This window comes from Nitrospirota bacterium, assembly GCA_035516965.1.
Taxonomy (GTDB): domain Bacteria; phylum Nitrospirota; class UBA9217; order UBA9217; family UBA9217; genus MHEA01.
The window spans coordinates 57672-115342 of sequence record DATIZR010000093.1; the positions used below are offsets into that span (position 1 = coordinate 57672).

Sequence of the window (57671 nt, forward strand, 5' to 3'; positions counted from 1 at the left end):
TTTTACCGTGATATCACGGAGAAGAAAAGGCTGCAGGAGCACCTCTTCCAGTCCCAGAAGATGGATTCCATCGGGGTCCTTGCCGGCGGCATCGCCCATGACTTCAACAACATCCTGACAGCCATCATCGGCCATCTGGAGATCATCCGGCGCACCGCACTCGATGAAAAGGCGCTCCGGAGCCTGAATGTCATCGAGGATGCGGCGCGCAGGGCGGGGAGGATGATCTCCAAGCTGCTCGGGTTCGCCCGGAAGAGCAATTTTGAGATCGTGCCGCTGAACATGAATGACGTCATCTTCGACACGGTAAAACTGCTCGAACGGGTGATCGACAAGAAGATCAATGTGACCGTGGAGCTGGATAACCAGCTGCCGCTCGTCCAGGGCGACGTCAACCAGATCGAGCAGATCATCATGAACCTCGTCGTCAACGCCAGGGACGCCATGCCCGGCGGCGGACGCATTGTCATCAAGACGACGAGCCGTGAAATCGTCAGGGGCATGCCGGACGTGCCGGCCTACATTCTGCCCGGGCACTATGTCATCATGACCGTAACTGATACGGGCACGGGCATTCCGAAAGACATCGTGAGCAAGATCTTCGAGCCCTTTTTCACGACCAAGGAGCGCGGAAAGGGCACCGGACTCGGCCTCTCGATGGTCTACGGCGTCATCAAGGAGCACCGGGGGTACATCATGGTGCAGAGCGAGGAGAACAGAGGAACGGTCTTCACGATCTATCTTCCGGCCTCCCAGGCGGCCGTCGTAAAGAAAGAGATAAAGCAGCTGGCTTCGGTCAGCGGGAGCGAGACCGTACTGGTCGTCGATGATGAGCCGGACATCCTGCACGCGATCCAGGATACGCTGTCCAGTCATGGGTACAAAGTGTTTGCGGTAAGCGATCCGGTCTCGGCCATCAACATCTTCAAGAAGCTGTCCTCGGAGATCGACCTCGTCATTACGGACATCGTAATGCCGCGGTTGAACGGCAAGGAGCTGGTCGGCCAGATCAAGGCAATGAATGCGGATGTCAAAGTGCTCGCCATCTCGGGGTACACGAAATATGTGGCGCCCAAGGACGAGATCGGAGAGATCAACGGATTTCTGCAGAAGCCCTTCGAGTCGTACTACCTCCTGACGGTCGTGCGGCGCATACTCGATGCCCATCCTCACGAGCTCATACCCAACTAATCCCCCCGGCGTCACACCTTGCCGCTCACTTTATACAGAAACGCCAGAATTTCCGCGACGGCCTTATACAGCTCTACCGGGATCTCTTCATAGAGGTCGAGGGTAGAGAGGATCTCTATCAGATGACGGTCGTCGTGCACCGGGACGCCGTGCTTTCGGGCGAGCGCAATGATCTTTTCCGCCACCATCCCCTTTCCCGTGGCAACGACCGCCGGAGCATGGTCCTTCCCTTGCCGGTACTTGAGCGCCACCGCTTTTTGCTGGCTATCCTTCACTACGCCCCTCTTCGTTTAATCATCTAGCCGGCTGCGAACATGAGCTCGGCCTTCCCGGCAGTTTAATCGATAATCCAGCGCCCGGATCATGTTCCATCCGGGAAACCCCTATCCGCCGATGATGCGGACCGAAACTGCTTTCACCTGTGATGGCAAAGCCCCTGTGCGCCCTTTTCCAGCATTCCTGGTTCCTGCCGGGACTGAACTCATGCCCGGATACTCAGCCCGGCCGGACCATGGGCGGCAAAATCGATCCGAGCCTCGTGCTGTATGGTCAAACCGCCCAGTCTCAAACCGGCCGATTCGAGCTGCTTCTCGAGCAAAGAGGAGCTTTCCTGCAGCAGCCCCGAGAAGGTCCTGTTCTCGGCTGCGCAGGAGACATGGACGCTCCCGGCCTGAAGCAGAAGGCGGACCTGTACCTTTCCCGCACGCTCCAGGTCCAGGTTGATGCAGCAGGAGAAGGTCCGCTCGCCCGGACTCCCACGGTCGGACTGACGGAGGATCAGCTCCCCGTCCCGGAGCTCTTTCCACACAAGCGGCAGGAAGAGCTGCAGGGAGTCGGTCAGCTTCGACTGCAGCTGGTAGTACTCTATGTTCCGGAGGATGCCGTTGACCGCTTCGAGAAGACCCTTCCGGTCGAGAGCATTGCTGGAGGGAAATTCATCGAACCCTGGCTGGAGAAGCGTTTCCTTGAAGCGAAGCAGGGCGGCCTTCAGGTCGCCGGTGATGACGTGCTTGGCCTCGATGTTTGCAGCATCAGCGTCTGCCTCCATTCCCATCGCAAGGATACGGAGCTTCGTTTCAAAGAAAACCCCGCCATCCTGGACCGCTTCTTTCAAGGCTGACGCGGTCAGTTTGTTCAGGGGAATGAGAAAACGGTCGATCATGTCGACCTCGGGCATGTTCATCCTGAGGTCTTCGGGAATCCGGGAAAGAAGCCCGGAAAGACGCAGCATCCATTCAGCGGCGGGCTGGAGATCTTGAAGGTTTTCCAGGGCGGGCAGAATCGCATTCTTGACGTTGTCAGCGGTTTCGACCGTGTTTCCCGCCAGCCTCAGGTAAATGACGCTTTCCTGCCGCTCCACCCGAAGGGACAAGAGATCCCCCATCTGGAGCTGCACTTCGGACTGCGCGGTAAGGACACTGTCATTCACCTTGATCGAAACGCTATTGTCCGGCCCGATGCCCACCACCTCGGCCTTCACCTCTGTCCCGGGCTTGAGCGCGAAGGCATCGTTGCCGCTTACAGAAAGCGCCAGGTTTTTCCCAACTGGCGGTACAGGACTGCTCTGCATGCCGTCTCCCTGTCAAGAGCATTTAACATATGCATTTCATTATAGCAGATATAGCAAAATGACCCTCCCGGCAGAAGCCCGGAGGCTCACAAATCAATTTGTTAATCGCTGTTGCTCTTGATCTTTTTAATTGGTCCTCTTCATAGACAAAAGTCCCCATTTCATTTAAGTCTGTACACGGTACACCGTAGTCTCGGGAACGGGTGCCCTCTTTGCTTGAGTACGTCCTACGCCTAATGGAAATTTCTCCCCTTTGGCCAGCGTCAGGATTCTAATCTTTTATGTCGAGAACGTATCCCAGACCGTCAATACTTTTTTACTGCTACTGTTCAATGTGGTGAACAAATTTATATTCCCTTCAAACGTCGTATTTTTGACGATTCTCAACATCCCTGCGTTGTATTTTCATCTATTAACTTATATTGTAATTCAATCAGTTATACCATGCGTTGAAGTCTTTTCCCTCCCTTCCCTCATGGTATTAACATTGCATAATAACGCATTACGAAGCATCTTTTTCTATTCATAGTGTTTGATTGTTGCTTTATAAGGAAGTCGCTCCTTGCACTTATGAATAGTAACGGGATCAAGGGATGCCGTCTTACTATCATAATGAATGGCCCTGTTATCGGGCAGAATTCTACCCCATGGAAGCGGAAGAGGTCTCTGATGAAAAGAGAGAATGTAGTCTGGTATGAGGCTACCGTTGTTCGAGAGCGCAGGGAAAAACTGAACGGTCATAAGAGCACTGTCGTCTGGTTCACTGGCCTGCCAAGTTCTGGAAAATCCACGATCGCTCATTGCGTCGAGGAAAAATTGTTCCAGATGGGCTGCCGGACCCTTGTTCTCGACGGAGACAATGTGCGGCACGGACTCTGCTCTGACCTCGGATTTTCCGCGGAAGACAGGGCCGAGAACATCCGCCGTATCGGCGAGGTGGCTAAGCTTTTTGTCGAGGCAGGAATAATCGTGCTGACGGCGTTCATCTCTCCCTTTCAGGCGAACCGCGACCAAGTACGGCAGCTGGTCGGAGACGTCAACTTCATCGAGATCTTCTGCGACTGCCCGATCGAGGTCTGTGAGGAGCGCGATCCCAAGGGGCATTACCAAAAGGCGCGTGATGGCGTCATTCAACACTTCACCGGGATATCCGCGCCCTATGAAGCACCGGTCAACTGTCACCTCGCGCTGAAGACCGAACAGTATTCACCGGAAAAATGCTCAGCGCAGGTGATCGAGCTGCTCATGGAACGGGGTATTCTAAGTTAAGGACTGTCGATTATCGCCCAGCAAGGCACCGCTTATGACGACGCTTCATTGCAGATTGATCCGCAATACTTCAGCTGCGTTCATAAAAAAACCTAAAGTTTTCAGCCCGAATGCCGATACGCTAAATAGGAGCAGAAGTGAGAAACTAATACGCATGACAAAACCCGGGCGTTAAAATGTCCATATCATCAGTAAGTTCAACAAATACGATCGCCGATGCACTCTTCTCGGCCATGAGCGACCAGCAAACGCAGCTGACAGCGTTGGCGCAGACCGCCCTGTCCACAGGTGCTGATCGCGCCATGAACGGCGATTACGAAGGCGCGACGCGAGAGTTCAGACGTTCCATCGGCCTGGATTCTTCTCCCCAGAATGCCGTGACGGCATATCATCTTCTTGCGACGTCCTATATTCAGATGGGGCGGACTGAGGACGCGATCAAGGCATATCAGTCATCGATCCGCATGGCGCCGACTGATGACACCGCTCACCTCAATTTAGGCAATATCTATTTCAGCCAGGGGCGCTACAACGAAGCTGAAGCAGAATATCGGTCTGCAGTGAGAAACAATCCGACTTCCTCTACAAATCTGTTTTCACTCGGTCAGGTGTATCTTGCCACTGACCGTAACCAGCTGGCGGAAACAACCTTTAAACGGGTGATCCAGATGGATGGTAGTCAATATGGCGGATATTATGCGCTGGGGCAGACTTACGCCAAGGCAGGAAGGCAGGAGGATGCAATCTCCGAGTTTCAAAAGGTCATCAGCCTGAAGAAGGATTTTTATCAGGTGCATGTGGATCTTGGATACGCATATGCTGACCTTGGCCAGACGTCAAAAGCAAAAGATGAACTGAGCATTCTGAATGATAAAGCGCCGAACCTGGCCTCTGTTCTGAGCGGATACCTCGATCAGATCGCTAAACCAAAGATCCTTGCTGCATACAACGTCAGCGGATTTGCAAACACCCTTGGTCCCGGCACGAAAGTGTCCACAATGGACAAATCCTTAACAATGCCGGGTGCATCACACGAATTCAACATGGTATTCATGTTCACGAAAGACATGGATCTCTCGTCAATTACGAATCCTTTTAACTGGTCCATTGCCAAGGCAGCCTATGGTGCTGCCGGAGGCCCCTACAACTGGGGATTGCCGACACCTGCGACCGATGTCAACATATCGCCGGTACCGATACGTGTCACCTATGCGCCAGATGCCCGGTCCGCCACTGTTTCCTTCCTGATCAAGCAGAATGCCAGCGCCAATGGTACGATCGATCCATCGCACATTAGGTTCAAATTCAATGGCAAAGATGTTTATGGAAACACTATGGACACATCTGCAGACGAATATAGCGGCATTTCAAAGATCGTCTGATGGGCGCTGCGTCTGCTATGTGTAGCATAAAAACCTACTCCTCACATCGTGATCTGCGAATCTTAGTGTCATTGTCCTTGCAGCTTAAGCCTTTCTGACTCAAAACATCACAGTACGTCACAACACAAGTTCTCGCGCAAAGCCGCCAAGGTCACAAAAAAACGGTTTTTTGATCCAATCGTTGTTCCGGCTTGCTCAGGTCAGTTCTAGTCGTTTATCGAGTCGACATGATACTGTTTACCGTAAGCTTATTTTAGCAAATTGAGAGTGCCAATATATTGTCAGCTCTTTCCGTTTTCTAGTAACCCTACCACATTTACCTAAGGCATATACAACATATTATTCCATATTTACAATTAGTTATAATCTAGGTTCCATATAACAAGTCTATTGTTATGTGGTATTAATGTTGCATCTAAGCATGATGACAGTATTATTTTGTTCCGGTTTTTGACAGATTCACTCATCTGAAATGCCTATCAAGTAGAAGCAAGAACGATCCTGAATCCAGAGATTTTCTTGAGATACAGAATGCGGGCGACGTTGACGTTCAATAATATCAGTCAGAATATGGAAAAGTTGATGTAAAAAATGAAAGAAAAAGTGGACAAATACCCAGTACGTCGCCATGACAAGCTGGTTAATTTTATCATTTGTGGTACGCAGAAGGGCGGTACTACTGCGTTGGATGAATATCTACGAGAGCACCCCGAGATATGCATGGCCGAAAAGAAAGAGGTACACTTTTTCGATCGTGAAAATTTTTTTCGTGATATGACGCCTGACTATGCCTGGTATCACTCCTCGTTCACCCCTCGAACGACGCATAAGGTGCTCGGAGAGGCAACGCCGATATATATGTATTGGAACGGCGCACCACGGCGGATCTGGGAATATAACCCTGCAATGAAGCTGATCGTCGTATTGCGAAATCCCATCGACAGGGCCTATTCTCACTGGAACATGGAGCGTTCCAGAAATGCCGATACGTTATCATTCTGGGATGCTATCCAAAAAGAATCGGAGAGATGTCGAGAAGCATTGCCATATCAACACAGGATCTATAGCTATGTTGATAGAGGCTTCTATTTGGGGCAGCTGCGAAGACTTTGGCTGTACTTTAAAAAAGATCATGTCTTGATCCTGAAAAACGAGTATCTGAGGAATCGGCCGTATGAGGCACTTCGGGAGGTCTGCGATTTTCTTGAGGTCGCCTGTTTTGACCGGATCGCTATCAAGAACGTTCATTCGCGGCCTTATGAATCGACCATGAGCACAAGAGAACGACATTTCCTGCAGAATATCTATGAGCATGAGATCCTCAGTATTGAGCGGGTTCTTGGATGGGATTGCAGCGACTGGCTCACCGCGGAATGCGGTACGGGAGAGAGCACATGACATCAGGTCCGGCAGCTGAACTCGTCGAAAAAATACGGGACAAACAGTGCGTCTTCACCATTACCGCCGGACGTACCGGAACAAACTATCTTCAAAAACTATTCGCTCTCTTCCCTGATACGCTCAGTGTGCATGAAGGAGCGCCGGATTTCGTTCATGTATTAAGAAGAGCGCAGCAGAACCCTGAAGTTGCCTACAGCTTCTGCCTGCAGCATAAGCTGCCGTTCATCGCCGCTATCGATCAAAAAAGATACGTCGAAACCAGCCACCTGTTCTGTAAAGGCTTCGTCGAGTCGTTCCTGAAGTGCGGCGTTGTACCGCATATTATAATACTCAGAAGACCTCCTCGGGAGATTGCAGTGAGCAATCTTGGGCTGAGCACGGTCCCGTCACGCACCGTCCATGGATTAATGTATCTGCTGTCACCGGACGATCCGAATGTATTGCCGCTGCCTCAATGGCAATACCTGAACGATTATCAACTATGCTTTTGGTACAGCCTGGAGATCGAAAGGAGGCAAAGAAATTATGCTGATATGTTCAGGCAGCTCGGCGCACGTGTCGTCGAGACGTCACTTTCCGAACTGCTTGATTTCAGCGCCTTCGTACTCGTTGCATCACAGCTGGGTTTCGAGGCTGACATTCATGATAGAAGCTTGAATGACAATTTTCTGGAACTCTCTGCCGTGAAACACAACGAAAAACAAAAAAATCCCATAACAGCGACGCCCGAGGAGTTTACGGCTGCCGAAGAAGAGGTCTGGGAAAAGATCTATTATTACGATCCCTTGCTAAGGGATAGAATTACACAGCAATATGAAAAACCGGTGGTAGGCAAAATGGCGGTTTACTAGCGCAGTTGCACCGTCTTTTCTGGTTTATAGCCGAAATTTAAGGTCAAACAACGTGCTCGTATGATCCTTTCTCACAAATATAAGTTCATCTTTATTAAGACAAAGAAGACTGCGGGGACAAGCATTGAGATCGCCCTCTCAAAGTTTTGTGGTCCCACTGACATCATTACTCCCATTACACCAGCTGATGAAACCATCAGAGCACGTCTCGGTTACAGGGGACCTCAGAATTACTCGTCATCTCTGGGACCGTTCTATAACCATATCTCGGCCAGGGAAATTGCAGAAAAAATAGATCCCGCCGTTTGGGAAACCTATTATAAATTTTGTGTTGAGCGTAACCCATGGGACAAGGTCGTTTCGTGGTACTACTGGGAAAATAGGACAGAGCCGCGCCCCCCTCTATCCCAATTTATTCGTTCCGGACGGGCGGCTCTGGTTGGCGGACCTGGAGGCTTTAACCTGTATACAATCAATGACCGTATCGTTGTCGACAAGGTATTACTGTATGAAAATCTTCAACAGGAAATGGAAGCTCTTGCACTACGATTAAACTTGCCTGAAGTGCCTCAGTTACCGAATGCAAAAGCAGAGTTCAGGGTCGACAAGAAACCTGTTACCGCATTCTATGGCGAGCAGGATCGGAACACAATTGCAACAATATTTTCCCGTGAAATTTCGCTTTTTGGATACGCATTCCCCCGGAAGAACGGCGAGGAGACTGCAGCTCAGCCGGTTGATTCGCGAAAAGGAATATTTTCTTTGGGAAAGAAAGGTCTTGATGAAAACGCTCTAGGGCACAATAGAGGATATCGCGGCGCCCCGGGTCAGCTCGATATGATCATTCACGAAGCTGACACGCTAAGCCAGGCGGGCGAAATAGACAAGGCGATCAAACTGCTCGCCGATTGGTTGTCGAAGGAGCCGCACACCACGGAGATCATTTATGTCATGACAGAGATTTTGCTGCGGGCCAAACATTGTAAAGAATCCCTTGAGGCGCTGAGCGCCCTTCCTGATACCGAACGAAACACTACCAGGTTCCTCCTGCTGTCGGGCTATAGTAGGGAGGGATTGGGTGAATATTCAGAAGCAGAACGGCTGTTGAATATTGTACTGGCCAAGGAACCGCGTAATTCGGTCGCATTGAATCTGGCAGGTATCTTGGCCTATAGGGAAAATAAAAAGGATCTGGCAAACGGTTTCTTTCGTAAAGCAATGGAAAGCGATCCGGACTATGGCGAACCATATACGAATCTTGGTGTTCTCGCGTGGGCATCAGGTGACAGGCCGGCAGGAATGGAACTACTGGAACGCGGCATGGCTCTTTGCCCCACCTCGCCGGACGCCGCGTCCTCCTATCATTCTGCGGCAGTAGCGTTATCCTCCTTCGCCCGCGCGGAGCAGGTATTTCGCAAGGCACTGACCTTGTTTCCCCTCAACAAGGCAATTGCGTTCTTTCTCATTGACCTCCTCATTCAACAGAGCAAATGGGAGCAGGCAATGCCGATCATCGAACAGGCTATGGTCGATCATGGTATCGATGATGGCATCCTTGCTGCTGCCATCGAGGTCCGCAGAAGGACCGGACCGCAGGACTCGGTGCGCACGCACGATAAGAACAGTTCTCTGTCGCTCTGCATGATCGTAAAGAACGAGGAAAAGAATCTTGCCCGGTGCCTCATGAGCGTCAAACCTGTCGTCGACGAGATGATCGTGGTTGATACCGGTTCGAGTGACAAAACCCGCGACATCGCAACCGCGTTTGGCGCGAAACTGTACGATGTCCCCTGGACCGGCGATTTTTCCGAAGTGAGAAACGCCTCCATCGCCAGGGCCTCGGGAGACTGGATCCTGATTCTGGATGGTGATGAGGTTATATCCCCCCGTGACCACCCGGAACTGATGCGATTGACCGACACGACAGGTCGACCAGTATCCTATTCGTTTGTGACCAGGAACTATATTCCGCAGATCCACAAAACAGGCTGGACAGCCAATGACGGAACCTGCGGGGAGGAAGCGGGCGCTGGATGGCTTGGGAGTTCCAAAGTCCGGTTATTCCCTCGAGATGGCCGCATACAGTTCGTCAATCCTGTACATGAACTGGTGGAACCGTCACTCGGCAGGGCCGGTATTGGCATACAAAAATGCAGCATCCCGATCCATCATTATGGAAAGCTGGATCAGGAAAAGGTCAACGCCAAATGGGAGGAATACTATATTCTTGGTAAAAGGAAGCTTGAGGCCGCCGGGGAAAATGCGGATGCCCTCAGGGAGTTGGCCATCCAGGCCGGAGAGCTAAAACGTTTTGGGGAGGCGGTAGATCTCTGGAAACGGGCCATCAAATTGCAGCCTCGAATGGAAAGCGCATACCTCAACCTGGCATCCGTCTATCTGCAGCAGGATAAGTTCAATACCGCCCTCGCGGTCGCTGAAAAAGCGCTGGAAATAAATCCTGACTCAAAGGAAGTGCTCTGCAACTACGCGCTTTGCGAACTGTATTCAGGCAGCATAGAGCGTGCGAAAACGGTCCTCGGGGGAGTTCTGAGCAAGACTCCGGGATACCCGGCTGCTGACATCATGTTGGCAATAGCTCACCTCGTCTCAGGCAACAAGAATGAAGGGATCGCCGTATTCAACGGTCTCGGCATCTCAGGTCCTGCGCTTGTCGAATGCGTTTTGCCTTTTGCAGAAAAATTGCTGCGTGCCGGACGAAAAGGACCTGCGCATATATTGACCGAGATTGCACGCGAAGTTGAAAGCGCTATTGATGTGGATCTTGAAAGAATACACCTCGGAACATTCTCAAATACATGAGGCATGAGCTATGACCATACATGACAGAAAAGACGATCGAATCAACGTGCCTGTCTGCATCGCGGGAATGCACCGTTCCGGGACTTCCATGGTGGCAAAACTGCTTCATCAATCCGGGCTGTATCTGGGAAAGGATGATGAACTTCTTGGACCGGCGTCGGATAACCCCGATGGCTTCTGGGAAAATATTCAGTTCGTCAGGATAAATGACGAGCTCCTTTTGAAAGCGGGAGGAGCGTGGGATCTTCCGCCGGACATGCGAAATGGATGGGGAAATATTCCAGGCCTTGGATCTCTGAGGGAAAAGGCGCAAAAAACAGTTCATCAATTTGAAATGCATGGGCCCTGGGGATGGAAGGATCCGCGTAACAGTCTCACGGCGGAATTTTGGCAGGACATAATCGGAAAAGAGCATTTACGCTTTGTCATTTGCGTAAGAAACCCGCTTGAGGTTGCGCGTTCGATCCACAAGCGCAGCTACAATTCGTTCATCTTCGGTCTTAATCTGTGGCATCAGTATAACCGCGCGGTAATGGACCTGACCAGCCCTTCGCAAAGGATGATCACCCATTACGACTCCTTTTTTTCGGATCCGGAAGAAGAATTGAACAGGCTGCTGGTATTTGCCGGGATCCCTGCAATGCAGTCGGCTGTTCGCAGCGCGTGTTCCCACATCTCCACCTCTCTTCGCCATCATTCCTCCAGCGGGCACGATCTCATCAAGGCAGGCGCATCGGCAAAACTTGTTGATCTCTACGAGGAGCTTTGCGCGCAGTCAGGTCCCGTGTATCAGAGGACCTGCAGCTCCGCGGTTTCAAAAACTGCGCCCCCCCCGGAAAGAACTATTTCTAACTTTCCCGGCAAGAAGGGTTTCATTTCAATCGTTATCCTCACCTTCAATCAGCTTACCTATACAAGAGAGTGTGTTGAGAGCATCAGAAAGCACACGTCCGAACCCCATGAGATCATTTTTGTAGATAACGGGTCAACAGACGGAACGGTGAAATGGCTGAAAGAGCTCATTAAAAAAAATGATAATTATGCACTGATTGAGAATACGACCAATCTCGGCTTTTCCAAGGGGTGTAACCAAGGCATCAAGGAATCTTCAGGCGAATACATCCTGCTCCTCAATAACGATGTCGTAGTTACCGAAGACTGGCTTTCCGGCATGCTGGAATGCCTGAACAACGCTCCCGACGTCGGCATCGTGGGCCCCATGACGAACAGCATCAGCGGACCGCAGATGGTCGCGCATGTTGACTATTCCTCTCCGGACCAACTCGCGGCGTACGCAAGGAAGTTCAGGGATGAACACCGGCATCGCCGTATCCCGCTGCGAAGGATCGTCGGTTTCTGCATGCTCTTCAGGCGCGATCTTGTGGAAAGAATCGGATCACTTGACGAAAGCTTTGGAACGGGCAATTACGAGGACGACGATTTCTGCCTGAGATCGGCATTGGCCGGCTGCCGGAATTTCATTGCCGGCGATGTGTTTATCCACCATCACGGCAGCAGAAGCTTCGTCGGCAACAATATTCATTACGGGTCGGCCATGTCGGGCAACAGGAAGATCTATAATTCCAAGTGGGGCGCGGTCAGGGCCGATACGACGCCGGGGAAAAATCTCCTTGTGATCCAGGCCCTCGGAAAGGCCGATGAACTCCATCGCAAAGACCAGTCGGACACGGCGCTGACGGTCCTCATTGACGCGTTAAAGTACGCGCCCGACGACGGAAGGATCTACTCGCACCTTACAAACATCCTGCTTGAGATAAAGCAGTACGAACAGGCACTTGACGTGATCGATCGCGCGCCTCATCATGACACCGACGCGCACTGGCTCTGCTTGGCGGGATATTGCAGGGAAGGACTCGCATCCTATGAAGAAGCTGCAGAGCTTGCTGCCCGCGCCCTCGCACTCCGGCCTGGTTATGCATCGGCATTGAACCTTCAGGGTGTGATCGCATTTAGAAACGAAGCGCGGGCTTCGGCAGAACCGTTCTTCCGCCAGGCTATGGCAGCCGATCCCGGCTACGGAGAACCTTATACGAACCTTGGTGTCCTGCTCTGGTCCCAGGGAGATCAGCAGGCCGGCCTCAACCTGCTTGAGCGAGGGTTCATCCTTGCTCCTGTTTCGCCGGATGCGTCAACGCTTTATCATTCTGCTGCAACGGCATCAGGAGCGTTTAACGACGCCGAGAGGAACTTTCGAGAAGCCTGTTCGCTCTATCCGGACCTCCGGAGGACCTGTTTCCTTCTTATCGATCTTCTCCTGAAGCAGGACAAATACCGGGAAGCGCTGGCACTGACCCATGACGCAATGATAGCATTCGGCATCGACGACGGCATCCTGTCCGCAGCTCTTGACATCATATCAAAACTCGGGTCACCGGATGCCCTGCGTGCAAAAAAAGGTTCCGATACTCTTACGGTATGCATGATCGTCAAGAATGAAGAAGCTCATCTGCTGAAATGCCTTATGAGCATTGAGTCCCTGGCGGATGAGATCATTGTCGTCGATACCGGGTCAACAGACAGAACGAAGGGCCTTGCCCGGTCCTTTGGCGCAAAGGTCTTTGACGTTCCCTGGACCGGTGATTTTTCCGAGGCGCGAAATGTGTCCCTCGACAAGGCATCAGGAGGCTGGATTTTTGTTCTCGATGCCGATGAGGTGATATCGCCCAAAGACCATGATGCGATCAGAAAACTCATCAGCTCAACGAAAAAAGCTCCAGCTGCCTATGCTGTGACGACCCGTAATTATATTTCGGCGATGAATATCACGGGCTGGACAATGAACAAAGGGGAATATCCGGCCGAGGAAACGGGCAGCGGCTGGAAACCGAGCACCAAGACCAGGCTTTTTACGAACGATCCGCGTATCCGTTTCGAGAATCGCGTTCATGAGCTCGTCGAATCGTCTCTTGCAAAGATCGGGATCACTTCGAAGCCCTGCGATATTCCCGTCCATCATTATGGAAAGCTCAAGGAAGAAACGGTGATGAAAAAAGGAGAGGATTATTTCCTTCTGGGGAGGGAAAAGCTCAAAGAAACGAGTGATCCTCAAGCCCTCTACGAACTCGCAGTTCAGGCGGGCGAGCTTGACCGGTTTGATGACGCCATTGAGCTGTGGGAACAATTTCTGGGCATGCGGGACGTTCCCCCTGAGCTTTTCCTGCGAGCACACATCAATCTGGGGTATGCTTTCGTTCAACGAGGGCGATACGATGATGCGTTTTCCATATCCAAAAAGGCGATAGCGCTTGCGCCGGATGCCCCGGGTGCTATCATGAACTATTCGCTGGCGGAGCTTTGGCGGGGAGACCCGCAAAACGCCGTTCCGCTTCTTGAGGATCTTCTCAAATCCACACCGGATCATCCTCCCGCAATAGGAATGCTTGCAATAGCCTCGCTCATAGCAGGGCAGGCCGATTCTGCACGGCGTTCCTTTGACCAATTACGAACCCAGGGCTTTCTTCATGAGCTTTATCTGCTGCATCATGTACAGAAGCTTACGGAAGCAGGGAGGACCGACCGCGCCATCGTGATGCTGGAGAACACCGCTGCTGCCGGCTTAGGAACGGCAAAACTGAATACCGTGCTGGAGGAATGCCGGAGACGTTCTATGAACTGACCTTGGAGGAAGAAGTTCTGGCAAGGTTGATTGTTCACACACTATGTCACAGACCATTAAAAAATTGCTTTCCAAGGGCCTTTCACTGCACCGCAGCGGTGATTTTGTGCAGGCTGAGCGATCCTATCGCACCGTACTGTCTCAGGACCCTGGCCAGTCGGATGCTCTCTACCTCCTCGGTATGATCGCACTGCAGCGTGCCGACAATGTCCGTGCTGTTGAGCTTATTTCGAAAGCACTTGAGCGGCATCGCACCACACCGGAATATCATGCGAACCTTGCCATAGCCCTTCACAGCCTCGGCAGGCATGAGGAGTCGGTTGTTCATTGCCGTGAAGCGCTTGCTTTTCGCCCGGACCAGTTTTCTGTCCTTAATACGCTGGGCAATGCTCTTATGGCACTAGAACAGCGTGAGGAGGCTCTTGAGTGCCTGCAGCGGGCAGTCAAGCTTAAACCCGACAGCCTAGAGATTAATTATAATCTCGCCAATGCGCTCAGAGTTATCGGACGATCTGAAGAGGCGGCAGAACGCTACGGTGTCGTGATAAATCTGAAGCCGGACCACGTTGAGGCCATATATAACCTTGCAAATCTTCAGAGAAAGCTGTCTCAGCATGCCAATGCCCGGGACAGTTATCTTTCTGTTCTGGCCCTGAAACCGGACCATGCAGATGCAATGTGCGGTCTGGCCGACATGCTCCACAAGTACGAGGAGTACGAAAAGGCGGAGACCTATTACCGATCTGCCCTATCCTTGAAGCCGGACACTGCCTTGGCATATAACGGACTCGGGAATACCTTGCGCCTGCTTGGGAAACTGGACGAAGCGCTGGACTGCTATCGCCGGGCACTGGAGGTCCAACCCCAGGCGGTGGCATACTATTGCAATATCAGCAATGTGCTTTTTGACAGGGGACAGCTCGACGAGGCCGTTGAAAGTTGCGAGAGAGCGCTCACAATACGGCCCGACTTTCCGGAGGCTCACTGGAATATGGGACCGGCCCTTGTGGCAAAAGGCGATCTTGACAGAGGGTGGCAGAAATATGAATATCGGTTGTCGATAAAGGATGCTCAGACAACCTCATTCACCTATCCTGACTGGGACGGCTCCTCCCTTCAGGGAAAAACACTTCTTGTCTATACCGAGCAGGGCGTAGGCGATGAGATAATGTTTGCCTCTTGCCTGCCGGATGTGATCAACGAAGCAGGGAGGTGTATTGTGGAATGCGATGCCCGCCTGGCACCACTTTTCAAGCGGGCATTTCCCAGAATATATACGATCCAGCGAGGGAAAGGCGCTGACCACTACCCAAAGGAATTGCCGTTACCAAACTGTAAGGTGGCCATGGGAAGTCTTCCCCGTTTTTACCGGTCTTCGTTGAAGAGTTTCCCTCACCAACACCATTATCTGACAGCTGATCCTGCGGCAGTAGCACATTGGAAAGATCGGTTCAATTCCCTGGGTTCAGGGCTAAAGATCGGCATCTCGTGGCGAGGCGGGAAAATAGCCGTCGTACGCCGCACACGCTCGACCAGCCTCGATCAGTGGAAGGATTTATTGTTGATGAGGGATGCCTGTTTTATCAATCTGCAGTATGGCGACTGTAAAAATGAGATCCAGGACATTCACACAAAGTTGGGCGTAACGATCCATGACTGGGATGATTCAGATCCGCTTACCAACCTTGATGATTTTGCGGCTAAAATATCTGCGCTCGATCTGGTCATTTCTGTGGACAACTCGACGGTGCACCTGGCCGGCGCTCTGGGTGTTCCTGTCTGGACACTCCTCACCTTTGGTTCTGATTGGAGATGGATGAGAGACGTTGAGGATACCCCCTGGTATCATTCCATGCGGCTCTTGCGACAGCCCGTTGCCGGAGACTGGGGCGCAGTTTTCAGCCGTGTTACTGCCGGTCTTACTCAAGCTCATGCGAATAGAAAGGTGGTAATGACCGTGGAACGCTCCTTCAGAAACAGGAGCGGTTACCAGAATAGAAGCTGCGGCAGGGTTGGACTTTTGAACGACACAACGTACTGGTACCATTGGGGATGTACCGGAACCAGCAGAGGGATACTCAGGGCGATCGCAGAACGGGGCTACGTGGTCAACAAAATACCGATAACGGGAATAGACCAGTGCACGCACACACCACAGAACATACGCGACTTTGATGACCCCGAATTCTTTCGTGCTTTTTCCAAGGCGAACAGCTGGATGATGCGGGAACTCCGGGATGCGGACATTGTCGTGGTCAATGGAGAAGGGTCGCTGCATGGTATTAATTCATATACGCTAAAGCTTTTGTATCTCATCTATGCCTCAAAGATGCACCTCAAAAAACAGGTTCAGATAATAAACCATTCGTGCTATCCCGACGATTCCCTTGAGGTCGTTGACCCGGCAGCCTGGAAGCTTTACAAAAAGGTATACAATGCAATTGATTTTGCGGCTATCCGAGAGCCGCTCAGCCATGAATTATTGACGCGTAACGGAGTTTCTGCGGAATTGAGCTTTGACTGCCTTCCTCTCTATATTAAGAAAACATATGACCGCTCTGGTGTTCAGTCGGACGGCTCGATCGTGATTGCCGGCTCGGTAATACTGAACGACTGCCTGCCATCCTTTGCCAAATTTCTCCGGATAATGCATGGCAAGGGGCATGTCATTAAAGTCCTGATCGGTGCAAATTTGCGTCCGGCACGGGATGATAAGCTTTTTGTTCAGGGGCTTACCGAGGCATGTCCGGATGCATGGTCCCGCGTTCGAGCTGAATCTCTTGATGCCTGGCTTGATACCATTGCACAGGCATCTGTCCTGGTCTCAGGACGCTTTCATCACACGATCGCGGCATCAATGCTGGGTACGCCCTGTATCCTGCTCGGGAGCAATACTCCGAAGAATGCGGCGCTTGCCCAGGTGGTCGGAATCGATCCGCCATTATCCTGGGCCGACCCTGCACTTGCGGAAATACTGGTTACGAGAACCGAGGACGCGCTCAAACGGCCTGATCAGTTCAGGACCACCAATGATACCCGTGATCGCATGTGTCAACTCGCTGAACGGAACTTTATAGGGCTTGAGAAATTTAAGAGGGGATACGATATTCGTGAAGCCCGGTAGAAATGATCCTTGCCCCTGCGGCAGCGGAAAAAAATACAAGAAGTGCTGCGAAGGCTACGACCGTGTCAAGGATGCTGCAGAAATTCGGCAACAACCTTCCGTGTCAAGCCTCCTTCAGAGGGCAGTTGATTCTCATAATGCAGGCAGACTCTCTGAAGCAGAGGCAATTTACCGTGGTATTCTCGAAAAGGTCCCCCGAAATGCTGATGCCCTGCATCTTCTGGGGATGATTGCCCACCAAAAAGGAAACAACGCCGAAGCTGAACAGATGATAAGAGCCGCCATATCTTTGGACAGCTCCGTTGCGGCATTCCATGTTAACCTTGGAAAGGTCCTCAAGAAGACGGACCGGAAACATGAATCTCTTGACTGCTATCGGAAAGCGCTGTTGCTTCAACCAAACATGACTGAAGCCATCTATAATCTGGCCAATGAACTCTGCGCACGGGGGGAATATGATGAGGCGGTACAGCATTACAGGAATGTCATCAACATTCAGCCCGATCATTCCTATGCGTGCAATAATTTAAGCCTTGCTCTCAGGAGCATGGGGCAAACAGAGGAAGCCCTGCACTATGTAACACGGGCATTGAACAGAGACCCGGGGAATGTTGAGGCGTATAACAATCTGGGAGTTCTCCTGTCAAACAAGGGACAGCTTGAGGCATCCATTGACGCTCTCAACAAGGCTATTTCGATCAAGCCCGACTACAAGGACGCGCATTGGAATCTGGCCCTGCCCTTGCTGCAACTGGGTGACCTCGACACTGGCTGGAAAAAATATGAACTGAGGGACCTCAAGAGGGATGCTTCTGCCAGGAAGTCATTCCCCTATCCACGGTGGGACGGATCTTCATTGAACGACAAAACCTTGTTCGTTTATGCCGAGCAGGGAGTTGGTGATGAGATCATGTTCGCTTCAGTGTTGATCGACGTCATACCTCGGACTAAACGGTGCATTGTTGAATGCAATGACCGTCTTGTTCCCCTTTTTTCGCGCTCTTTTCCTGAAGCACGGGTGATCCCTATGGTCAAAGGGGCACTTCCGGAGCTTCTGCATACTATCGACGTGTCGGCACCAATCGGCAGCCTGCCGATGCATCTGCGTCAGGACCTGAGAGGTTTTCCTCGACGGAGATCATATCTGGTTGCAGACCCTGATAAGATCTCTGACTGGCAGAACCGCTTTCGGGCCCTCGGGGACGGCCTGAAGGTCGGCATATCGTGGAGAGGTGGCAGTGAGGCCAGCGTGCGACACTTGCGTTCAACAAAGCTTGACCAATGGACAGAACTTTTTAGAGTACCTGGCGCTCACTTCATTAACCTTCAATATGGTGACTGCAGGCTGGAGATCGAAGAAGCAAAAGAACTCCTGGGGACAACTATTTACGATTGGAAAGATGCTGATCCCCTTAAGGATCTCGATAATTTCGCTGCCCAGATCTCGGCCCTTGATCTGGTCATTACCGTGGATAACTCGACCTTGCATATGGCGGGAGCTCTGGGCGTTCCTACCTGGGCAGTGATCCCTAAAGGAAACAACTGGCGATGGCTGCAGGACGTCGAGGATACGCCGTGGTATCCCAGTGTGCGCCTATTCAGCCAGACGAAACTTCATAACTGGACAGACGCATTTTTACGCCTAAGGGACTTGCTTCACCGTGCAGCAAGCGGCGGTACAACCATTGAACAGTTGACCAAGTCTGTGGCTGCTTCTTATCAAGATCGTCGGCCAGCTTTAGAATCAAACGTTGAGAAGACGCATATCAAAATGACCGCCTGATGATGTTGGCCTCAAGAGAGGATAGCTGATATGAGAACAGGAAGAAACGACCCTTGCCCATGCGGCAGTGGTAAAAAATTCAAAAAATGCTGCGAACCGACGGAAACGTCACCATCCGCGGCAGTCCCAGGCCCGGCTCACTCTTTGGCAGGCATGCTCCGGGAAGCCATTGACCATCACCAGACAGGTAGGCTGGGTGATGCAGAAAGGCTCTACCGGTCCATCCTTGAGAAAAGACCGAACGACGCCGACGCACTTCATCTCCTCGGCGTGATCTGCCACCAGATCGGCAACCTTGCTGAAGCTGAGACCCTGATCAAAAGAGCGATCGCTGTTGACAACAAGGCCGCGTTATTCCATGTGAACCTCGGGAATGTGCTCAAACAACGAGGCAAGCAGGATGAAGCCATGGCCTCGTTCCGCAAGGCTCTCTCGCTTCAGCCTGATCTCGCCGAAGCGCACTATAACCTGGCAAACGAGCTTTACGCAAACAATGATGTGGAAAAGGCGGTTACCCATTACACAAAGGCTTTGCGGACGAATCCTCAAATGGCAGAAGCACATTATAACCTCGGCATCGCATTGCAGACGCAGGACAGGATAGAGGAAGCGATATCAAGCTATTCGCGCGCCGTCGCGATCCGGCCCGATCATCACAATGCTCACTATAATCTCGGCATTCTCTTCCAGGAGATGGAAAGGTATAAGGATGCCGCAATGCACTATGACCGTGCCTTGAAATACGATCCGGGCAATGCGAACGCGCACTATTATCGGGGCAATGCGTATCTGGAGCTCGATCGGTATGACACAGCCGAGGCATCCTTCAGATCTGCAATAGCACTTCGGCCGGATTTTGCTGATGCCCACAACGATCTCTCGGTTGCCTTACGAAAACAGGGACGTACGGAAGACGCCCTTGCTTCCGCGCGACGCTCCCTGGAGATCACCCCCGGCTTTGCGGCCTATAATAATCTGGGCATAACATACCGGGAGGATGGAAGAATTGCAGAAGCTATCGAAAATGCTAAAAGAGCGATCGCACTAAAACCGGACTCTCCTGATGTTCAATGGAATCTCGCGCTTGCCCTCCTGCATCATGGTGAACTCGCACCGGGTTGGCAAAGGTACGAATGCCGTGCTTTGAAAACTGACTCTAGCCTGAGGGTGTTCCCCTATCCGCGCTGGGCTGGAAGCCCCCTGAAGGACAAGACATTATTTATCTTTGCCGAGCAGGGCATAGGCGATCAGATCATGTTCGCATCCCTTTTTCCCGATATCATGCGGCGTGAGCCGAAACACTGCATAGCAGATTGCGACCCGCGGCTGGTGCCGCTCTTTGCCAGATCATTTCCCGGAGTAGCGGTCATTCCCGCGGCTAGAGAGACCCTGGTGGATAGACTTCCTGCCATTGATCTGGCCATCCCCATGGGCAGCCTTCCGATGCATCTGCGCCCTGATCTTATAAGCTTTCCGCAGCAACGCTCATTTCTGGTTCCCGATGCCGAAAAGGTCGCACTCTGGAGCAGCCGTTTCAACAGGCTCGGAACGGGGTTGAAGATTGGAATATCCTGGAGGGGAGGCAAGGATGCCAGCGTCCGCAATCTGCGCTCGACAACGCTTGCGCAGTGGTCCCGTCTTTTCACGGTGCCGGGTTTACAGTTCGTGAACTTACAATACGGGGACTGCGCTCAAGAGCTTCTGACCGCTAAAAAGGACCTTGGCGTCACGATCCACGATTGGGACGACGCAGACCCGCTCAAGGACCTCGACGGCTTCGCGGCACAGATTGCGGCCCTGGACCTTGTGATCTCCGTGGATAACGCCACCGTGCACATGGCCGGAGCGCTTGGTATTCCGGCATGGGTATTATTGCCCAGGGGCTGCGACTGGAGATGGATGAAGGACTTTGAAGACAGCCCGTGGTATTCTTCGGTCAGGCTGTTCCGTCAACAGGCGCACGGAATGTGGGGAGAGGTCTTCGAGCCGGTCGCCGAATCACTGAGAACAATGACTCCCCGGGCGCTGGCCTCAGGGAACAATGACTGTTTTTTACCACCGGTCAAGAGGTCCTATCTGTCCGCAACATCATCAGTCGAAACGATGCATTCGAAAACAGCGATCAGCAATCTCAACCTGCGACTTTCTGAGATCATGCAGAACAGGATATCGGTAAAAACAGCGGTCGAAGTTAGAGAAATAGATTCACTGTCCGCGACTGAGCAGAGCCTCTTTGACAGGCCTATCTTTATCCTTGGAGTGCCGCGTTCGGGGACCTCAATGGTTGCAGGCTTATTGCATGAATGCGGTGCATGGGCAGGGAAAACCGTGCTGGGATCACCGGAAAATCCGAAGGGGTTCTACGAGCATATTGTTCTAAGAGAAACGATGAATAAAAAAATTCTTTCTTCTCTTAACTGCGACCCCTTAGGGGTCAAGGCCCTCCCGGAAATTGATCAACTGCCGGATATCCCGGATCTGGGCAATATCGTAAAGCAGGTTATTCAAGCTGAGGGCTACACTGAAGACAGGCCGTGGCTATTTAAAGATCCCAAGTTGTCCCTTATATGGCCTATATTGAGAGCGGCTTTTCCCTCCGCGCGTTGGATAATCGTGAGAAGAAAGAATGAGGATATTATCAGGTCATGCTTGAACACTCATTTTATGGTCCGTCATTCGACTGATCCGTTGTTCTGGCGCTCCTGGATCGATGAGTACCTCGATAGACTGGATAGGTTGAAAGGATCCGGCGTATGGTGGAGAGAAGTATGGCCGCATGAGCTTGCCTCAGGAGACTTCGGCGTCCTGCATCAACTGATCAACGAACTTGATCTGAACTGGAACGAACAAATCGTCGAGGAATTTATTCTGCCGGGCTCATGGCATGCTTCAACAACATGAAAGCCCCTGCAAGAGAGAGGGGCTTCTTCAAGGCAGCATGTGACAGGGTACTTCAGATAGCAGCGGGTGAGCCTCTGAGACCAGCCGCAATATTGATGTTGATGTTGATAATGGCCGCAAGCTTTTCCGGAACGGGCTGCGCCATGACCTCGAGAATGCGTTTGTCGATGAAGAGACTGAGCGACAGGATGTCCTCCCGGATCTTTCTGGGCATCGCGTTGTCCGAACCGGCAAGCTCGCTCTGGAATATGCTCCAGATTCGCTGGTTATACCGGAGCGCCTCGTCGAGACGTGCATCCCGGTCGGTTGCATCCCAGTTATTCTGCACATTCTGCAGCATGAGGGCGGCTTTCGTCAATACCGACGCCTCCAGCTCACGACCTGACTGAGTTGTCTTTTGGACCGTCCGGTATGCTTCCAGTTGATTTGCGAGCATTGTTCAAGACCTCCTGTTCATATTCTATCAGTTTCTGCGTCAGCTTCAGCGCCTGGTAGTAACGGCTGCTCAGGATGTTTGCGCTGATCTGGTCTATCATGCCCAGCGTGCTGGGCGCCGCGGTCACAACATCCCGCACGAGCTTCCAGTAGCTGTTGTGGTGCACAACAAGGTTTTTCTCGTCCACATACATGAGCTGGACGGTGAAGTAGATGCGCTTGCAGGGCGTGTCCGCGTCCTGTTCGCGGAGAATGTCCTTGTCCCTCAGTATCGGAACATTGTTCTCGACCATCAGGTCGCACCGGCTTCCGCCGTTCTGGACGACCGCTCCGCCGATGATCAGACGTTCATGGGGTTTTAAATTGATTTTCAGGGCCATAGCCTTCCGAATCCGTCAAACCGAAAATATATCAGCTTTATATTTTTACATTCACGATAGTTCCATGCTGCACGTGGTCCGCTGTCTGCGCTCGCTTCGGACTGATCGTTTCCTTATATTGCTTGAGGTCCGCGAGGGCGGCCGAAACTTCCCTGTCCGTGGACTTATCCGTCAGTTTGTTCGCCGTCAGTTTTTCTTTTAATTCAGGTGGGAGGGAAGACTTCCCTATCTCTTCCTGAACTCCCTTGATCCCCTTGATCAGATCGAGTCTCTGAGGACTTCCCAGAGGGAAGAACGGTGGAAAACTGAACATGATCGTTTTCAGCTGATCTTTAATGTAGTTGGTATTCGTCAAACTGGTCATTACCTGCGGCTCACGGATACCGGAGCTGCCTGTTGCTGATGAATTGAAGGTCTCCGATGATCTGGTCTGTGTTGAAACAGGTGAATTGCCCTTTCTCGCAGACAGTTGAGAACCATCCGCCTGGCTTGCCAGCATGTTAATGCCATTGATATCCATAATTGCGCCTCCGGAGTTTAGAAGAAGACGGGAGGCGAATCACCTCCCGTCTCGGTCCCAGATCCGTAAACTAGGCAAACAGCCTCAGTACTGATTGCGCTGCCTGCGAAGAGAGGCTCAGTGCCGTTGTGCCCAGAGACTGCCTGGTCTGCAGCATCAGCATGTTCGCACCTTCTTCGTTCATGTCAGCGAGCGTCAAGCTGTCAGAGCCCGCGGTGAGGGTATTCACCATTTGGGTCGTGAAGTCCTGGCGTGCCTGAATGATGCTGAGACCGGCCGAAAGTGCACCAGAGGTCGTTCTCAGCGTGGTCTTCGCCGTATTGAGCGCGGTTATGGTAGTATTGATGTCCGAAACACTCGAAGAGCTGGTTATGCCCACCGTACCGGTGTCGATCCCGAGGTCAGCCGATTTTGATGCAATGGATTTAACGGTGAGCGATGAGGTATTGTCCTCGTTAAAGTTCACGACGAGATCGCTCGAACCATTCAGCAGGTTTACGCCCTGATAATTGGCGTCGGTGACAACCGTATCCAGCTGGGCCATGAGGGTCGAATACTGCATCCCGATGACCGACAGTGCCGTAGTATCCGTCGTGGAAAGTGCTTGCTGGGCAAGACCTTTGGCAGCATCGATAAGCGTGCTGATCGTCGTGATACCGTTGTTTGCGACCTGGATCGCCTGGATACCCTGGCCCATGCCGTCCTTCAGAGCGGACAGGTCCGCTGCGCGGCCGTTCAGGGCCTGTGCTGCAAAGAATGAAACGGGGTTATCCAGCGCGCTGTTGACCTTCTTGCCCGAGGACAAACGTTCCTGTGTCCTGTTGAGAAGATCGACGGTGCTCTGAAGGCTGACGAGGTTGCTGCGCATTCCTGAGGTTAAGGTGATGTCATTGATAGCCATGATAGTGTTTCTCCTTTTCTGGGATTATTTCCCCGGCAATTCTTGCCAGGGTGTTTAAAGCTGCCGCGTTCGTTGCGGCTAACGTGCTAAAGGCATCTGAGGGGCCTGTGTTCTTTCGTCTCCTTTCCGCCCGTATTTTCTTTTGCCTTCGCTTTCTGCATTCGTCCCTCTTATCGGCCGCGGGAGGGAAAACTTTAACGAAAAGCGCGTGGATCGCGGCTGTCCTGCTTCCGACTCCCGGGAAAAACGCCTAAAGTTTTCCGCGAATCGTCCGATATGAGGACCAAAGGCATGGCCGGCCGCGGTGCCGGCGGAGGCGCAGATGACCGTCTTTCCGTTTCAGTTAACCGAGGTGATGCACCTCTACAACAGGGTCTCCAAGCTCAAACCGTCAACGATCCTCGACAAAGAGCCCGGCGAACCGAAGGATGTCGTGAACATATCAGCCGAAGGGAAGAAGCGGCAGATCCTCGACCAGGCCCGGAACGAGGTGCTGGACCAGATCCGGAAGACGAAATAATAACGGCGGACCATGAGACTTGGATAAAAAAGCGTTTCGCATACTCGTTGCCGATGATGACGACATCGCCCTCGACGTCGTGAGCATGCTCCTCTCCCGGGAGGGCTACTCGGTCGCTCCCGTCAAGGACGGCCTGGAGGCCATCGACCGGCTCCGGCTTGAGGAGTTCCACCTGGTCATTACCGACCTGATGATGCCCGGGGCCGGCGGCATCGAAGTCCTGAAATATGCCTCCCGGAGCAATGCCGATATCGCCGTAGTCATCCTGACGGCCTACGGCACCCTCGATACCACGCTCGAGGCAATCAAGGAAGGGGCCTATGATTACCTCACCAAGCCCTTCCGGACCCAGGAGATCTCCATCATTGCCGAGCGCGCGTACCAGCGGGCCCTGCTCATCGCAGACAACCGGGACCTGAAGCGGAGCCTGCGCGACACCTACCGTGATATGGAGATCATCAAGACGGTCGCCGCGAGCGGAAATCCCGAGGTGACCACGGCCTGGCTCGAACGGATCGAGAGGCTCAGGACCATGAACGTGCTGCTCGCCGGCGAAGCCGAGGTGCTGAAGGAAAGGCTGGTCAGGGGAAATGGAAAAGGGCAGAATATTAATAGTGGATGATGATCCCCTCGTCCGGGACGTCCTGTCAGACATCTTCGAGCAGGCGGGGTCCTATGTGACCGAAAGCGCCCCGAACGGGACGGAAGGCATACAGAAGGTCAAGGATCATGATTATGATGTAGTGTTCACCGATCTCACCATGCCGGGCATCACCGGCATTGACTTCATGCGTGAGGCCGTGAAGCTGCGCCCGGCCCTGCCCGTCGTCGTCATCACCGGCCATTCGACCATGGACAACGCGGTCAACGCCATGCGTGAGGGCGCAAAGGACTTCCTGAGCAAGCCGTTCACCATGGCGTCCGTCACGTCCGTCGCCGAGCGGCTGATCGGGGAGCGGCGCCTCCTGGCAAAGCTCGCGCCGGACGGCGGATATGAGACCTGCATCGGCAGGCTGAACGCCGAGCTTTTCAAGAAACTTCAGGAAATAACCATCCTCCAGTCCATCAGCTCCGAACTCGACGCGATCTACGACAACAGGGAGGTCTACGAAAAGATCGTCGAGATGGCGTCGCGGCTGCTGCGCGTCAAGGAGGTCGCCTTCGGCATCGTCGAGGACGGGGTGTTCAGGGTCCGGTGCGCCGCCGGCGTTCCGGAGCGGGATTTCCCGGTGGCTGGCGGCATCTTTGAGCGTGTCGTTCGGACCCGTGAGCACTGCCTGTTCGGCATGGGCGACCGGAACCCGCACACGGGGAACCTGCTCGAATCCCCGCTCTTCGCGATCCCCTTCACCATCAATGGCGAGGTCTTCGGCATCGTCAGCCTCATGAACAAGGCCGACGGCAGCGCCTTCACCGAGGACGAGGTCTCCCTCGCCCTGACCTTCGCGAAGAAAGCGGCCCAACGCATAGAGAACAATGCCCTGTACGAGGTGTTCTACAATAATCTGATCAGTACGCTCAAGGCGCTCGTCATCAGCATCGAAGCGCGGGACTCCTACACCAAGCAGCATTCGGAGCGCGTGACGAACTACTCGCTCCAGGTCGCCGAAGCGATGGAACTCGGCGCCGAGGAGAAAGACGCGCTGCGGTTCGGGGGGTACTTGCACGACATCGGCAAGATCGGTGTTCGGGACACGATCCTCCTCAAGCCGGAGAAGCTCACGGACGAGGAGAAGACGGAGATCAACCTCCACCCGGTGATCGGCGCGAACATCATCGAACCCCTGCGGTTCTTTCCGAAGGAGCGGGAGCTCATCATGCACCACCATGAGAACTTCGACGGGTCCGGATACCCCGATGGTCTTGCCGGGGAGCGGATCCCGATCGCGGCGCGCATCCTGGCCGTCGCCGACGCCTACGATGCCATGACGTCGTCGAGGCCCTACCGCGCGGCAAAAAGCAGGGCCTTCGCCGTCGAGGAGCTCAGGCGCTGCTCCAACAGCCAGTTCGACGGTGAGGTCGTCCGCGTATTCCTGCAGACGCTGGGGGAAGGAGATCCGAGCCATGCCCATTGAGGCCGGCGTGCGGGTCGTCTTCCGCCTCATTGCGGAGTCGACGCTGCACCATGCGACGGTTGTCGCCATCGACGACAACGCGATAGTGCTCGAACCGGAATACAGCATTTCCGCCGACATCCCCCCCGGCCAGTATCTGCTCATCACGGGACCCGACACGGACATCGAGTATTACGGCGAGGTCATCGGCGGCGAAGGCTCGGCGCTGCGCCTCCGGCGCATGTGGACCGGCGAGCGAGGTTATTTCCGCGTCGATGATGTGTTCCCGTTCACGTGGCGGAAGATCCCGGAGGGCGAGCCGTACCGCGAGTCCTGCATCTTCTCAGGATACGGAATGGATGCGGCCGACCTGGAGCTCCCCGACGACAGCGCCAGCCCCCGGCTCTGGAAAATGCTGCTGGACATCAACGCGAAGCTCGACGTGGTCATCAGGCATCTGCATCTGGAGAGCGAAGGGCTCATCCGCGCCCGGGGCGTGCCGGTCAACCTCAGCGCGTCCGGTCTCCGCTTCAGGCTGGACAGCAGGCCGTCGATCGGCGACGATCTCGAGGTAAAAATACTGCTGCCGTCCTATCCGCCCGTCGGGGTGCTCGTGATCGGCCGGGTGGTCAGGATCGACGAACACGCGGCGGCCGGTTTCGACATTTCGCTCCATTTCATCGACCTGACCGATGAGGTGCGGGAAGTGATCATCCAGTATACGCTCAAGCGCCAGCGGGAGATCCTCAGCCGCCAGCGCCGGCGGGAGTAGGGGTGTCATGGACCGGGCAAGCATCATAGGACTGTTGGTCGGCCTGACCGCGCTGTTCGGAGGAAACCTCCTGGAGGGCGGCAGGGTCGACTCGATCCTCCAGCCCACCGCCGCGCTCGTGGTCTTCGGCGGCACGCTGGGTGCCACGCTCCTGAGCTTCCCTGCGCGGGATGTCTATAGTGCCGTGGCCGCTCTCCGGACCGTGTTCCGCGAGGACGGGTCGGAGGCCGAGGCCCTGATCCACGACATCATCCGGTTCTCCCATATCGCCCGCCGGAACGGCTTCGTAGCGCTGGAGCCCGAGGTTCCCCGGCATGCCAACGCCTGCCTCCGGAAAGCGCTCAAGCTGGCGATCGACGGCATGCTCCCGAAACTCCTGACGGATACCATGGAGCGGGACAACGCGACCTACGAGGACCGGGAACGGCGCATTGCCAAGGTGTTCGAAACGGCCGGCGGCTTCGCCCCCACCATCGGCATCATCGGCGCGGTCCTGGGGCTGATCCGCGTCATGGAGAACCTTTCCGATCCTGCGAAGCTCGGCGCCGGCATCGCCGTGGCCTTCGTCGCCACGATCTACGGCGTCGCCTCGGCAAACCTTGTTCTCCTGCCCATCGCCCGCAAGCTCATGAACCGTGCAAACCGGGAGCTTGCGCTCCGCGAGATGATCCTGGACGGGGTGATCGGGATCCAGGCGGGCGTCAACCCGCACTATCTCGAGGAAAAGCTGAGGGCCTTCGTGGAACGTGATGGACATGCGAAAAAGCAGGAAGCATGAGGAGCGAAGGATGCGATAAGCCGCCGGTTTCCGGGTCGGGCACAGAATGACGGGTCGGGGTACAAGTCGTACGAACCATGACGTGGTGCATATTCTCAACGGTAACGCTTGAGAACCGCGGATACACGCTATGCGAAGAAAGCGCAAAACCGAAGACCATGACAATCCCGACCGTTGGGTCGTGTCCTACGCCGACTTCATCACGCTCCTGTTCGCCTTCTTCACGACGCTCTACGCGATCAGCCACGTCGATCTGGGCAAGCTGGAGCGGTTCACCGGCTCCATGCAGTCCGCGTTCAAGACGAAACAGCGCAACGCGATCGACACGACGGTGATCGATGGCATCAGGCCGCCGGTCTACGCCGATGTGCGGCTCGAAAAAGAGTTACGGGAGGAGATCGGGAAATCTGGTATAATAGAGGGCGTTGTCGTCAGCCGTGACGACCGCGGCGTCATCGTCTCGTTCGAGGACGCGCTGCTCTTCGAGAGCAACGAGGCGGCGCTCAAAAAATCGGCGCGGCCGATCATCGCGATCGTTGCCGCGGCCGTCAGGAAGGCGGGCCGGACGGTCGTCATCGAGGGGCATACGGACAACCTGCCGCTCCGGAACAGCCGTTACTCGTCGAACATGGAGCTGTCGGCCGCCCGCTCCGCAAGCACCTTCGCCGCCCTGCTGAGCGAAGACCCCGGCGCACAGGACCGGATTTCCACGGCGGGGTACGGCGAATACCGGCCAATCGCCTCAAACGCGACCTTCGAGGGCCGGGCGCGCAACAGGAGGATAGATATCATCTTTGTCTCCCGGAAGGACGGAACATAAGATCCTCGTTGTCGAGGACCGGCCCGAACAGAGGTCCCGCATCAGCGCGGCCTTTGCCCTGCACGGGAAGGGCCTGGCACTGCAGTTCTCGCCGTCGCGGGCCGCGGCAGTGGAAGCCGTGAACCGGGAGAACATCGATGTCCTCTTCTTCGGCGGTGACGGGGCCGTGCCTGATTTTGTGAGGAGCGTCCTCGCGGACGGCCAGCGGAACACGGTCCTCATCATGATAACCGGCACGGATGATGAAGCGGCAAGGCTGGCGGCGATCCAGTCCGGCGTGGATGACTGCGTGCCCGCCGGCGCTGAGGGCATCGCCGGCTTCCCGGATGCCGCCCGGCGCGCCCTCGCGCGACGCGACGGGGAGCGGCGGCGCGCGGAGGAGCTGGACCTCGTAATCCGGAGCCAGGTCCAGTGGATGGCGATCCTCGATGCCATCACCGATTATATATTCGTCATCGACGACCAGCAGCGGCTGCTCAAGGTGAACAGCGCCTTCGCGGCGGTTCTTCAGATGCACCCCCGCGACGTGGTGGGGAAAAAGTGCTCTGATTTCTTCGGCACCGAGATCCTGAGCGAGTGCTCGACAAAGGACCTCGAGCACGACGGTAAACCGCGTACCTATGAAAAGGCCATCGGCGAAGAGACGTACCAGATCAGTATCTTCCCCCTCCAGGAGGCGGATCGCAGCCTGTCGATCCAGGTCATGAAGAACATCACCGAGCTCAGACGGCTCAAGGACCAGCTGCACCACGCGGACAAGCTTGCCTCCATTGGCCTGCTCGTTTCCGGCGTCGCTCATGAGATCAACAACCCCTTGACCGGCACCATCGCCTACACCGAGCTGCTCACGATGAAGGTGCCCGACGAGAGCATCAAGCGGGACCTGAACAAGATCCTCGAGAGCGCGGAGCGGTGCAAGAAGATCGTCGACAACCTCCTCACCTTCTCGCGCCAGCGAACACCGGCGAAGAGCCTCGAATCCGTCAACGACATCGTTGACCGGGCAATCGAACTGCGGGGTTACTGGCTCCGTTCGAGCGGCATCGAGGTCGTAAAGGACTACGACGCCCTTACCACGGTTTTCGTCGATGCGCAGCAGCTGCAGCAGGTCATCCTGAACATCCTGCTCAATGCGGAGCAGGCAATCGTCGGGGCCGGCCGGAACAGGGGCAGGATCACGTTCACTACGCGGTACCAGCGGGCGGACCGCAGGATTTTCATCCGCATCGCCGACAACGGGCCGGGGATCCCGCAGCGCATCATCTCCCGGATCTTCGATCCCTTTTTCACGACCAAACCCGTCGGCGTGGGGACCGGTCTGGGGCTGTCCATATCCCACGGCATCGTGAGCGAGCACGGAGGGACCATCCGTGCCGAAAATCTTGAAGAAGGAGGCGCCGCGTTCATCATCGAGCTCCCGACGGGGGCAGGTACGCTCCAGGAGGGATCGGAGCAGAGACGAAGCGGTCCGCACAAATAAGCCATGTTCGTCATTGTCGGAATAGGTATCGTGCTCGGGGCGGTCATCGGTGGCTTTCTCATGGAAGGGGGAAACCTGCACATTCTCTTCCAGCCCTCCGAGGTCGTCATCATTTTTGGCGCCGCCCTGGGCGGTTTTCTGATTTCCTCTCCGTCCAAGATCGTCGGCATCGTCTCGAAGAACGTCCTGACCATCGTCGGCGGGAAGAGCCACTCCAAGCGGCAGTACCTCGAACTCCTGTCGCTCCTGTACCAGCTCTTCTCGAAGATCCGGAAGGAAGGGCTGGTCTCCGTCGAGTCAGACATCGAGAACCCCGACCGGAGCCCCATCTTCCAGAAATTCGGCAGCGTGCTGTCCAACCACCACGTGGTGAACTTCATCTGCGACAACCTGAAGGTGATCGTCACGGCAAACGTGCCTCCCCATGAGCTGGACAACCTCATGGAGATCGAGATCGACACCCATCACCATGAGGCAATGATCCCCTCGCACAGCGTCGCGCGCGTCGCCGACGCCCTGCCCGGCCTCGGCATCGTGGCGGCGGTCCTCGGCGTGGTGCTCACCATGGGCAAGATCGACCAGCCGCCGTCCGTGCTCGGCCACAGCATCGGCGCGGCGCTCGTCGGCACGTTCCTCGGCGTGCTCATGTGCTACGGGTTCGTCGGCCCCATTGCCGCCAATCTGGAGCACCAGGCCCAGGAGAAGGGCTTTTTCCTGCAGGTCATCAAGGTCGCCCTCGTGGCGTTCGTCGGCGGCTCCGCACCCCAGATGGCGGTGGAATTCGGCAGACGGGCGATCCCGGATGTTGAAAAGCCGACCTTCAGCGAGCTGGAAAACCAGGTCAGGGGCAAGGCAAAATGAGCGACCAGAAGTCCAAGATCATCATTAAAAAGGTGAAGAAGGTATCCGGCGGAGGAGGACACGGCGGGAGCTGGAAGGTTGCCTATGCCGACTTTGTGACGGCCATGATGGCCTTTTTCCTGCTCCTGTGGCTGATCACCATGGTCGCGCCCGAGAAGCGCGCGCGCATGTCGAACTACTTCAAGAGCTTCAGCATCTTCCAGCACAGCGGCACGTCGTTCATGGAGAAATCAAGCGAGCTGTTCAATCAGGCCGGCGAATCGCAGGACAAGCTCTCGGCCGACGCCCTGGCCAAGTTCCAGACCCGCAGCAAGGAGGAGGTCAAGGAGTCGATCAAGAAGGCCATTGAGGTCAAGCTGGGGGATATCAAGGACCAGATCATGGTCGATGTGTTCGAGGGGGGGGTGCGGATCCAGCTGGTGGACAAGGCGGGCAAACCCATGTTCGACCTCGGCTCGCCCGAACCCACGCCGCTCGCCACCCGGATCATGCAGGTGCTGGGCGACCAGATCAAGGCCATGCCGAACCCGGTCTCCGTGGAGGGCCACACCGATTCCCTGGCCTTCCGGTCGTCAGCGACGCGCGGCAACTGGGAGCTTTCCACCGAACGGGCGCTCTCGGCAAAGAAGCAGCTCGAAGGCTACGGCCTGAACCCCAACCGCCTGACCCGGGTCGCCGGCTACGCCGATACGGTCCCTTTCATCCAGGAAGACCCCGAGGACCCGCGGAACCGCAGGATCAGCATCATTCTCCTCTTTCCCCAGGCCCCGCCCGCCATCTCTTCCCGATAGGACAGTCAGCCTGCCTGCTCCCCCGGACTCCGATCCAACGCACCCCGGACCTTCTTCAGAAGTTCGGACGGAGCAATGGGTTTCAGGATCATCTCGGCACCGTCTCCGAGGAGCCCCTTTTGCTTGATGACATCGGCCGGGTAGCCGCTCATGAACAGAATCCTGGTACCTGGCACCGTCTTCCTGACCGCGTTCATCACCTCGCCGCCGTTCATGCGCGGCATGATCGCGTCGCACAGAACGAGCCGGATGCTGTCCCTGTTCTCCAGGAACCGCTCCAGGGCGTCTTTGCCGTCGACGGCCGTGATCACCGTGTAGCCGAATTCCGAGAGCGTCGCTTTCACGAGCGCCCTCATGGCCTCATCGTCTTCCGCAACAAGAATGGTTTCAGTCCCCCGCAGATGATCGCCCGCCAGGGGTCGGGCTGCCTTCTCCACGCGGGCCTCGTCCGCTCTATCCAGGAGCGGCAGGTAGATCTTGAACGTCGTGCCCATTCTCGGCTCGCTGTAGCAATGGATGAACCCGCCATGCTGCTTAATGATGCCATAGACCATCGAAAGGCCGAGCCCGGTGCCCCGCCCGAGGTCCTTCGTGGTGAAGAAGGGCTCGAAGATCTTTTCCCTGGTCTTCTCGTCCATGCCGGCGCCGGTGTCGGCGACAGAGAGTACGACGTATTTCGAATCCTTGCCGTTCCTTGCCTCTTCGCCGAGGGCATCGGATTCAACAACGGCCGTTTCCAGGGACAAGAGACCCCCCTGTTGCATGGCATCGCGGGCATTCGTTGCCAGGTTCATCAGGACCTGCTCGATCTGGCCGGAGTCGGCATTCACGATGACCGGGCCGGGTGCCAGCGCGGTCCGGAGGTCGATGTCTTCGCCGATGATCCTCTGGAGCAGTTTTTCGACGCGCCTGATGTTCTCATTGATATCGATCGGTGCCAGGCTGGTTATCTGTTTTCTGCTGAAGGTCAGCAGGCTCCGGGTGAGGCTTGCGGCCCGGTCGGTTCCGGAGAGTATCTGGTCGACAAAAGGCCTGCCAGGGTCGTTCTCATGCATTCTCATGAGGAGCAATGAAGCATAGCCCACGATCGCGGACAGGATGTTGTTGAAGTCATGGGCGATGCCGCCCGTGAGCTGGCCGACGGCCTCCATTTTCTGCGCCTGGCGGAGCTGGCTTTCGAGCTTCTTTTTCTCGGAGATGTCGAGGAGCGCCCCGATGATCGCCGGTTTGCCAAAATAAAATGCTCGGGAGCCATACGTTTCGATATGGACGATTTCGCCCGTTGCCTTTTGCCCCCTGAATTCATAATTGGTGAACTGCTTCTCGCCGGAGATCCTTTTTTCAATGTTCTCCGTGACGATATGCCAGTCTTCGGGTACAACGAGATCCCGGGGTCTCTTATGCTCGATGATATCGTCAACACTGAAACCGAACATCTCCCCAAGCCGCGGGTTCACATACTTGAATGCATCGTCCTGTATGATGTACGTGCCTACCAGCGACTGCTCGGCCAGACTTCTGAATTTATTCTCCGATTCCTTGAGCTGTTCCTCGAAGAGCTTGTGCTCCGTAACGTCCGTCATGATATGAACGCCGCCGACAAGCCTGCCGGACTGGTCGATGATCGGATCGGCTGTGACGCTGAACCAGCGTCTGAGCATCTGCTGGACCGAGGTCTCCCTGCGGCGGGATCGCAGCATCTTCCGGAAAGGGCAGTCGTCGATACGTTCATCTGCGCCATGGATCACTTCCCAGCAGGGATGGCTGACGATCTCCTGCGGGTACCTGTCCAAGAGCTCGATCATTTCCTTGTTGCACCGCTGGATCGTTCCGTTCTGGTCTATGATGCTGACCGCGTCATGGATGGCGTCAAAGGTGTTGTTCCACATCTGAACGGACGACCGGAGTTCCGCCTCCATCCGCTTTCGGGCTGTAATGTCCGCAAACATCCCCAGAAGGCACTCTTCGCCCGCAAGCTCGATCCGCTCTGCCGATATGAGCAGGTCTCCGGTTTCACCTGTCTTTCGGCGGAATTTCGCTTCAAGATTCTGGACGCGCCCCAGCTCGCGCAGCGTTTTCGCCATAGCTGCCCGGTCTTCGACATTGACCCATTGCTGAAGCTCGACCGATGTATGGCCGATGACCTCCTGACGGTCAAACCCATAGACGCTCAGGAAAGCGTCATTCGCATCGTAGATCGTGCCGTCGGAAAGCCGGGAGATCACGATGCCGATCGGGCTGCTGTGAAAAACCGTCGAGAAACGCGACTCGCTCTCCCGCAGCGCATCCTCGGTGCGGAATTTCGCCAAAGCCACGGCAAGCTGGTCCGCCAGCCTCTCCCAGGCACTGATCGTCTCCCGGGAGAAAGCCCCTGTCCGTCGGTCGTTCAACTGCAGAAGCCCCAATCGCTGATCACCGAGGCGCAGGGGAAGCAGTGCCACCGACTCGTATCCCTCGCCGTTGCACCGGTTGCGCGTGCGCGCCTGCCGGTCCGCTTCGGTGGTGCTGCGCAGGAGCTCCGTTGTGTTGTTGCTCCAGAAGCTCCCGTGCTCCGTGAAGAACGGTTTTGAGGGGTTGAATCGCCCGCAGATCACCTTGCCGCACATGCATTCGAGAATGGGATTGCCTTCTTTGTCCCGGATCATGCAGTCTGCACTGTCCCGTGCGCAGAGTCTGCTCTCCGCAAGGACGAATTCCTCGGGGAATCCCCGGGCCTCGAAGTAAGGATAGTCCTCACCTTCACGCAGCCGGATGCCGACCGCCTCGCACCCGGATTGCTGCTGGAAAAAGGTCGTGGCCGCCCTGATCAGGTCCTGCGTCCCTGTGCTTTCATTCACCAGGCGAAGGAAATCAATCGTTCTCTCGCGCTCCTGCTCCGCCCGTTTGCGCCCGGTGATCACGTCGAAGACGGCCACGAAATGTTCCGGCTGGGGGCAATACACGGAGATGGAGAACCACATCTGAAGTGCCGCGACGAACATTTCGAAGCGTTCGGGCGTTCCGGTCAGTGCGACCCTTCCATAGATCTCGAAGAGCTTCGGGTCGGCTTCGCGTATGCCCGGGATCACCTCCGTGACCTTTTTCCCGACGACGCTTGTCAACCCCGTTAAGCTTTCGAACGTCTTATTGACATCGAGATAAATGAAGTCGGTCGGCTCTCCGTTCGCGAAGACCATTCTGCAGTGAGCGAATCCCTCGACCATGTTCTCGAACAATGACCTAAACCGTTTTTCGCTCTTGCTGAGGGCGTTCTCCGCCCGCTTGAATTCGGTGATGTCTTCAACCGCCTCAATAGCGGCCGAAACGGACCCGTCGGGCGCAAGAACCGGCGCGGAAATTACTTTGTAGTAGCGAATTCCTTCAGGAGTCGGCGTTTCGGTAATCGAGGCATGAATCTTCCCGTCCTGGAGAGAACGCACGGTGGGACAGTAAGAACAGACGACTTTCCCGGGGGGAACATTGAAGCTTTTGTAGCAAATGGGCCGTTGGCCGTCATCCACATGGGGAAACCACTTTTTCATGACGGGATTCATGGAAACGATCTCCATCTGTGGATTTATGAGGGCAATGCCGATGCCGATATTGACAAAGATCGAGGAGAACATTTCCTCGCTGGCACGCAATTTCTCTTCCGCGCTCCTGCGCTCGGTGATGTTGTCGAAAACGGCAACAAAATGTTCTTTCTCGGGACTGTAGACGGATGTCGTGAACCATTTTCCCAGCGCGTCAACGTATATCTCGAACCGCTCAGGCCTGCCGGTCAATGCCACCCTTCCATAGACCTCGAACAAGTCGGGATGGGCCTCTCTAATTCCGGGGATGACCTCGCTGACCTTTTTTCCAACCACGTTCCTCAAACCCGTCAACCGCTCGAATGAGGGGTTGACATCGAGATAGACGAAATCCTGTGGCCGGCCCTCGTCATACAGCATGCGGCAGTAGGAGAAACCATCGAGCATGTTCTCGAACAGCGAGTGGTAGCTTCTTTCGCTCCCCTGCAGTTCGGCGGTCCGCTCGTCTACCAGTTCCTCCAGGTGATGATGATGTCGCCTTAATTCGGCTTCCGCCTTCCTGCTCTCGGTGACATCGCGGATGATCGCCTGGGATATTTTCTTGCCGCCGTAATCAATGATCGTTATCGTGCCTGTTATCTCAACGGGAACTTTCGCGGCGTCCTTTCTCAATATATGGACATCGCTTATCACCACGCCGCCCCTCGCAACGGCTTCTGCGAACGAGCGGAGCGCTTTTTCGGCTTCATCTGCAGGATGGAGCCTCGAGATTTCCATGGCGATCAGCTCGTTCTTCGTGTAACCGGACAGTTCTTCCGCCCTGCGGTTGACCTCGACAATTCTCCCGTCAAGGTCGGTCAGCAGTATTGCCTCTCCGGCATCTTTCATCAAGGCGCGGTATTTCTGCTCCGAATCCTGGAGCAGCCTGTCCGTGAGCCTGACCATGGATAAGAGGAGCGGAGCCACGAGCGAAGGGACAACGAATGCATCGATGGTGCCTATTTTGAGGAGGTCGTAGGAAACGCTTCCCCACCACAGCAACCCAAGAAAGGCGTTCATAAGCGCCGTAAAGATTTCCGAGGCAATGACGGCGATCAGGAGCAGCAGCCACATGTTTGTGGTCTTGATCTTCTGGAATATAAAGTGGGTAATGCTTCTCATGAATTGAGATTTACACCCGTTGTGGGGATTCGTGACCGGCAGGGAGCGCTGCAGATCCTGCCCCCACGCCTGCGGCAGTCACGATATCTTATCGGAATCGAAGAGGTAATTCTTTACCTGGTCATCAAAATATACTCCTGCGGGGCCACGTTGTCTGTCGGGGAGGTTTGACCCGGTATGAAGAATCCCGATTCATTTTGATGTAATGCTCTATGAGGTCGGAAACGCCGGCTTCAGGGAAGGATCGCCGGAAGGGCCGCCTGCTCTCACAGGTTCCTGAGCAGGCCGACGATCTCGGCTTCGCGCTTCATCACGTATTTTGCGAGGTTTTCTTCGTCCCAGGGATGGGTCCTGATCTCGGCGCCGTACCGGATGCCGTCGCCGCAGTCCTTTTTGAAGCGGATGGTCCCGTTCGTCACGACGACGGCCTGGGGATCGGGAAGCATGATCGTCATGCTGTACTCGCGGTCGACGGGCAGATCGCGGCTGCAGAGAAATCCGATCCCCCTCGTGCTGATGTCCATGACCCTGAACTGCGTGGTGGGCTCGTTTGGGATGTTCACGTAGAGGACGACGGGCCTGTTCGGGTTTGGCTGGATGCGCATCTCCCGCGTGATAAAGAGACTCGCCGGCACCGATATCGTCAGCTCCCCGGCGGCCACCTGGCGGACTGAAACGCTCGAGCCGTGGTTCCTGTGTTTGTACGTGAAGTACACGCGGACCGGCATGTCCTTCTTCATACTGCGGAGCAGCAATGACTGCTTGAACTTGTGCAGGACGACTGCCTCGTTCAACACTTCCCTGATGGTACAGATGCCCCGTGCGGTGACCGCCTCGCCTTCCTGCCGGGTCTCGAACGCGAGAATGACGGGCAGCGCCTTTTTCTGCACATGATCGAGCCGCTCCTGGATCGCCAGCACGTCGGTGATCGGTGCTTCATCCGACCGGTCCCCGGGGTCCCCGCAGGTGTTGTCATCCGCCCTGCCGTTCCGCTCGGCCGCGAGCTTGAGCACCACATGCACGATGTTCCTGACCTCGGCGCTTCCGATCCGCTTCAGGTCCAGGACCAGGGCGTTGTACCGATGCAGGTCTCCTGTAACGATGGTAGGTTCCTCGGCGATCAGCAGGATCGGGCCGCGAATACCGTGCTCCCGCGCGGTGGAGAGAAAGGTGAGGTAGTCGTCATCAAGTCCGATGACCGCGACGTCGCCGGGCGCCGACTGGGAGAGGAACAGGTCCCCGAGCTGGTCGCGGCGTTCGATCCGGAGGGGGAGCTCCGTGACGCGGAGCAGGTCGTTCATGGGGGATGTCGTCCAAACGTGCATGGTTCGTTCCGCGGGGATTTACGGGAGCTCGCATCCGTCGCCGGCGTCGGGTATATCACCTTGAGCATTCATTCCTGTGCCCGTGCTTTGCCGTCTGCATTTTGACCTTTGGTATTTTTGACGCTGAGTGCGGTCATGCTCTTCGTGAGCGTTGCCGCCTTGCGGGGCTCCATGAGGGCGATGATGGCGCCGGCCTTCTTGCTCTTCATCCTCGTCATGATCAGGAGCGCCGTGTCTTCATCGAGCGCGGCGAGCCGTGGAGCGGCGTCCTCGGCAGGCATCACCTCGTAGGCCTTGACCACGTTCTCGATCTTCTCGCCCTTGATCTGCTCCACGCGCTTGAGGGCGGCTTCGACCTGGGCGAGCAGCCTCGTATAGGCCTCTATCTTCCCGTCCACTTCCTTTTTCAGGACGAGGAGCTGCTGCTCTTCCCGCTTCAGGGACTCTTCCTTCTCCTTCAGCTCGACTCGCTTCTCCTCGATGATCCGGAGCATGTCGTCGGCGGCAAATGCGGAGGGTACCGGAAAATAGACTGCCACTGTCAGACAAAGACAAAACAGCAAGGCACCTCTGCGGTTCGTCTTCAGTCCATCTTCGATCTTCCGCCTTCCGTCCGCTGACGACGGTCTTCTATCCCCGATTCTCTTCATTGCGCCCCCCTCCGGGAGATGAACGCATAATCCTGCTCTTTCTGTTCCGCCTGGCCTGCCTGCCGGGCCTCGTGCCCCGCGATCCGGTCTTGCAGCTTGCCGACGAGGCGCTGCTCCTTATAGGCCTCGACCAGAGCCTGCTGCCGTACATCCACGTCTTCGCGGCGGATCTCCACGATCCTCTTCTGCTGCTCGATCTGCTTGCCCAGGTGCTTGATATAGACGTAGTAGAGCTCCATCTCCCGGACGGGAAGCATTCCCCGCGTCTGCCGGTCGGTAAACTCCCCGCAGGTCGTCCTATGCTGCTGCTCGAAGCCGTCCAGGGCCGCCTGCTCGTGGTCGAGCCGCTCCCGGGCCTTCTTCACCTCTGCTTCGAGCTGCTCCGTTGTGAACTCCTTGACTTCCAGCACCCGTGAGAGGATTTTGTGCCTGGTCATACCCTGCCCTCTGCGTTCTCAAAGAGAAAATACAGCCCCTGGAGGCTGTCGCCGAAATCCCGCCGCTCCTTCATGCCTTGTCTGAGATACGTCCTCAGCCGGTCGACCATCGAGATGGCGTGGTCCACCTTCGGATTCGATCCCGCCTTGTATGCGCCGAGGTTGATCATGTCCTCCACCCGTTTATAGTTCGCAAGGGTCTCCACGAACCGCGAGGCGAGCTCCTTGTGCTTCGCATCAACGATATCGGGCATCACCCTGCTGATGCTCTGCAGCACGTCGATCGCCGGGTAGTGGCTCTCCATGGCGAGCTCGCGCGACAGCACGATATGCCCGTCCAGGATCGCCCGGGCCGAGTCCGCCACCGGCTCCTGCATGTCGTCGCCCTCCACGAGGACGGTGTACAGCCCGGTGATGCTTCCCGGCCCCTCCGAGGTCCCGACCCGCTCGAGCAGCCGCGGCAGCAAGGCGAAGACCGAAGGGGTGTAGCCCTTGGAGGTCGGGGGCTCGCCCGTGGCAAGCCCGATCTCGCGCTGGGCCATGGCCACGCGGGTGAGGGAGTCCATGAGCAGCAGGACGTCCGCGCCCCGGTCCCGGAAGTACTCGGCGATGGCCGTGGCAGCCAGGGCGCCGCGCACCTTGGCCAGCGGCGGCTGCTCCGATGTCGAAACGACGATGACGGACTTCTTCATGCCCTCTTCGCCGAGGTCCTTTTCGATGAACTCGCGTACTTCCCGGCCGCGCTCCCCGATCATCGCGATGACGTTCACCGCGGCGGCCGTGTACCGGGCCATCATGCCGAGGAGCACGCTCTTGCCCACGCCCGAACCGGCCATGATCCCGATGCGCTGCCCCTTGCCGCACGTGAGCAGCCCGTTGATGGCCCGGATGCCGAGATCGATGGGATCGGTGATGCGACGCCGTTTGAGCGGGTGCGGGGTCGTTGAGGAAAGGGGGTAGTCGATCCCCGTGATCGGGCCCTTGCCGTCGATCGGCTCGCCCCGGTCGTTGATGACGCGGCCGATGAGCGACGGCGAGACCCGGATCGAGACCTTTCTGCCCGCCGGCAGCACCCTGCTGCCCGGCCGGATGTCGGAAAGGTCCCCCACGGCCATGAGCAGCACCTTGCCGTCGCGGAACCCCACAACCTCGGCGTCGATGGAGACATGATCGGAGATGATGCGGCACGATTCCCCGATGCTCGCCTTGACGCCCGTGGCCTTGATGATGATGCCGGTGATCTCGATCACGCGGCCGTAGACCTTCATCGGCTCGGTCTCGGCGACTGCGCCAATATAGGAAGAAAGGTCGATCATGCCGTATCACCAGCCCCGCGGCGGTCTGCCATGTCCTTGATCAGGTTTTTGAGCTGCTCGTCGATGTCGGTCACCACATCCTCGACCGGGCCCATCACGACCGTGCCGAATCGGGTCATGGCCGGGTCGGCGTCGAACACGATGTCGGGGTGGATACGCGCCAGGTCCGGCTTGTGCTTCGAAAAGAAGTCGAACAGGGCAGGGTTCACTTTGATCGTGATCTGTCCTGTGCGCTCCAGCTTCAGGAGGCCCTCCTTCGCCATCGTGACGATCTGCTCGGGCTTCGCCGTGAGCTCGGCGACCACGATCTTCCGGGCGAGCGCCACGGCGAGCTCGACGCACTGGGGCTCTGCCTCCTTCACGATCCTCTGCTTCAGCGACGCCAGTTCATCGATCAGCGACTCCAGCTTGCCGAGGAGCACCTGCGCCCGCTGCTCCCCCATCTCGAACCCGGCCTTCTCTCCCATGGCGTACCCGCGCTCGTAGGCCTCCCGCTCTACGTGGTCGGCGCTGTGGCCGATCGAGGAGTCGCTCTTCAGCTTCGGCATGCTGAAAACCGTGACCATGTTCAATACTCCCGCCTCGCTTTTGCCCCTCACACGATCCACCCTTCCTCCGGCCCGGAGGCCGGCACCCTAGACAACCACTTCCTCGCCGCCACGTCCCGCAAGCACGATCTTGCCTTCGGCCTCCAGCCGCCTGGCAATCTTCACGATGTTCTGCTGCGCCTTGTCCACATCGGACACCTTGACGGGCCCGCGCGTCTGCATGTCCTCCTTCAGGATCTGGGCGGCGCGCTGCGACATGTTGCGGAAGATCTTTTCCTTGAGCGCTTCCGACGCCGTCTTGAGCGCAAGCGTGAGCTCCTCGGAGCTGGCCTCCTTCAGGATCATCTGGATGCCGCGGTCGTCGACCTTCACGAGGTCGTCGAACACGAACATGAGCTTCCGGATCGAATCGGCGAGCGTGTTGTTCTGCTCCTCGATCCTGCCGATCACAGACTGCTCCGTAGCCCGGTCGCACTGGTTCAGGATCTCGGCGATCATACGGCTCCCACCCAGCTTTTTTCCCTTGCTCTTGCCGATCTCGAGCTGGCCCTTCAGCACTTCCTTCAGCTCTTCGATCGCGGTCTCCGGGATCCGCTCGGTCATCGCGATCCGCATGGCCACGTCCGCCTTCACCGTCTCGGGCAGGGCCGACAGCACCTCGGCGGCCTGGGCCGGTTCGAGCAGGCAGATGATCAGCGCGATGGTCTGCGGGTGCTCCGTCACCAGGAAGGTCACCAGCGTCTTGGCGTCCACCCACCGCAGCGAATCGAGAGGGCCTTCTTTCGACGCCATTTCCATGATCTTCTGCGCGCCGTCCTCGCCCAGACCCTTGGACAGGATCTTCTTGATGTACTCCTCGCCGCCGACGCGCATGTCGCCGCGGGAGACCGTGTCGGAGACCTCCTGCAGCACGTTGTCGATCGCGACCTTGGTTACGGTCTTGAGCCTCGTCATCTGCATGGTAATCCTGCCGATCTCCTTTACATCGAGACCCTTCAGCACCTCGGCCGCCGCGTCTTCGCCGAGGGTGCTCAGGAAGATGGCTGCTTTTTCATATCCGCTTAACGGCATGGAAGCTCCTGTCCCGGATAAACCGGAAACAACACCTGTTAACCACGAAGCACGCGACGTTCACGAAAAAAGCAAAGAGAAAACAGCCAGAGGGTTAAAACTTCGTGGCTTTCGTGATCTTCGCGGTAAAATTTTGGCACTGCAACACGGGACCGTGCCGAATGATTATTTCTCCTCAAGCCATCCCTTGATCAGGTTCGTGGCTTCTTTGGGATTGGCCTTGGCCCAGGCGACCAGCTGCTCCTGTGACGATCGCTCGGGCGCTCCGATGGCCTTCTGCTGCTCGGCCGCGATCTGGGGCGCGAGCACAGGCCTCTGCGCCGGCATCGATGTCAGCGTTTTCATGAGCGGCTTGATCACCATGACAAAGAGGAGGACAAGGCCGACGAGGGGAATGGCGAACTTTGCGCCGGTCATGATCATCGGCATGGCGCTCTGCACACCGCCGCCGGTCTCGGCGATCTCCTCCTGAGGAGCCACCTCGAAGGGCATGTTCACGACCTTCACCTCGTCACCCCGGTCCTGGCTGTATCCCACGGCCTTCTTCACCATGTCCTCGAACTGCCGCACCTCTTCCTCGCTCCGGGGTGTGTATTTCTTGTCCGTCGAACCCTGCTGGGCGGCGTAGGTGCCGTCCACGAGCACGACGACGGAAAGCCGCTTGAGTTCGTTCGCCGGGCTCACGACGCGGCTGATCGTCTTGCTGACCTCGTAATTGATGGTCTCGCTCTTCTTTTCCGACATTCCCTGGGTCGTCGGCGATGCCTGGGCCGCCTGCTGTTTTCCCGGGAGGTTCGACGTCGTACCGGGTATGCCGCCGGACGTGCCGCTCGTGGACTTCTCCGTGTTCCGCTGCTCGCTCCTCGCCACCTGGCTTTCGGGGTCGTACTTTTCCTCGGTCTTCTCCACTTTCGTGAAATCGAAGCTCGCCGCGGCCCGCGCCTTGATCTTGCCCTTGCCCACCACGGGCTCCAGCATGCCCGTGACACGCGTCTCGATCTCCTTTTCGAAGCTCCGCTGGTACTCCAGCTGCCCGCCCGACGCGGCGAAGTTCTCGTCAACCACGGACGTGAGCATCTCTCCGGTGCTGTTCACGACCGACACGTCCCGCGCGTCAAGGCCTTCGACACTGCTCGAGACGAGGTGCACGATGCCCTGCACCTGTCCCGCGGACAACCGTTTTCCCGCCTTGAGCTTGATCAGGACCGAAGCCTTGGGCCGGTCCTCCTTCTGCATGAAGAGGCTTTTCTCGGGCACCACCAGATGGACCCGGCTCTGGTCGATCTCGGCCAGCGACCGTATGGTCCGGGACAGCTCCCCCTGGAGCGCCCGGCGGTAGTTCAGCTTCTGCACGAAATCCGTCATGGTGAAGCTGGTCTTGTCGAACAGCTCGAAGCCGACGCCGCCGCCCTGGGGCAAACCCTGCCCGGCCAGCTGGAGCCGGAGCTCATAGACCTTGTCGGCGGGGACCATGATCCCGCCCGCCGTCGTGGTATAGGGCACACGCATTTCCGTCAGCTTCTGGGCGATGGCTCCCGCGTCCTCTTCGGACAGGTTCGAATACAAGAGCTGATTGTCAGCCTTCTGGACCCATGTCGCCAGAAGGATCCCGGCAGTGATCACCAGCCCAAGCACCACGAGCAGCGTGATCATTTTCTTCGGGGGCATTGTTCTTACCTGTTCCAGCAATTCAGCCATAATTTACCTCGAGGTATCGCAAGGGGCAGAGCGCATGGCGCATGAAGCAAAAGACCAGTGCCTCTGCTCCACGCCCTCCCCTCAGCTGATTGATTACACCTGCATCCGCATGATCTCTTCGTACGCGGAGAGCAGCTTGTTCCGGACCTCCACCATGAGCTGGAAGTTCATGTCCGCTTTCTCCATGGAGATGATGGCCTGGGTCGGATCGCCGCCCGAGGCGAGCTCCTTGACGGCCTTTTCGGCGTCGGTCTGCACCTGGCTCAGCTTGCCCATCGCCTCCTGCATGATGTCTTCGAACCCCTTCCCCGCGTCCTTCGACGCCGGCTTGAGTTCGGGCAGCCCCGGGGCTGGTCCGAGACCATTGATTTTGAGATCAGACATGAGAACCTCCTGAAGATTCGACACATGGTGTAACCAAAGATGCACACAGGTTTCAGAAAAAGGACTGGCGTTGTCCTCCACTGCTAGCCGAGCTCATCTGTGGCAAAAACGGTTTTTACACTTTTCCCATCTCCAGCGTCTTCGCGAACATCGCCTTCGACATGTTGAATGCCGAGACCGAGGCTTCGTACGCCCGCGACGCCATCATCATGTTCACCATCTCCTCGATGACGTTCACGTTCGGCATTGCCAGAAATCCATCGGCATTCGCGTCGGGGTGACCCGGGTCGTAGATCATCTTGAAAGGGGACTCGTCGCGCACAATGGCGGTCACCTTCACGCCTTCGAGCCCTGCCTGACCCCCGCCAAGGTTCTCGGTCGTGAAGACGGCGTCCTGCCTGCGGTAGGGTCCGCCCTCGGTGCTCCTCGTGGACTGGGCGTTCGCCAGGTTCGACGCGATGACGTTCATGCGCTGCCGCTGGGCGGCGAGCGCCGATGCGCTGACGTGAAACACTCCGAAAGAATCCATGTGCCGGCCTCCTTAAATACGCTGCGCGGGGTCATGCTTCCCGCCCCGGGCCCGTGCTCCGCTAACCACTGGTCTTCATCGCGTTCTTATACATCTGTATCTTCTTCGTCAGGAGCGTGACCGCAGCCTCCATGAGCATGGCGTTCTCCGTCATCTTCGCCACCTCAAGGTCCATCTCCACGTTGTTCTTGTCAGCCCACGGCCGGCTGTCCTCGCCCTGCACTTCTCCGGCGCCGGCTGCGGACTCCCCGGCCTGCAGGTGCTGGGGGTCGGTCGTCACCATATGCATTTCGCTGCCCAGGACCTGGCCGAAGCTGACGTCCCTGGCCCGGTAATTGGGCGTGTCCACATTGGCGATGTTCGATGCAAGCACGCCATGCCTGATTCCCGTCTGCTGCACCAGGCGCTCGAGGATTTTCATACTGTCGGACATGAAATGCCTCCTTTATATATGAATCAATTACCATGCCAAAACCGGATGCTGCCTCTAACACGGATGAATACCGTAAAATCTTAATGACATCCCGTTTTATTGATCCGTGTTTACCTGTGTTCATCTGTGGTTACAAATTGTCTTTCCGGCATTTTTTTCACCCTACCGGCAATTTTTGCCCGTATTCCTGCAGTTTGTTCCGTACCGTCCTGACGCTCACGCCCAGCAGCTTCGCGGCCATTGTCTTGTTCCCGTTCACTTCTTTGAGGGTTTTCAGGATCATCTCCTTTTCCATGTCCGCGAGCTTGCCGTTCGCCGCAGCCCTCGGCTCCGCCTGGTCGAACATCAGGTGTTCGGGCGTGACGGCATCGCCCGCGCAAAGGAACACGGCGCGCTGCATGATGTTCTCGAGCTCGCGCACGTTCCCGCGCCAGGGCATACCCTTGAGCAGGTCCAGGGCTTCCCCGGCGCAGCCGCCGATGCTCTTGCCTGCCGCGGTGGAGCAGGCCTTGATGAAATGGTTCGCGAGCAGTTCGATGTCCTCGGGCCGCTCGCGGAGCGCAGGCACCTTCAGCGGGAACACGTTCAGCCGGTAGAACAGGTCCTCCCGGAACCTGCCCCCGGCGCACTCCTGCGCGAGGTCACGGTTCGTCGTTGCAATCACACGCACGTCGACGCGGACGGGCTCCCTGCCGCCGACGCGGTCGATCTCGCGCTCCTGCAGCACGCGGAGCAGCTTTGCCTGGAGCAGCAGGGGCATCTCTCCGATCTCGTCCAGCAGGATGGTGCCGGTGTCGGCCAGCTCGAGCTTTCCCTTCTTGCGCTCCACGGCGCCGGTAAAGGCGCCCTTCTCGTGTCCGAACAGCTCCGATTCGAGCAGGTTCTCGGGGATCGCGGCACAGTTCACGGCGATGAAGGGATTCTGCTTCCTCCTGCTCGAGCGGTGAATGTGGCGGGCGAGCAGTTCCTTCCCGGTGCCGCTCTCGCCCGTGATCAGCACGGTGATGTCGTTGCCCGCGAGATCGCCCGCGAGCCGGATGATCTTCTGCATCTCGCGGCTGCCGGTCAGCAGCTCCTTGTCCGCCGTGGTCCTGGTTATGATCCCCGCGATCATCTTGCCCAGGGTGTCGAAGGAAAAGGGCTTCATCAGATAATCGGTGGCGCCCTCTTTCATCGCCTCGACGGCGTTCTCTACGGTTCCGAAGCCGGTGATCACGAGCACTGGCACATTGCCCACGCAGCGCCGCACCTCCTTCAGGAACGAGAGCCCGTCCATGCGCGGCATCTTCATGTCTGTAACGATGAGCGAGCAGGCGCCCTTCTTCAGCTTCCCGAGGGCGTCTTCGCCCCCCTCGCAGAGCACGACGGGGTACCCCAGCCGCTGGACGGCCTCCCTGAGCGCCAGCCGCATCTGGGCGTCATCATCGACGACGAAGACCGGTTTTGCAATCGTTGCATTCACGACAGAGCTCCTTTCAAAGGTCCGCATTCCGAAATCCGCTTTTCACGTCAAAACGAATAATAGGCAAGCCCGTATTTGGCATCGGGCTCGGGCAGCTGCTCTGAATGTTCGGTATCGACCAGCTCGACGGTTCCTTCTCTTCCGGCGTCCCGATGACAGATCGGCTCTTCGTTCAGGGGAAAAGAGAGGCGAAACGTGCTGCCTTCCCCGGGCTCGCTGCTCACGTTGACGAAGCCGTTGTTTGCCTGCATGATCGTGTTGACGATAGCCAGTCCCAGACCCGTGCCCTCATCCTTGGTCGTAAAGAACGGATCGAAGATTTTTTCAATGTGCTCCGGCGCGATGCCGGCGCCCGTGTCGCGGATGATGACGGCAGCCCGGCCTCCCTCCCGCTCGATGCGCGCGTCGATGAAGCCGCCATCCGGCATAGCCTGGACCGCGTTGATCAGCAGGTTCAGGAACACCTGCTTCAGCAGCTCGGGGTCGCCGGCCATCTCGCAGGGGGGGGCGTCCAGCGAAAGCCGCACCCTCCGCGAGTCGAACATGGCCTGGAGCAGTCCGACGCTGTCCCGGAGGACCTCGTCGAGCCGCATCGGGGAAAGAGTGGGCTTGTTGGGACGCGCAAAGAGCAGCATGTTCGTCAGGATGCTGTTGATGTTCCCGATGCCGGCCGTGATCCCCTGGGCGAGCCCCCGGTGTTCCGGTGCTGTCAGCTCCCGTTCAATCATGCTCGAAAAAAGCTCGATGCTGCAGAGGGGGTTCCGGATCTCGTGCACGAGCCGGGCGGCCATCTCTCCCATCGCGATCAGCCGCTGGTTGCGCTCGTGAAGCTGCTCCAGTTCCCGCATCCGTGTAATGTCCTTGATCAGGATCACGCGGCCCCGAAGGCATCCCTCCGCGTCAACGACATCGGACTGGGAAAGAATGACGGAGTACCGTCTGCTCCCCGCCTCAAGCCAGATGCCGTTCGCGTCCTCGTTCATCGTAAAGGGGAGCGACGTGAAGGGCATGCCGATCGCCTCGCCCAGGCTGGTCTGCAGGAGCTCTTCCGCGGACCGGTTCATGGTCGTGACCCTGCCCTCGGGGTCGACCGCGATGATCGCTTCCTCGAGGTTATAGAGGACGGCCTTGAGATAGTCCTTGTTCCGCTCCGCATCGGCGAGCGCATCGTTCAACTGCCGGTTGCGGACCTCGAGCTCGCCCGTGAGGTGCACGATCCGCTCCTGAAGCTGCTGGTAGTAGGACTCCAGGCTCTTCGAGGCCGAGGCAAAGTTCTGAAAGGCCTCGTTCAACCGCTCCACGTTCATCTGTGCCATATCACTCGACCTTCCTGCGCAGCGCCGCGCTCCTGAGCTCCGCCTCGGCGAAGCGACCGACGGCTCCCGTGGACGTCCGGAGGGACTTCAGCGATTCGGCCCGCTCCGCGCCCCCCGAGAGTTCCGCAATGCGGTAGTGTGCCCATTCCCGGTCGCTGCGCTGACCGCTACCGGGAACGCTCTTCTGATCGAGAGCCTCCTTGTAGTAGCGGACCGCTTCCTTCCGCTGCCCCGCTTCGACGAGCAGGTCCGCAAGCCGGATATACACGGGGAGCGTGCCCGGCGACTTTTTGAACTGCCGGTCGCAGTAATCGACGGCGCTTCGGACGCGCTTCGGGTCCGCCAGTCTGACTGCATCCAGGAGCAGCAGAAGGTCATCCTGCCCGGCCTCCCGGAGGGTCATGAGCCCTTCCGCGGCGGACGCCGGTTTTCGGTTCGCCAGATCGATCCGCGCCCTGACACGGACCGCTTCATCGCTGTGCCCTTTGACCCGGGCGCGCGCCAGGTAGCTGGAGGCTGTCGCCGTGTCGCCCAGGCCGGCATAGAAATCGGCGAGCAGCAGGCGCGCCTGGGTTTTCGCGTCGCCGGGGCCGTATCTGATCAGCCACGTGCACACATCGATGAAAGGCTTGCCGGTGTGACGCAGCCCCCTCGCGATCCTGACCAGTGTCGGCGACCGCGTGGGCTCGAGGAGCCAGCGGCCGCCGATGCTCCAGAGTTTGACCATATCGGCCGACTTCCCGCCTGCGGCCTCGAGCAGGATCGTCTCGAGCTCGTCTAGGGCGGCTCCCGACGGAGTTCTCCGGTAGATGAGTTCCTTCAGGAGCCGCAGGGAATCCTCGTACCGGCCCTGTTCCCGGTACAAGCGGGCGAGCAGCAGCGCCGCCCTGTCGTAGGCGCTGCCGTAGGGATAGTTTTTCCGAATCCCCTGGAGCGCGGCCTCGGCCTCCTTATAGCTTCCGAGTTTGGTGAAGGCCTCCGCCTGCAGCAGAATCGCCTCCCGCCTGATGGTCCGCTCGGGCGATACCGACGCGGCACGGAACTGTTCTGCAGCCCTATCGTATGACCGCTCGTCCATCGCGATCATGCCCAGGCCCAGGGATGCCTTGTATTTGAAGGCGTCGTCCTTGACGGCATTGAAATAGATCCGCGAATCATTGAGGTTCCCCGACTGGCGGAAACTCTCTGCCATGTTGTACAGCGTCTCGCCGGGGGAGTTCAGGATGTTCGGGTCCTCCTTGAGGAGCCGCTGGTAGATCTCATGGGCCTCCGCGCTGCGGCCGAGCCTCTGGAGAGCGCCGGCCTTGCCATAGCTCGCCCGCAGTGATGTGCCGGACTTCTCGAAATGGGCGAGGGACTCACGGTATTCGCCGAGCCGGTAGCGCGCCTCCGCGATGCCCAGCTCTGCCTGCTCGGTGAGGGAGGATTTCGGAAACGTCTTGAGCAAAACATCGAGGCAAACGGCAGCCTCCGTATCGTAGCCCAGGCGGGAGTATGTCTCGGCGCGCTCCAGAAGGAGCTGCTCCTTATCGGCCTGCGAGGTCGAATAAATATAGGCCATGCGGTAATGCTCGATCGACTCGTAGACCCGCTCCGCCTGCACCAGCGTTCGCGCGTACAGGGCATGATAAAGGGATCGCTCCTCGGGATCGGGAGGGTAAGAGGAGAGGACTGCGAGAGCCTGATCAGGTTTGTTCTCCTTGACCAGGTCCCGAGCCCTCTCCATCGGGGAGGGGAGCGCGTTCCTGTCAGCCGGCAGTGCCGGCACCGGGTTAAGCAAAATCAGCGACAGGGCAAGTGCGTGCATGAAGGACCTCATGCCCGCTGATATTAGCAACAAGCATGCCCGTTGGTAAGTATCTGAACTTTAATGACTGTAACGGAAGAATTGCCGTCAGATTAATGACGTTGACGAAGGATTGGCGGGCGAGGATTCAAGCTGATTCAAATGTCAAATCGAAAACCAGGGAGCAAACTGTCTCCCATTCCCGGTGGCAGCATCCCGTAAAACCTTGATGCTTCGACATCGGTCACTTCAGATTACTTCTTCTGCATATCGATGCCCATCTTTTTCATCTTTTCCAGAAGCGTGGTCCGGTTGAGGCCGAGCAGCTGGGCCGCCTTGCTCCGGACGCCGCCGGTCCTCTGAAGGGCCTGCATGATCAGGCTCCGCTCCACGTCGCCGACCATGCGGTTCAGATCAACGCCCTCGTCGCCGATCTCGATCCCGGCGGGACGGGCCGTCGCCCCGGCAGTCGCATCCTGCAGGCCCGGCGCTGGACGCTCTGCCTTGTCCAGATGAGGCAGGGCCATCTGATGCAGCTTTTCCGGAAGGTCTGCTACCCGAACGATCTTGCCGCTCACCAGGATCGTGAGGCGCTCAATGAGGTTCTCCAGTTCGCGCACATTGCCCGGCCAGCGGTACTTCATCAGGCATTCCAGCGCCTCCGGCGAGAAGGTGAAGGGTTCGCGCTTCCTTTTCTTCGAGAACTCCTGTACGAAGTGAGCGATCAGGAGGGAGATGTCCTCTACCCTGCTCCTGAGCGGGGGAAGATGGAGCGGAATGACATTCAGGCGGTAATACAGGTCCTCCCGGAACGTGCCTTCCTTGGTGGCTTTTTCCAGGTCCTTGTTCGTGGCGGCAAGGATGCGCACATCCACTTTGATCGTCTTGATCCCGCCCACCCGCTCGAACTCCCGCTCCTGCAGCACACGGAGCAGTTTTACCTGGAGCGCGGGATCCAGCTCGCCGACCTCGTCGAGGAAGAGCGTGCCTCCCTGGGCAAGCTCGAACCGGCCGATCCGGGTGTTGATGGCCCCGGTGAACGCTCCTTTTTCGTGGCCGAAGAGCTCGGATTCGAGCAAATCCTTGGGGATGGCTGCGCAATTGAGCGGGACGAAGGGGCCCCCCGCCCTGCTGATGTTGTTGTAGTGGATCGTTTTGGCGATCAGTTCCTTACCGGTCCCGCTCTCGCCTGTGATGAGGACCGTGCTGTCCGTGTCTGCGATCTTCTCGATCATCTCGTACACGGCCTGCATGAGGGGCGCGTCGCCGATGAGGCCCTTGAAATTGTACTTCTTCTTGAGCTGCATCTTGAGCATCACGTTCTCTTTTTGCAGCTTCGATAGGGAGAGCGCCTTGTCGATCACGATCATGAGCTCTTCGAGGTTGAAGGGTTTCGTGACGTAGTCGAACGCACCGATCCTCATAGCCTCGACCGCGGTTTGGACCGTTCCGTAGGCCGTCATGACGATAACGGGAGCGCTCAGCTTCGATGCGGAGACTTCCTTCAGCACATCCATGCCCGTGATGCCGGGCATGACGAGGTCGGTCAGAACGAGATCGAACTTCTCGGCGCGCAGCTGGTCCAGGCCTGCCTCGCCGGTCTTCGCAATCGTAACCTCGAATCCCTTTGCGATCAAAAAAGACCGGAGAACATCCTGGACGGTTTCATCGTCTTCTATGACAAGAACTCTATGCATACGCGCTTAACATAACAAATATTCGCCCTCCTGTCAACTGATTGACACGTGCTGAGTGCGCTGACAAACCGGCAGCTCGCTTGAAGGTTCTTCGACAGGGGAATGCGAGCTGGCTCTCCAGAAAGTCATTCCTTTGACGGGCCTCAAAGATCGGTCTTCCGTTTTTTCAATGCGTTGGCTCGGGCATGCTATTTGTATAAGCCAGATGATCATGAAGGAGGTCGTGTCATGGCCGAAGAAAAAGAAGATGTGCAGCCTGATGATGAAAAGGAAACTCGAGCACAGAAAAGCAACAAAAGCCTGTTCCTCGTCATCGGCATCCTGGTGATCGCGCTCGCCGGCGGCGTCGCAGCGTATGTGCTGCTCTTCAGCGGCAAGGGTCATCAGGAAGCGAAAAAGGAGGAGAAAAAAGAGGTAAAGAGCGTGCTCATCGCGCTGGACGCCTTTGTTCTCAATCTTGCCGAACAGGGGCGGTTCCTCAAGGTGACAATGCAGTTCGAGATCGCCGATCCGTCCAACCAGCAGCTCATGGCGGAAAAGACCCCCCAGCTCCGCGACGCGATCATCACGCTGGTGAGCAGCAAGTCGGCCGAATCCCTGTCGAGCCCGGAAGGAAAATTCCAGCTGAAGGACGAGCTCCTGCTCCGGGCGAACCAGTCCATGGGGAAAGACATCTTCAAGAACCTCTACTTTACGGAGTTTGTAATGCAATGAGCGACATCCTCTCACAAGACGAAGTTGATGCATTGCTGAAGGGCGTCCGGTCGGGAGACATCGACACCGAGACGGCCAAGCAGAAGATCATGTCCGGCATCAGGCCCTACGACCTGACGAGCCAGGAGCGCATCGTGCGGGGCAGGATGCCGGGGCTCGAGATGGCGAACGAGCGGTTCGCCCGGTTCTTCCGGAACACGGTCTCCGGCCTGATGATGAAGTTCGTGGACGTGAGCATCCACAACCTGCAGATCATCAAGTTCGGCGAATTCATGAAGACCATCCCCTTCCCCTCGAGCATCAATATTTTCAAGATGGAGCCGCTCAAGGGATACTCCCTGCTGGTCGTGGAGGCGCCCCTCGTATTCGCCTTCGTGGAGTTCTTCTTCGGCGGCGCAACGGCGCGGCACGTCAAGTCCGAGGGCAGGGCCTTCACGTCCATCGAGCAGGGCGTGATCCGGAAGGTCATCGCCATGGCGCTCAACGACCTGTCCATGGCCTGGGCCGGCATCGAGACGATCACACCGGAGCATGTCGGCTCCGAGATGAACCCCCAGTTCGTGACGATCGTGACGCCCAGCGAGATCGTTATCAAGGTCGAGGTCCACATCGAAGTCGAGGATTTCACCGGCAAGCTCTTCTTCTGCGTTCCCTACTCCATGATCGAGCCGGTGAAGGAGAAGCTCTATTCGGGCATCCAGGGCGACAAGCTCGAGCTGGACCAGCGATGGGTGGAGCGACTCAAGAATATCCTCATGGGCTCGCCGGTCGAAATCTCCGCCGAGATGGGCCAGGTCAACGTCCTGTTCGGCGACCTCATGAGCCTCAAGGTGGGCGATGTGCTGACACTGAACCGGTGCACGAGCGACAACCTCACCATCAAGGTGCAGGACATCCCGAAATTCGCGGGACAGCCCGGCTTCAGCCGGGGCACGCAGGCCATACGTATCAATAAGATTTTGACGAAATGAGGAATTAGGAATGAACAAGGACGGCGGTCAGGCATTCATTCCTCATCTCTAATTCCACATTCAGCAAAGGAGCGGCACATGACACAACCACAGAGCAACGTTCAGAACGGAACGGCACAGGGAGCGGGATTCGAGGAACTGAAGGCCGACAGGGCCCCGGGGGCCTCCCGGGACATGGACTTCCTTCTTGACGTCCCCCTCGAGGTGACCGTCGAGCTGGGCAGGTCCCGGATGCTGATCAAGGACCTCCTGCAGCTCGGCCAGGGCTCGGTGGTCGAGCTCGAAAAGCTCGCGGGCGAGCCCATGGAGATCCTGGTGAACAACAGGCTAATCGCCCGGGGCGAGGTCGTGGTGGTCAATGAAAAGTTCGGGGTGCGGCTGACGGACATCATCAGCCCCACGGAAAGGATTCGGCAGCTCAAATGACGGACCTCTATTTTCAGATGGGAATCGCCCTTGCCATCGTGGTCGGACTGATCGCCCTGCTGGGCGTGGCGATGAAAAAGAAACAGGATAAGGATGGCCTGATGAAGATGCTGGGATACCAGTCCCTGGGGCCGAAGAAGGGGATCGCCGCGGTCCGGATCGGCAGGGAAGTGCTGCTCGTCGGCGTGACGGCAACGGACCTCAAGCTCCTCAAGTCCCTTGATGAGTCGCAGGAGGAGCAGGGGGAGCCGCGGCCCGCGCAGGCCGCCGCGGAAAAGGCGACGGTCGCGGACATCAGCGCGAAGCTCAAGCGGCTGAAAGCGATGAAGGACATGCTCTATGCAGTTAAATGATCCCGTTATAGAGGTTTTTCTGATCATCAGCTTCCTGTCGTTCCTCCCGGCGATGCTGGTGATGTTCACCTCCTTCACGAGGATCGTGGTGGTGCTCTCCTTCCTCCGCCAGGCGATCGGAGGCCAGCAGATCCCGCCGAACATGGTCATCATCGGCCTGGCCGTGTTCCTCACGTTCTTCATCATGTCGCCGGTCGTGGACGTGATCACGAAGGACGCCATCGGGCCCTACCTGGACAAGAAGATTACGATGCAGCAGGCGCTGGCGGTCGCGTCGCCGCCGATCAAGGGGTTCATGCTGCGCCAGACGCGCCAGAAGGACATTGCCCTGTTCCTGAACATAGCGAAGACACCGGTCCCGGCCACGCCGGACGAGCTGCCCCTCCGGATCGTGGTGCCGGCCTTCGCGATCAGCGAGCTCAAAACGGCCTTCGAGATCGGCTTTCTCATCTACCTGCCCTTCCTGATCATCGACGTCGTGGTCTCGAGCGTCCTGCTCTCCATGGGTATGATGATGCTGCCGCCGGTCCTCGTGTCCCTGCCGTTCAAGCTGCTGCTCTTCGTGCTGGTGGACGGGTGGAACCTCGTGGTGGGATCGCTGGTAAGGAGCTTTCAATGACGATAGACATGGTAAAAGAACTGTCCGGCGAAGTGTTCAAGACGATCCTCATCGTGTCGAGCCCGGTGCTGCTCGTGAGCCTCGTGGTCGGGCTCGTCATCAGCCTGTTCCAGGCCGTGACGCAGATCCAGGAATTCACGCTCACCTTCGTGCCGAAGATCATCGCCGTATTCGTCTGCCTGTTCCTGTTCTTCCCGTGGATCGCTCAGACGCTGATGACCTTCACGACGAATTTGATAACGAACATACCGGCGTATATCCGGTGAAAAAAGAGGAACCACGGGGCCGCTTTGCGGACACGCAGAGAGCCCTTGATTCCCGGATGAAAAGAAGATTGTAACCGTGTGCGGCGAAGCCGCCAGTGGTCTGCATGAATATGGATATAAGCCAATATATACCCAACTTCCTCTTCATCCTCCTGCGGGCGGGCATCGTCCTCATGCTGATGCCCGTCTTCGGCAGCCAGAGCTTTCCGCCTCAGTTCCGGATCGGCCTGGCCGTGGCCATCGCCCTCGTCCTGGCGCCGGTAATCCCGTTCCAGGTCGCCCGGGCGGAGATCCCCGCGGTCGTGGCCCGGGAGGTCATGTTCGGCATGGTCTTCGGCCTTGCCGCGCGCTTCATCTTCTTCTCCGTGGACATGGCGGGCCAGGTCATGAGCAACGCGACCGGCCTGTCCATGGCGACCCTGTTCAATCCCGAGATCGGCCAGTCCACGGAGATCTCGCAGCTCTACGGCATCATCACGATGCTCCTGTTCCTGGCCATGGACATCCACCATGATCTCATCGCCGTGTTCGTCAGGAGCTATGAGTGGCTTCCGGCGGGCGCGGCCAGCGCGGGGGCGCTTGCCGCGGCCGGCGTTTCCTTCGCGACGAAGCTCTTCGTCATCGCGCTCAAGATCAGCGCACCGGTGATCATCGCCATGTTCATCGCGAACCTGCTCATGGGCTTCATCTACAAGGCCGCGCCGCAGATCAACATCTTCTTCGTGGGGTATCCGGTCCACCTCTTCGTCGGGTTTCTGGTGATGCTGATCAGCATCCCCGTGTTCGTGCTGGTGATGGGCGGGTATTTCAACGGCCTTAAGGATGAGCTGAGCCGTGTTGTCGTGATGATGAAAGGCTGAAAGGCCGTGAAGGGCGGGACGGAAGGGCGGAAATCCCTTCTCCCCTTTCCCCTGGCGCCGGCCCCTTACGGATTTTACCATGGCTGAAACAGAGAGCGAAGACAGGACAGAACAGGCAACACCCCGGCGGCGCCAGAAAGCGCGCGAAGAGGGCCGCATTGCGCGGAGCCGCGAACTCGTCGGCATGGCGTCCCTGGGCGGCATCCTGTCCGTGTTCTACCTGGCCGGGACCTCTTTCATGAGGAACCTGGCCGGCCTGACCGGCAGGCTGCTCGGCCTGCGGTACGGGCGCGACTCCCTCGCGGTCATCCGGTCGGCCTCCCTCGAGATGATGTGGATCCTGGCCCCCTTTTTCGCGGCCGCAGTGGCCGCCGCCCTGCTGTCGAGCCTTGCCCAGGGCGGGTTCCTGGTCAAGCCGCTGAGCTTCGACCTTGAACGGATCAACCCGCTCAAGGGGTTCAAGAACCTCTTCTCGATCACCGCCCTCCCGGGCTTTCTGAAGAGCCTCCTCAAGTTCGTGCTCGGCGTGACGATCTTCTATCTCGTCATGAAAAAGGTCCTCCTGGCCCTTCCCGTGGCCTCGGCCCTGGAGATCGGCGATATTCAGAGACTTGCCGGCGCCCTGGTCGGCAAGGCGGTCCTCTACATGTTCGGGACGTTCTTCGTGCTGGCCGGGGCCGACTATGCCTACGAATGGTGGAAGCTCGAGCGGTCCCTGCGCATGACCAAGGATGAGATCCGCGAGGAGTTCCGCGAATCCGAGGGCGACCCGCTCATCAAGGCGAAGATCAAGGCGCTGCAGAAGGACATGGCCCGCCGCAGGATGATGGAGGCCGTTCCCAAGGCCACCGTGGTGATCACGAACCCGACCCACATCGCGGTCGCGCTGTCCTACCGGAAGGAAGAGAGCGAGGCCCCGCGGGTCGTGGCCAAGGGCAAGGGGTTCGTGGCGCAGAAGATCAAGGAGATCGCCCGCAGCCACCGCATCCCCCTGGTCGAGGACAAGCCGCTGGCGCGCGCCCTCGTGAAGTTAAAGCTCGATGCGGCGATCCCGGCGGAGCTGTACCGGGCGGTCGCGAAGATCCTGGCGTACATCTATAAGCTGCGGGGCGCCGCGGCATGAGCGGCAATAAGAACCCGGACCGCATGACGCTGTGGTGCATCATCACGGCTCTTCCTGCGCTGTCATCCGCGTCCGTCAGTGCCGGACTTCCCTTGAGGTTTGAACGATGGCCTTCATAGCAACCTTACAGCAGCGCGGCGACGTGATCGTTTCGGTGAGCGTCGTGTCGATCCTGGGCGTGATGATCCTTCCGGTCCCGGCCTTTGTTCTCGACATCCTGCTCTCCTTCTCGATCTCGCTCGCGGTCGTGATCCTCGTCTCGGCCGTGACCATCAAAAGGCCCCTGGACCTGTCCGCGTTCCCGTCGATCCTGCTGATGACCACGCTCTACCGGCTGTCGCTCAACATCGCCTCGACGCGGCTCGTCCTGCTCAAGGGGAACGAAGGGGTCGACGCGGCGGGCCAGGTGATCAAGTCCTTCGGGAACTTCGTGGTGGGCGGAAATTTCGCCGTGGGGTTCATCGTCTTCATCATTCTCGTCATCATCAATTTCGTCGTCATCACCAAGGGTTCCGGCAGGATCGCCGAGGTCGCCGCGCGCTTCGCACTGGACGCCATGCCGGGAAAACAGATGGCCGTCGACGCGGACCTGAACGCCGGCCTCATCGACGAGGCCACGGCGCGGAAGCGGCGGCAGCTGGTCGCGCAGGAGGCTGACTTCTACGGCGCCATGGACGGCGCCAGCAAGTTCGTGCGCGGAGACGCCATTGCCGGCGTGCTGATCACGTTCATCAACATCATCGGCGGGTTCACCATCGGGACGCTCCAGAAGG

Annotated in this window: 48 protein-coding genes and 1 pseudogene (2 of these 49 cut by a window edge); 28 read left to right on the forward strand and 21 right to left on the reverse strand. The window is 57.2% G+C overall.

Annotated features, from left to right (window positions below; translation table 11 throughout):
* Nucleotides 1-1191, forward strand: partial view of an ATP-binding protein gene (locus tag VL197_14200; protein HUJ19131.1) — the 3' portion only. Its footprint begins 432 nt before the window's first position; the window shows 1191 of its 1623 coding nt (coding positions 433-1623); its start codon lies off the left edge, out of view; the stop codon is at nucleotides 1189-1191.
* Between the two features lie 11 nt (nucleotides 1192-1202).
* Here the strand turns inward: VL197_14200 and VL197_14205 are convergent, their stop codons facing one another.
* Together VL197_14205 and VL197_14210 are read right to left on the reverse strand one after the other, a co-directional pair.
* Nucleotides 1203-1466: an EscU/YscU/HrcU family type III secretion system export apparatus switch protein gene (locus VL197_14205; GenBank protein HUJ19132.1), complete on the reverse strand. Its 264-nt coding sequence runs from the start codon at nucleotides 1464-1466 to the stop codon at nucleotides 1203-1205.
* Nucleotides 1467-1672: 206 nt separating this feature from the next.
* Nucleotides 1673-2761 (reverse strand): flagellar hook-length control protein FliK, encoded by a 1089-nt coding sequence (locus tag VL197_14210; protein HUJ19133.1) that lies wholly within the window; start codon nucleotides 2759-2761, stop codon nucleotides 1673-1675.
* Between the two features lie 669 nt (nucleotides 2762-3430).
* Here VL197_14210 and cysC point away from each other — a divergent pair.
* From cysC to VL197_14255, 9 genes are all read left to right on the forward strand, one after another.
* The gene (gene cysC / locus VL197_14215; protein HUJ19134.1) at nucleotides 3431-4030 is read left to right on the forward strand and encodes an adenylyl-sulfate kinase; all 600 of its coding nucleotides are present in this window, start codon (nucleotides 3431-3433) and stop codon (nucleotides 4028-4030) included.
* A gap of 176 nt (nucleotides 4031-4206) precedes the next feature.
* A complete protein-coding gene (locus VL197_14220) occupies nucleotides 4207-5412 on the forward strand; it encodes a tetratricopeptide repeat protein (GenBank protein HUJ19135.1) in 1206 nt (401 codons plus the stop codon).
* Nucleotides 5413-6003: 591 nt separating this feature from the next.
* A complete protein-coding gene (locus VL197_14225) occupies nucleotides 6004-6810 on the forward strand; it encodes a sulfotransferase domain-containing protein (protein HUJ19136.1) in 807 nt (268 codons plus the stop codon).
* Nucleotides 6807-7664 (forward strand): hypothetical protein, encoded by an 858-nt coding sequence (locus tag VL197_14230; protein HUJ19137.1) that lies wholly within the window; start codon nucleotides 6807-6809, stop codon nucleotides 7662-7664. Before VL197_14225 ends, VL197_14230 begins: the two co-directional genes overlap by 4 nt.
* A gap of 60 nt (nucleotides 7665-7724) precedes the next feature.
* Complete coding sequence (locus VL197_14235) at nucleotides 7725-10484, forward strand: tetratricopeptide repeat protein (protein ID HUJ19138.1); 2760 nt, start codon at nucleotides 7725-7727, stop codon at nucleotides 10482-10484.
* Between the two features lie 640 nt (nucleotides 10485-11124).
* A complete protein-coding gene (locus VL197_14240; protein ID HUJ19139.1) occupies nucleotides 11125-14121 on the forward strand; it encodes a glycosyltransferase in 2997 nt (998 codons plus the stop codon).
* A gap of 43 nt (nucleotides 14122-14164) precedes the next feature.
* Nucleotides 14165-17245, forward strand: a complete 3081-nt coding sequence (locus VL197_14245) for a tetratricopeptide repeat protein (GenBank protein ID HUJ19140.1) — start codon at nucleotides 14165-14167, stop codon at nucleotides 17243-17245.
* Nucleotides 17232-19028, forward strand: a complete 1797-nt coding sequence (locus VL197_14250) for a tetratricopeptide repeat protein (protein ID HUJ19141.1) — start codon at nucleotides 17232-17234, stop codon at nucleotides 19026-19028. The genes VL197_14245 and VL197_14250 overlap by 14 nt, the downstream gene beginning before the upstream one ends.
* A gap of 30 nt (nucleotides 19029-19058) precedes the next feature.
* The gene (locus VL197_14255) at nucleotides 19059-21929 is read left to right on the forward strand and encodes a tetratricopeptide repeat protein (protein HUJ19142.1); all 2871 of its coding nucleotides are present in this window, start codon (nucleotides 19059-19061) and stop codon (nucleotides 21927-21929) included.
* A gap of 52 nt (nucleotides 21930-21981) precedes the next feature.
* Here VL197_14255 and flaF read toward each other — a convergent pair whose 3' ends face one another.
* The 4 genes from flaF to VL197_14275 all read right to left on the reverse strand — a co-directional run bounded on the left by flaF (nucleotide 21982) and on the right by VL197_14275 (nucleotide 24165).
* Complete coding sequence (gene flaF / locus VL197_14260; protein ID HUJ19143.1) at nucleotides 21982-22365, reverse strand: flagellar biosynthesis regulator FlaF; 384 nt, start codon at nucleotides 22363-22365, stop codon at nucleotides 21982-21984.
* Nucleotides 22304-22744: a flagellar biosynthesis repressor FlbT gene (locus tag VL197_14265; GenBank protein HUJ19144.1), complete on the reverse strand. Its 441-nt coding sequence runs from the start codon at nucleotides 22742-22744 to the stop codon at nucleotides 22304-22306. The genes flaF and VL197_14265 overlap by 62 nt, the downstream gene beginning before the upstream one ends.
* A gap of 37 nt (nucleotides 22745-22781) precedes the next feature.
* Nucleotides 22782-23264, reverse strand: a complete 483-nt coding sequence (locus VL197_14270) for a hypothetical protein (GenBank protein ID HUJ19145.1) — start codon at nucleotides 23262-23264, stop codon at nucleotides 22782-22784.
* Between the two features lie 70 nt (nucleotides 23265-23334).
* Nucleotides 23335-24165 carry a flagellin gene (locus tag VL197_14275; protein HUJ19146.1) on the reverse strand — a complete coding sequence of 277 codons (831 nt, stop codon included), beginning with the start codon at nucleotides 24163-24165 and terminating at the stop codon, nucleotides 23335-23337.
* 322 nt (nucleotides 24166-24487) lie between these two features.
* On the opposite strand from VL197_14275, the gene VL197_14280 reads away from it, so the two are divergent.
* The 9 genes from VL197_14280 (at nucleotide 24488) to VL197_14320 (ending at nucleotide 32241) form a co-directional block, all read left to right on the forward strand.
* Nucleotides 24488-24685: a hypothetical protein gene (locus VL197_14280; protein ID HUJ19147.1), complete on the forward strand. Its 198-nt coding sequence runs from the start codon at nucleotides 24488-24490 to the stop codon at nucleotides 24683-24685.
* 19 nt (nucleotides 24686-24704) lie between these two features.
* On the forward strand, nucleotides 24705-25307 hold the full coding sequence (locus VL197_14285; GenBank protein HUJ19148.1) for a response regulator: 603 nt from the start codon (nucleotides 24705-24707) through the stop codon (nucleotides 25305-25307).
* Nucleotides 25300-26760, forward strand: a complete 1461-nt coding sequence (locus tag VL197_14290; protein HUJ19149.1) for an HD domain-containing phosphohydrolase — start codon at nucleotides 25300-25302, stop codon at nucleotides 26758-26760. Before VL197_14285 ends, VL197_14290 begins: the two co-directional genes overlap by 8 nt.
* Nucleotides 26750-27511: a PilZ domain-containing protein gene (locus VL197_14295; protein HUJ19150.1), complete on the forward strand. Its 762-nt coding sequence runs from the start codon at nucleotides 26750-26752 to the stop codon at nucleotides 27509-27511. The genes VL197_14290 and VL197_14295 overlap by 11 nt, the downstream gene beginning before the upstream one ends.
* A 7-nt stretch (nucleotides 27512-27518) precedes the next feature.
* Nucleotides 27519-28289 (forward strand): flagellar motor protein, encoded by a 771-nt coding sequence (locus VL197_14300; GenBank protein ID HUJ19151.1) that lies wholly within the window; start codon nucleotides 27519-27521, stop codon nucleotides 28287-28289.
* A 130-nt stretch (nucleotides 28290-28419) separates the two neighbouring features.
* Nucleotides 28420-29109 (forward strand): flagellar motor protein MotB, encoded by a 690-nt coding sequence (locus tag VL197_14305; GenBank protein HUJ19152.1) that lies wholly within the window; start codon nucleotides 28420-28422, stop codon nucleotides 29107-29109.
* Nucleotides 29084-30589, forward strand: coding sequence for an ATP-binding protein (locus VL197_14310; protein HUJ19153.1), 1506 nt, complete (start codon nucleotides 29084-29086; stop codon nucleotides 30587-30589). Before VL197_14305 ends, VL197_14310 begins: the two co-directional genes overlap by 26 nt.
* A 3-nt stretch (nucleotides 30590-30592) precedes the next feature.
* Nucleotides 30593-31450: a flagellar motor stator protein MotA gene (gene motA, locus VL197_14315; GenBank protein HUJ19154.1), complete on the forward strand. Its 858-nt coding sequence runs from the start codon at nucleotides 30593-30595 to the stop codon at nucleotides 31448-31450.
* Complete coding sequence (locus VL197_14320; GenBank protein ID HUJ19155.1) at nucleotides 31447-32241, forward strand: flagellar motor protein MotB; 795 nt, start codon at nucleotides 31447-31449, stop codon at nucleotides 32239-32241. The genes motA and VL197_14320 overlap by 4 nt, the downstream gene beginning before the upstream one ends.
* Nucleotides 32242-32246: 5 nt before the next feature.
* Here the strand turns inward: VL197_14320 and VL197_14325 are convergent, their stop codons facing one another.
* From VL197_14325 to VL197_14395, 15 genes are all read right to left on the reverse strand, one after another.
* Nucleotides 32247-36914 carry a PAS domain S-box protein gene (locus tag VL197_14325; GenBank protein HUJ19156.1) on the reverse strand — a complete coding sequence of 1556 codons (4668 nt, stop codon included), beginning with the start codon at nucleotides 36912-36914 and terminating at the stop codon, nucleotides 32247-32249.
* Nucleotides 36915-37180: 266 nt separating this feature from the next.
* Entirely contained in the window at nucleotides 37181-38215 is a 1035-nt protein-coding gene (locus VL197_14330; protein ID HUJ19157.1) for a PilZ domain-containing protein, read from the reverse strand.
* Between the two features lie 92 nt (nucleotides 38216-38307).
* Entirely contained in the window at nucleotides 38308-38889 is a 582-nt protein-coding gene (locus VL197_14335; GenBank protein ID HUJ19158.1) for a hypothetical protein, read from the reverse strand.
* Complete coding sequence (fliJ, locus tag VL197_14340) at nucleotides 38886-39326, reverse strand: flagellar export protein FliJ (GenBank protein HUJ19159.1); 441 nt, start codon at nucleotides 39324-39326, stop codon at nucleotides 38886-38888. Before fliJ ends, VL197_14335 begins: the two co-directional genes overlap by 4 nt.
* Nucleotides 39323-40642: a FliI/YscN family ATPase gene (locus VL197_14345; protein HUJ19160.1), complete on the reverse strand. Its 1320-nt coding sequence runs from the start codon at nucleotides 40640-40642 to the stop codon at nucleotides 39323-39325. Before VL197_14345 ends, fliJ begins: the two co-directional genes overlap by 4 nt.
* Complete coding sequence (locus tag VL197_14350) at nucleotides 40639-41250, reverse strand: FliH/SctL family protein (GenBank protein HUJ19161.1); 612 nt, start codon at nucleotides 41248-41250, stop codon at nucleotides 40639-40641. The genes VL197_14345 and VL197_14350 overlap by 4 nt, the downstream gene beginning before the upstream one ends.
* A 27-nt stretch (nucleotides 41251-41277) precedes the next feature.
* On the reverse strand, nucleotides 41278-42261 hold the full coding sequence (gene fliG / locus VL197_14355; GenBank protein ID HUJ19162.1) for a flagellar motor switch protein FliG: 984 nt from the start codon (nucleotides 42259-42261) through the stop codon (nucleotides 41278-41280).
* 165 nt (nucleotides 42262-42426) lie between these two features.
* Complete coding sequence (fliF, locus tag VL197_14360) at nucleotides 42427-43959, reverse strand: flagellar basal-body MS-ring/collar protein FliF (protein ID HUJ19163.1); 1533 nt, start codon at nucleotides 43957-43959, stop codon at nucleotides 42427-42429.
* A 93-nt stretch (nucleotides 43960-44052) separates the two neighbouring features.
* Nucleotides 44053-44343 (reverse strand): flagellar hook-basal body complex protein FliE, encoded by a 291-nt coding sequence (gene fliE, locus VL197_14365; protein ID HUJ19164.1) that lies wholly within the window; start codon nucleotides 44341-44343, stop codon nucleotides 44053-44055.
* A gap of 115 nt (nucleotides 44344-44458) precedes the next feature.
* On the reverse strand, nucleotides 44459-44872 hold the full coding sequence (gene flgC / locus VL197_14370) for a flagellar basal body rod protein FlgC (GenBank protein ID HUJ19165.1): 414 nt from the start codon (nucleotides 44870-44872) through the stop codon (nucleotides 44459-44461).
* A gap of 61 nt (nucleotides 44873-44933) precedes the next feature.
* Nucleotides 44934-45305, reverse strand: coding sequence for a flagellar basal body rod protein FlgB (gene flgB / locus VL197_14375; protein HUJ19166.1), 372 nt, complete (start codon nucleotides 45303-45305; stop codon nucleotides 44934-44936).
* 157 nt (nucleotides 45306-45462) lie between these two features.
* Nucleotides 45463-46767, reverse strand: a complete 1305-nt coding sequence (locus VL197_14380) for a sigma-54 dependent transcriptional regulator (protein HUJ19167.1) — start codon at nucleotides 46765-46767, stop codon at nucleotides 45463-45465.
* 47 nt (nucleotides 46768-46814) lie between these two features.
* Complete coding sequence (locus VL197_14385; protein HUJ19168.1) at nucleotides 46815-48083, reverse strand: ATP-binding protein; 1269 nt, start codon at nucleotides 48081-48083, stop codon at nucleotides 46815-46817.
* Nucleotide 48084: 1 nt separating this feature from the next.
* Nucleotides 48085-49890: a tetratricopeptide repeat protein gene (locus tag VL197_14390; GenBank protein HUJ19169.1), complete on the reverse strand. Its 1806-nt coding sequence runs from the start codon at nucleotides 49888-49890 to the stop codon at nucleotides 48085-48087.
* 233 nt (nucleotides 49891-50123) lie between these two features.
* A complete protein-coding gene (locus VL197_14395; protein ID HUJ19170.1) occupies nucleotides 50124-51566 on the reverse strand; it encodes a sigma-54 dependent transcriptional regulator in 1443 nt (480 codons plus the stop codon).
* A 228-nt stretch (nucleotides 51567-51794) separates the two neighbouring features.
* Between VL197_14395 and VL197_14400 the strand changes: the two genes are divergently transcribed.
* The 9 genes and pseudogenes from VL197_14400 to flhA all read left to right on the forward strand — a co-directional run.
* Complete coding sequence (locus VL197_14400; protein ID HUJ19171.1) at nucleotides 51795-52280, forward strand: flagellar basal body-associated FliL family protein; 486 nt, start codon at nucleotides 51795-51797, stop codon at nucleotides 52278-52280.
* On the forward strand, nucleotides 52277-53251 hold the full coding sequence (gene fliM / locus VL197_14405) for a flagellar motor switch protein FliM (protein HUJ19172.1): 975 nt from the start codon (nucleotides 52277-52279) through the stop codon (nucleotides 53249-53251). Before VL197_14400 ends, fliM begins: the two co-directional genes overlap by 4 nt.
* Before the next feature lie 168 nt (nucleotides 53252-53419).
* Nucleotides 53420-53677: pseudogene (gene fliN, locus VL197_14410) on the forward strand (flagellar motor switch protein FliN).
* Nucleotides 53674-54030 (forward strand): flagellar biosynthetic protein FliO, encoded by a 357-nt coding sequence (locus VL197_14415; GenBank protein ID HUJ19173.1) that lies wholly within the window; start codon nucleotides 53674-53676, stop codon nucleotides 54028-54030. The pseudogene fliN and the gene VL197_14415 overlap by 4 nt, the downstream one beginning before the upstream one ends.
* Complete coding sequence (gene fliP, locus VL197_14420; protein HUJ19174.1) at nucleotides 54017-54649, forward strand: flagellar type III secretion system pore protein FliP; 633 nt, start codon at nucleotides 54017-54019, stop codon at nucleotides 54647-54649. The genes VL197_14415 and fliP overlap by 14 nt, the downstream gene beginning before the upstream one ends.
* Nucleotides 54646-54915: a flagellar biosynthesis protein FliQ gene (gene fliQ / locus VL197_14425; protein ID HUJ19175.1), complete on the forward strand. Its 270-nt coding sequence runs from the start codon at nucleotides 54646-54648 to the stop codon at nucleotides 54913-54915. The genes fliP and fliQ overlap by 4 nt, the downstream gene beginning before the upstream one ends.
* Before the next feature lie 104 nt (nucleotides 54916-55019).
* Complete coding sequence (gene fliR, locus VL197_14430; GenBank protein HUJ19176.1) at nucleotides 55020-55775, forward strand: flagellar biosynthetic protein FliR; 756 nt, start codon at nucleotides 55020-55022, stop codon at nucleotides 55773-55775.
* 79 nt (nucleotides 55776-55854) lie between these two features.
* Complete coding sequence (locus tag VL197_14435; GenBank protein ID HUJ19177.1) at nucleotides 55855-56898, forward strand: EscU/YscU/HrcU family type III secretion system export apparatus switch protein; 1044 nt, start codon at nucleotides 55855-55857, stop codon at nucleotides 56896-56898.
* 106 nt (nucleotides 56899-57004) lie between these two features.
* Nucleotides 57005-57671: the 5' portion of a flagellar biosynthesis protein FlhA gene (gene flhA / locus VL197_14440; GenBank protein HUJ19178.1), read on the forward strand. The gene runs 1376 nt beyond the window's last position; 667 of the gene's 2043 nt are visible here — the first part of the coding sequence; it begins with the start codon at nucleotides 57005-57007; the stop codon falls past the right edge of the window.

Bases quoted from the DNA above. Each gene is read 5' to 3' on its own strand.
- fliJ (HUJ19159.1), bottom strand. From the start codon at position 39,326: ATGACCAGGCACAAAATCCTCTCACGGGTGCTGGAAGTCAAGGAGTTC.
- VL197_14390 (HUJ19169.1), bottom strand. From the start codon at position 49,890: ATGCACGCACTTGCCCTGTCGCTGATTTTGCTTAACCCGGTGCCGGCA.
- VL197_14220 (HUJ19135.1), top strand. From the start codon at position 4,207: ATGTCCATATCATCAGTAAGTTCAACAAATACGATCGCCGATGCACTC.
- VL197_14300 (HUJ19151.1), top strand. From the start codon at position 27,519: ATGGACCGGGCAAGCATCATAGGACTGTTGGTCGGCCTGACCGCGCTG.
- flaF (HUJ19143.1), bottom strand. From the start codon at position 22,365: ATGCTCGCAAATCAACTGGAAGCATACCGGACGGTCCAAAAGACAACT.
- VL197_14345 (HUJ19160.1), bottom strand. From the start codon at position 40,642: ATGATCGACCTTTCTTCCTATATTGGCGCAGTCGCCGAGACCGAGCCG.
- fliG (HUJ19162.1), bottom strand. From the start codon at position 42,261: ATGCCGTTAAGCGGATATGAAAAAGCAGCCATCTTCCTGAGCACCCTC.
- fliP (HUJ19174.1), top strand. From the start codon at position 54,017: ATGCAGTTAAATGATCCCGTTATAGAGGTTTTTCTGATCATCAGCTTC.
- VL197_14225 (HUJ19136.1), top strand. From the start codon at position 6,004: ATGAAAGAAAAAGTGGACAAATACCCAGTACGTCGCCATGACAAGCTG.
- fliE (HUJ19164.1), bottom strand. From the start codon at position 44,343: ATGTCTGATCTCAAAATCAATGGTCTCGGACCAGCCCCGGGGCTGCCC.
- VL197_14435 (HUJ19177.1), top strand. From the start codon at position 55,855: ATGGCTGAAACAGAGAGCGAAGACAGGACAGAACAGGCAACACCCCGG.
- VL197_14295 (HUJ19150.1), top strand. From the start codon at position 26,750: ATGCCCATTGAGGCCGGCGTGCGGGTCGTCTTCCGCCTCATTGCGGAG.
- VL197_14235 (HUJ19138.1), top strand. From the start codon at position 7,725: ATGATCCTTTCTCACAAATATAAGTTCATCTTTATTAAGACAAAGAAG.
- VL197_14305 (HUJ19152.1), top strand. From the start codon at position 28,420: ATGCGAAGAAAGCGCAAAACCGAAGACCATGACAATCCCGACCGTTGG.
- flgB (HUJ19166.1), bottom strand. From the start codon at position 45,305: ATGTCCGACAGTATGAAAATCCTCGAGCGCCTGGTGCAGCAGACGGGA.
- fliM (HUJ19172.1), top strand. From the start codon at position 52,277: ATGAGCGACATCCTCTCACAAGACGAAGTTGATGCATTGCTGAAGGGC.
- VL197_14275 (HUJ19146.1), bottom strand. From the start codon at position 24,165: ATGGCTATCAATGACATCACCTTAACCTCAGGAATGCGCAGCAACCTC.
- VL197_14270 (HUJ19145.1), bottom strand. From the start codon at position 23,264: ATGGATATCAATGGCATTAACATGCTGGCAAGCCAGGCGGATGGTTCT.
- VL197_14265 (HUJ19144.1), bottom strand. From the start codon at position 22,744: ATGGCCCTGAAAATCAATTTAAAACCCCATGAACGTCTGATCATCGGC.
- VL197_14210 (HUJ19133.1), bottom strand. From the start codon at position 2,761: ATGCAGAGCAGTCCTGTACCGCCAGTTGGGAAAAACCTGGCGCTTTCT.
- VL197_14230 (HUJ19137.1), top strand. From the start codon at position 6,807: ATGACATCAGGTCCGGCAGCTGAACTCGTCGAAAAAATACGGGACAAA.
- fliF (HUJ19163.1), bottom strand. From the start codon at position 43,959: ATGGCTGAATTGCTGGAACAGGTAAGAACAATGCCCCCGAAGAAAATG.
- flgC (HUJ19165.1), bottom strand. From the start codon at position 44,872: ATGGATTCTTTCGGAGTGTTTCACGTCAGCGCATCGGCGCTCGCCGCC.
- VL197_14335 (HUJ19158.1), bottom strand. From the start codon at position 38,889: ATGAAGAGAATCGGGGATAGAAGACCGTCGTCAGCGGACGGAAGGCGG.
- cysC (HUJ19134.1), top strand. From the start codon at position 3,431: ATGAAAAGAGAGAATGTAGTCTGGTATGAGGCTACCGTTGTTCGAGAG.
- VL197_14280 (HUJ19147.1), top strand. From the start codon at position 24,488: ATGACCGTCTTTCCGTTTCAGTTAACCGAGGTGATGCACCTCTACAAC.
- VL197_14395 (HUJ19170.1), bottom strand. From the start codon at position 51,566: ATGCATAGAGTTCTTGTCATAGAAGACGATGAAACCGTCCAGGATGTT.
- motA (HUJ19154.1), top strand. From the start codon at position 30,593: ATGTTCGTCATTGTCGGAATAGGTATCGTGCTCGGGGCGGTCATCGGT.
- VL197_14255 (HUJ19142.1), top strand. From the start codon at position 19,059: ATGAGAACAGGAAGAAACGACCCTTGCCCATGCGGCAGTGGTAAAAAA.
- VL197_14415 (HUJ19173.1), top strand. From the start codon at position 53,674: ATGACGGACCTCTATTTTCAGATGGGAATCGCCCTTGCCATCGTGGTC.
- VL197_14325 (HUJ19156.1), bottom strand. From the start codon at position 36,914: ATGAGAAGCATTACCCACTTTATATTCCAGAAGATCAAGACCACAAAC.
- fliR (HUJ19176.1), top strand. From the start codon at position 55,020: ATGAATATGGATATAAGCCAATATATACCCAACTTCCTCTTCATCCTC.
- VL197_14320 (HUJ19155.1), top strand. From the start codon at position 31,447: ATGAGCGACCAGAAGTCCAAGATCATCATTAAAAAGGTGAAGAAGGTA.
- VL197_14240 (HUJ19139.1), top strand. From the start codon at position 11,125: ATGCAGTCGGCTGTTCGCAGCGCGTGTTCCCACATCTCCACCTCTCTT.
- VL197_14245 (HUJ19140.1), top strand. From the start codon at position 14,165: ATGTCACAGACCATTAAAAAATTGCTTTCCAAGGGCCTTTCACTGCAC.
- VL197_14400 (HUJ19171.1), top strand. From the start codon at position 51,795: ATGGCCGAAGAAAAAGAAGATGTGCAGCCTGATGATGAAAAGGAAACT.
- VL197_14330 (HUJ19157.1), bottom strand. From the start codon at position 38,215: ATGAACGACCTGCTCCGCGTCACGGAGCTCCCCCTCCGGATCGAACGC.
- VL197_14385 (HUJ19168.1), bottom strand. From the start codon at position 48,083: ATGGCACAGATGAACGTGGAGCGGTTGAACGAGGCCTTTCAGAACTTT.
- fliQ (HUJ19175.1), top strand. From the start codon at position 54,646: ATGACGATAGACATGGTAAAAGAACTGTCCGGCGAAGTGTTCAAGACG.